Below are 56,413 nucleotides of genomic sequence, written 5' to 3' on the forward strand. Positions count from 1 at the left end.
CCACCCGGCTGCACCGCATCCTCGCCATCGAAGGCGGCATCGGCATCGAGTCGTTGCCGCGCGTGTGACCGCGGCGATTCTCATCGGACTGTGACGTCAAGGGCCCCCCGGGGGCCCGCCCGTTCGGGGATACTGGCGCCAGATCCAGTGCCCCGGCACCCGTTCCGTCCGGCCCGCGCGCGTACCCGCGGGGGAGGGGCCGCCACCGGTGGCGGCAGCGACGGACGCGGACCACGGGCGGGGTGCGGTACACAACGCTCTTGGGGGGCTTGAGAACCATGGACCCGATCGATCGGGAACCGGGGCCGCACGGCCAGGACGTCCGCGGAGGCCGGACGGCGCACGGCGGGGGAGCCGACCGCCGCGTTTCGGCCACATCCGCAGCGAGCGCCCACGGGTCCGTCGACCCGAAGGACGGTGCCGGGTCCGCCGTCCCCGGGGCGGGCGCGGCCCCGGGGTCCGGCAAGGCGCCCCGCGCCGCGGTCGGCAGCGCCTTCCTCCCCGTCGTCCGCGCCCGGGGCACCGTCGACATACCCGGGGCGGCCCGGACGCCCGAGCGCACCGCCCACCGCTCCCGGCCGCCCCGCGACCCGTTCGCCGCCGACCTCGGCACCCCGCACCCCGCCCGCCGCCCGGTGCGACTGGTCGCCGGCGACCTGCTGCTCACCGTCAACCCCGTCGACGGCAGCGAGATCGAGACCTGCCCGCCCACCGAACTCCCGGGCCCGCCCGCGCGCCACGCCCCCGAGGAGCGCCGGGAGGCCCGCCGGGCCGCCACCGCGCCGGTGCCCTCCGGCGTGGCCGTGGCCCGCCCCCCGCTGCTCGAACGCGACGAGGAACGCGAGCGTCTGGTCCGGCTGATCGCCCGGGGCGGTTCCGCCCGGGTCAGCGGCCCCGCCGGCTCCGGCCGGACCGCGCTGCTCGACGCCGTCGCCGAGGAGTGCGCCGACCTCGCCCCGGACGGCGTGGTCCGCCTCACCGGCTACCGCAAGACCGCCACCGACCTGCTGCACGACCTGTTCGCCGCCGTCTTCGACGGCACCGGATACCGGCCCGACCGCGAGGCGCTCCTCGACCACGTCCGGGGCATCGGCGCCGTCGTGGTCGTCGACGACCTCGCCTTCGGCGGCAGCCCCCTGGACGAACTCCTCGACGCCACCCCCGAGTGCGCCTTCCTGCTCGCGGCGGCCCCCGACACCCCCGCCCCGTCCGCCGACGCCCCGGTCGACGAGGTGGTGCTGAACGGCCTGAGCCGGGCGGCCAGCACCGAACTGCTGGAGCGCGCCGCCGGACGGGACCTCACCGAGTCCGAGACCAACTGGGCCGGTGACCTGTGGTTCGAGTCCGAGGGGCTGCCCCTGCGGTTCGTCCAGGCCGGCGCGTTGCTGCGGCAGCGCGACGCCCGCCTCCCCGACGCCGACCCCGAGGGGGCGGAGGAGTCCGCCGACGCCGGGGACGAGCGGCGCCCGCCGCTGCCCTCCCTGGCCGAAGGCGCGGCACCCGCCGCCCTGTTGGCCGCCGGGCTCAGCGAAGCGGCGCGCAGCACCCTGCGGTTCGCGGTGGTCCTCGACGGCGAGGTCCCGCACCAGGCGCACCTGCCCGCCCTGGTCGGCGACACCCATGCGGACGCCGCGCTCGCCGAACTCGTCGCCGTCGCACTGGTCACCCCGGTCGGCGCCCGCCACCGCCTCGCGGCCGGGGTCCGCACCCAGCTCCTCGCCGCCGGCTACCCCGACCGGGACGCCGCCGACCCCGACGCGGCTCCGGGGGCGCCCGCCCTGGTCGCCGCCCGGCACTACGCCTGGTGGACCGGCCACCCCTCGGTCGCCCCCCGGCGGGTCGCCGCCGAGGCGGACGCCGTGCTCGCCGCCCTGGCCGCGCTCGCCCCCGGCGGCGCGTTCGGCGGGGACGACAAGGAAACGATCCCGCTGGACCCGGCGGACGAGGGCGACGGCCCCAGCGTCCGGGTGGGACTGGCCCGTGCCGCCGCCCCCGTCCTCGCCGCGGGCGGCGACTGGAGCGCCTGGGAAGCCGTGCTGCGCCTGGGGGTCGAGGCCGCCCGGCACACCGGGGAGGTCGCCGACGAGGCGTACTTCCACCACGAGTTGGGCGTGCTCGCGCTGTGCGGGGCGCAGTACGGGCGGGCCCGCGCCGAGTTGGAGGCGTCGGTGGCGATGCGCGGTGCGGTCGCCGACCGCCGCGGGGCCGTCGCCGGACGTCGGGCGCTGGCCCTGCTGACCGACCGCTCCGGTGAACTGCCGCCCGTGCCGCTCGCCGTCGCCCCGCCGCCGGTGCCGCCGATCGCCGTGACCCGGGCGGTGCCGCTGGTTCCCGCCGCGGCCGGCACGCCCGGGGGCCCGGTGGGACGGCCGGTCCGGCTCCGTCCGGTCGGAGGGATGTCCGCGCGGGTGCGTCGGGTACGGCGCACGGTGCTGCACGGGACCCGCCGCAACCTGGCCGCCACGGGCGCCGGTGCGCTGCTCGCCGCGGTGCTCGGCACGGTGGTGACGCTCGGCATGATCTCCGGCGAGGGCACGCCCCCGGCCGAACGCGTGGGCCCCGGGCCCACGGTGAGCCGGGGGGCCGAGGACCGGAGCGCGACCGGCGACCCCAACGACACCAGCAGCACCGACCGCCCCGACGACACCCAGAAGGTGGCGGAGGTCGAGGAGCGCACCGGATCGCCCACCCGGCCGACCGCCGTCGGGACCCCGTCGCCCACGGCCACGCGGGCCCCCGGCGTGCCGACCGTCCCGCAACCGGGCACCAGCGCGCCGACCGGCCCCGCCGAACCGACCGGGTCCACCGGTCCGCAGCCCACCGACAGCCCGTCCGAGCCGGAGCCCACCGACTCGGCCCCGCCGAGCGAGTCGCCCGACCCGGAGCCCTCGACCAGCCAGCCGCCGCCCACCACGCCCACGGGCGGGCCGTCCTCGCCCCCGGAGCCCTCGACCGAGCCCACCGAGCCCGTCAACCCTTCGCCGCCCGCCTCGCAGGACCGGCCGGTGGTGCCGCCCGAGGACACGCCGTCCACCCCGGCGGCGGGCGGCTGACCCGCTGCGGACGGACGCCGAGGGCCCGACCGGTGCCACCGGTCGGGCCCTCGTGCGCGCGGGGGTCAGAACAGACGGAGCTTGTCGTCCTCGATGCCGCGCAGCGCGTCGTAGTCGAGGACCGTGCAGCCGATGCCGCGGTCCGTCGCCAGCACCCGGGCCTGCGGCTTGATCTCCTGCGCGGCGAACACCCCGCGCACCGGCGCGAGGTGCGGATCCCGGTTCAACAGGTCCAGGTAGCGGGTCAACTGCTCGACGCCGTCGATCTCGCCCCGGCGCTTGATCTCCACCGCGACCGTGCCGCCCTCGGCGTCCCGGCACAGGATGTCCACCGGGCCGATGGCCGTGGGGTACTCGCGGCGGATCAGCGTGTACCCCTCGCCCAGTGTCTCGATGCGGTCCGCGAGGAGCTCCTGGAGGTGCGCCTCCACCCCGTCCTTGATCAGCCCGGGGTCGACGCCGAGTTCGTGGGAGGAGTCGTGCAGGACCTCCTCCATCGTGATGATGAGCTTCTCGCCCCCCTTGTTGATGACGGTCCAGACCCCGCTGTCGTCCCTCGTGCCCTCCTTGAGGGTGCAGGGCGGTGACATCCAGTTGAGGGGCTTGTAGGCACGGTCGTCCGCATGGATGGAGACGCTGCCGTCCGCCTTGATCAGGATGAGGCGGGGGGCTGACGGAAGGTGGGCGGTGAGCCGGCCCGCGTAGTCCACGGAGCAGCGGGCGATGACGAGACGCATGGTCGGCAACGCTACTGGACGCCGGGCGGTCCACGCGATTCGCCCTGGAAGCACCCCGTACGAGAGATGGCCGGTTGTGGCCGCGCTCTTCTGGTGCCGTCCGGCCGCGGTGCTTACCGTGGACGCGGGAGGTCGCGGAGCGTGCACGCTGCGTAGGCGGACTCCCGCCCTGTCCGTGAACCCCCGCTACCGGGGGTGCGAGAGGAGAACCCATGTCGCTCGACGTCTCACCGGCCCTCCTGGAACAGGCCGAGCGAGGCGAGGTCGACGAAGCCGCCTTCGTCGACTGCGTCCGGACCTCCCTGCCCTTCGCCTGGGAGATGATCAGCTCCCTGGTGGCCCAGCTGAAGGTGGACGGCGGAGAGTTCGCCGACAACCAGACGCCGCCGCCCGACGAGCACGCGCGCGGCCAGCTGCTGCGCGCGCTCGCCAGCGATGCGATACGCGGCGCGCTTCAGCGGCACTTCGGGGTGCGACTGGCCTTCCAGAACTGCCACCGGGTGGCGGTCTTCCCGCTCGATCCGGCGGTGGACGACACGCTGGCCCGCTTCACCTCGATCCGCAACCAGCTCCTCAACCAGTCGCCGGAACTCCGGGACTGCTGACGGGCCGTGGGGCCCGCCGTTCCGGGCGGGGTTCCGTCCACCGCGACGGGGCCGGGACGGCGGGCCGGCAGGCGGTCACCGCAGTTGGGGCAGCACCTCCGCGCCCAGCCGACGGACGTTCTCCTCGGTGGACGCCAATTCGCCGGAGCCCTCGGTCAGCAGCGCGAACCGGGTGATGCCGGTCCGTTCGGCGGTGGCCGCGAGCACGTCGGCGCAGTGCTGCGGGGTGCCCACGGGGTGCAGTGAGCACAGCAGTTCGGTGTAGGCGAGGGGATCGCGCAGGGAGCGGGTGCGCCCGTCGACCGTGACGTGCGCGTCCAGGCCCTGGCGCAGCCAGCCCGGCATGGCCTTGCGCAGTGCCTCGGACGCCTGCGCACCGCGGTCGGCGATCTGCACGACGCCCGCCGAGACGTGCTCGGCGGCGAGCACCTCGGCCGCGCTCCGTCCGCTGGCCCGGGCGTGGGAGCGCCACAGGCTCAGCATCCCGGCCTTCTCCTCGTCGTCGGCGTGCATGCCGAGCAGCATCGGCAGCCCCCGCTCGGCGGCGAGCCGCACCGAGGCCGGGGAGGTGCACGCGACGACGACCTCCGGTCCGTCCCCGTCGCAGGACGCCTGCGACGGCTGCGGTACGACGTCCACCGGCCGGAAGCGGAAGCGGCCCGTCGAGGAGCCGACCCGGGGCTCGGTCAACCAGCGCAGCAGGAGGTCGAGGGAGTCCGCGAACCCCTCCTCGAACGCGGCCAGTCCGGTGCCGAAGACCTCCAGGTCGACCCAGGGCCCGCCCCGGCCGACGCCCAACGAGAAACGGCCCCCCGAGGCGTGGTGGAGCAGGGCGGCCTGTTCGCCGAGCGCCACCGGGTGGACCGTCGACAGCACGCTGACCGCCGTGCCCACCCGCAGCGCACGGGTGCGTCCCAGCAGCAGCGCGGCCAGCGTGACGGCCGAGGGGCACGTGCCGTAGGGCACGAAGTGGTGCTCGGCCAGCCACACCGCGTCCAGCCCGGACTCCTCGGCGACCTCCGCCGTGCGCACCGCCCGGTGCAGCGCCTCCCCCTGGCCCTGTCCGGGGAACTGGGCCGCCAGGACGAAACTTCCCACGCGCATCCGTTGCCTCCTCCGCACCGCCTTCGGTGCTCCCCCTGCGTTCCGTCACCCGGCAACAACGTCCGAACGGGGCCGAGGGCACGGGCGACCGGGAGATTGACGGATTGTCGGTGTATTGCGGGTGCATGGCGCGGTCGCCCGAGGTGTCCCGGGCGGCCGGCCGGCGCGTAGGCTTGATGCCCCCAAACGCCGTTCCCCGAGACCGTGAGGTGTGCCGTGTCCCCGCGTCGCAATCGTCCCAAGGGCGGAAAGGACTTCGCCGGAGCCGGGCCCGGCGGTGACCACGACCGGTACGGCGGCTTCGAGGCCGTCGAGTCGTGGCGCGGCGAGCAGTGGTCCGTACGTCACGTGGCGGGTGCCAGCACGGCCGGGAAGACGTACCGCTGCCCCGGGTGCGACCAGGTGATCGGCTCCGGGGTGCCCCATGTGGTGGCCTGGCCGCAGTACGCGGGCGTGGACGACCGGCGGCACTGGCACAAGGCGTGCTGGGCGGCCCGGGACCGCAGGGAGAGCCGGGTCGAGCGCGGCCGGGGGACTCCGCGGTACTGAGCCGGACGCGACCGTGCCCCGGTCCCTGCGGGGAGGGACCGGGGCACGGCGCCGGTACGGGGTCAGACGTCGCGGCGGTCCAGCAGCGCGAAGGCGCCGGCGACCGCGGCGGCGGTCAGCACGATCAGGAACACCAGCTGCGGGGTGCCGTCGCTGCTGGTGTTCAGCCCGAAGAGCATCGAGAGGGCGTTCGGCGCGGCGTAGTCCAGCATGACCTCCGCCATGGGCTCCAGGCTGGAGGAGGTCGCCATGAACGCGGGCAGGATCGAGGGGACGAGCACCAGCCCGAGCATGGTGGTGATCGCACCCGCCGAGTGCCGCATCATCGTGCCCACGGCGACCGAGAGCACCCCGGTCAGCGAGGAGTAGAGGGTGCCCTTGAAGAGGCTCCCGAGCCAGGGTTCGGCGCTGGCGCCCCGGTGCATCTCGGCGGTCACCAGGCCGACGAAGCCGATCGCCAGGAACGACACCGTGAACGCCACCGCGAAGAAGATGATCAGCTTCGCCGCGAGCACCCGCCACCGGGCCGGCGAGGCCGTCAGCGTGGTGCGGATCATGCCGGTGCCGTACTCGGAGGAGATCACCAGCACCCCCAGCGTGATCAGGCAGATCTGCCCCAGGAGCAGCCCGAAGAACGCGGGGACCGTGTAGGGCGTGTCGACGTAGTCGGTCCGGCCGGTCTGCTGGGCGACGAGCAGGCCGATCCCGACGACCAGCACGAGGAAGACGCCGAGCGTCCACATCGTGGAGCGCACCGACTTGATCTTGGTCCACTCGGAGGCCAGGGCGTGCCCGAGGTGGGTGCGGGTGATCGGGATGGGGGAGGTGTACACGCCGGGGGGCGGCTGCCAGGGGGCGGCCGGGGGCGCCGTCGCCGGTACCTGCTGGGGCGGCGTGGGAGCGGTGCTCATCAGGGGGCCTCAGGGGGTGTGGGTCGGGTCGGACGGGGCGGCGGCGCCCGGCGGCGGCGCCGGGGTCGCGTACGGGTTGGCGTGCGCGGGCGCACCGGGCTGGGGCGGCGGCGGGGCGTACCAGCCGGGCTGGCCCTGCCCGGCGACGGGGGTGTCGGGCAGCGGCGGGAGCGCACCGGGCGGCGGCTGCTGGTGGAGGCCGGCCTTCTGGTCGACGGTGGAGCGGTAGTCGACCACGCCCTGCGTCATCCGCATGTACGCCTCCTCCAGGGACGCCTGGTGCGGGGACAGCTCCCAGAGACGGACGTCGTGCCGGTGCGCGAGCTCGCTGATCGCCGGCAGCTTCAGCCCCGTCACCCGCAGCGCGCCGTCCGGCTCGGGCAGCACCCGGCCGCCCGCCTCGGTGAGCGCCGCCGTCAGCTTCTCGCGCTGCTCGGGCTCGTCGGAGGGGGTGCGGAGGCGGGCGAAGTCCGCGGAGTTGTGCGAGATGAAGTCCGAGACGCTCATGTCGGCGAGGAGCTGGCCGCGGCCGATGACGATGAGGTGGTCGGCGGTGAGCGCCATCTCGCTCATCAGGTGGGAGGAGACGAAGACGGTGCGGCCCTCCGCGGCCAGCGACTTCATCAGGTTCCGCACCCAGAGGATGCCCTCGGGGTCGAGGCCGTTGACCGGCTCGTCGAAGAGGAGGACCTGGGGGTCGCCGAGCAGGGCCGCGGCGATGCCGAGCCGCTGGCCCATGCCCAGCGAGAAGCCCTTGGAGCGCTTGCGGGCCACCTCCTGGAGGCCCACCACGCCGAGCACCTCGTCGACCCGGCGGGCCGGGATGCCGGAGAGCTGGGCCAGGCAGAGCAGGTGGTTGCGGGCGTGCCGGCCGCCGTGCACGGCCTTGGCGTCCAGCAGCGCCCCGACCTGACGGGGGGCGTTCGGGAGCTTGCGGTACGGGTAGCCGCCGATCGTCACCCGGCCCGAGGTCGGATTGTCCAGACCGAGGATCATGCGCATGGTCGTCGACTTGCCCGAGCCGTTCGGTCCGAGGAAGCCGGTCACCGCGCCGGGGCGCACCTGGAAGGAAAGGTCGTACACGGCCGTCTTGGCGCCGTAGCGCTTCGTCAGGCCGACTGCCTCGATCATGCTCCGCACCCATCCGCAGGCTCAGGACGTCGGGGCAGACGCCCCCGTAAGGAGTAGGAGGATATCCGGGCGCTGACGGTTCCGGCCAAAATGGACAGGTCGCGGGCGTTGGCCGGATTCCGCCCCCGGTGCGCCCGGGGCCGGGCGTCGCCTCCCGCTCAGGCGTCCCGGCGGCGCAGCAGCACGTACCCGCCGACCAGGGCGGCCACCACCCAGGCGACCATGATCATCAGGCCGCCCCAGGGGCCGTACGGGGTGTCGTCGTGCACCGGGGGGACCACCTCCATGATCTTGCCGCCGGCCTGGTCGGGGAGGAACTGCCCGACCTTCTTCGTCGCCGACACGTTGCCGAGCACCGCGGAGATCAGGAAGAAGAAGGGCATCAGGATGCCGAGCGACAGCATGGGGGAGCGCAGCATCGTCGCGACGCCCATGGAGAACACCGCGATCAGCGTCATGTACAGACCGCCGCCGATCACCGCACGCAGCACTCCGGGGGCGGAGAGCGAGGTGCTCAGGTCGCCCAGCGCCGCCTGCCCCAGGAAGAACGTGGTGAAGCTGGTGACCATCCCGACCACCAGGGCCAGTGCGGTGGCCACCGCCACCTTCCCGGCCAGGAACGCCCCCCGCTGCGGCACCGCGGCCAAGGAGGTGCGGATCATGCCGGTGCTGTACTCGTTCGACACCACCAGCACCCCGAACACGATCATCGCCAGTTGACCGAGACCGGTACCCGCGAAGCTGACCAGCGTCGGATCGAAGGCGAGCCGCTCCTCGATGCTCAGACGGTCGAACTCGTTCCGCGCGAGCACGCTGATCAGCACCCCCAGCGCCACCGTCACCACGAACGCCAGCGACAGCGTCCACACCGTGGAGGCCACCGACCTGATCTTGGTCCACTCGGAGCGGACCACCTGGGCCGACGCCATGTCACACCCCCTTCCCGCCCGGCCGCTGCCAGCCCTCGCCCCAGCCCGGCCGCGGCGGGGGTTGCGGGGGCGCACCCGCCGCCCCGGGATCATGCGCGTGGTACTCCACGGCACCGGCAGTGAGCTGCATGAACGCCTCCTCCAAGGACGCCTGCTGGGGACTCAGCTCGTGCAGCACCAGCCGGTGCTCGGCAGCCAGCTCCCCCAGTTCCTCCGCCCGGTGCCCGTCCACCTCCAGGGCGCCGTCCGCCGCCTCGACGGCGGCCAGCCCGCGCCGGTGCAGCACCTCGAGCAGCCGCTCCCGGTCCGGGGTGCGCAGCCGCACGTAGGAGCGCGAGTTCTCGGCGATGAAGTCGGCCATCGAGGTGTCCGCCAACAGCCGCCCCTGACCGATGACGACGAGGTGATCGGCGGTGAGCGCCATCTCGCTCATCAGGTGGGAGGAGACGAAGACCGTGCGCCCCTGTCCGGCCAGCGACTTCATCAGGTGCCGGATCCAGTGGATGCCCTCGGGGTCGAGGCCGTTGACCGGCTCGTCGAACATCAGCACCCGGGGGTCGCCGAGCAGCGCACCGGCGATGCCGAGGCGCTGGCCCATGCCCAGCGAGAAGCCCTTCGCCTTCTTCCGCGCCACCGCCGTCAACCCCACCACGTCCAACACCTCCGCCACCCGCGACCCCGGGATGCCGTTGGACTGCGCCAGCCACAACAGGTGGTGGTAGGCGCTGCGCCCGCCGTGCATCGCCTTGGCGTCCAGCAGCGCGCCGATCGCCGTGAGCGGGTCCGTCAACTCCTCGTAGCGGCGCCCGTCGATGCGCACCTCACCCGCGGTCGGATGGTCGAGACCCAGCATCATCCGCATCGTGGTCGACTTCCCGGCCCCGTTCGGCCCCAGGAAACCCGTGACGATCCCCGGCCGCACGGTGAACGTGAGCCCGTCGACGGCCAGCTTGTCGCCGAACCTCTTCGTCAGCCCCGCAAGCTCGATCATCCCCCCACGCTAAGCCGTGCGGATGGGCGCTGCCTGTTGTCGGCCGTCCGGCCCGACCCGTACGCACGACCGTGCCCGGCGCGGCCGTCGGGGCCGTGCCGGGCACGGGTTGCGCGGGTCCGCGTGAGGGAACGCGGGGAGCGACCGGTCGAAGGACGACTACCGGCTCTGCTGAGCCGGGACACCACGGGAGATCGACTCGTCCTCGGCCGGGGAGCCGGCCGCCGCGACCGCCGCGCCGGTGAGCGTGGCGAGCATCTCGCGGACGTTGGTGAGCTGCGCGTTGATCGAGTCGCGGCGGTTGGTCAGCGCCGCGAGCTCGCGCTCGGATTCGCTGCGGATGCGGTCCGCCTTGGCGTTGGCGTCGGCCACGATGTCCTCGGCCTGACGCTGTGCCGTCTCCACGGTCTGACGGGCCCGGCGCTCCGCGTCGGTGCGCAGCTTCTCGGCCTCCAGCCGCAGCTGCTCGGCGCGGTGCTCGATCTCGGCGAGGCGCTTCTCCGCCTTGGCCTGACGCGAGGCCAGGTCCCGCTCCGACTGCTCGCGGCGCTTGGCGAGGTTCGTCTCGAAGTCCGCCGCGGCCTGGGCGGCCTTGGCCCGGGTCTCCTCGAAGAGGGCGTCCGCCTCCTCGCGCTTGGACTGGGCGTCCTTCTGGGCCTCGGCACGCAGCGAGGACGCCTCGCCCTTGGCCTTCTCGACGATCCGCAGGCCCTCGTCCTCGGCCTTCGCCTTGCGGTCGGCGGCGAACGTCTCGGCGTCGTTGCGCACCTGCTGGGCCGCCGACTCGGCCAGCTCCCGGTGCTGCTCGGCGGCGCGCCGGGCCTCCTCGCGCAGGTCCTTCGCCTCCTCCTCGGCGAGCCGGAGGATCTTCTCGACGCGGGCACCGAGCCCGGCGTACGAGGGCTCCGCATCGGTGACCTGCGCCTGGGCGTTCTGCGTTTCGAGGTGGAGCTCCTCGATCCGCTTCTCCAGTGCGGTGATCCGGGTCAGGGCACTGTCGCGATCGGAGACGAGCTTGGAGATCCGTTCGTCCACCTGAGCGCGGTCGTACCCACGCCGCACAAGCTCGAAGCCGTAGGGGGAAGTGTCGCTCATGGGGTTCCTGTCGAATGAGACCGGTGAGGTGATAGGGGGAATCCTAGGGGGCGGAACGGCGTGTCATCGAGCGGATACAGTTTTGGTCCGGAGAATGGCACCCCTTTTGGGCGCCCCGACCCACGGGTGACGGGCCGAACCACCGTCAACACAGCAAACTAGCCCGGCGGTCACCCGGCAAGGGCCCCGACGTCACCGGACGGGAACCCGCGGGCCCCCGTGGTCCGCGGGGCCGCCCCGGGTGGCCGAGAACCCTCCCGTGCGGCCGTCCCCGCGGTGCCGTCAGCTCCCTGACGGCTTGCCACCCGATCGGGCGGAACCCGCCGTCGCACCGGCTTTGACCCCCGGGCCGCCCGTGGTCTTGGCCCCGCTCGGCGGCGCCTCGAACGACTCCAGCGCCTCCAACACGTCCTGCACCCGGGAGATCTCGGCGTTGATGTCCTGGCGACGGCGCACCAGCACGTCCAACTCCCGCTTGCCCTCGTCGACCACGTCCTTGGCCCGCTGCTCGGCCTCGGCCTTGATCTGCTCGCCCTGCCGGGTGAGTTCGGCCTTCTTGGCCTCGGCCTCCTTCAGCAGGCCCTCGGCCTTCTTGACCGCCGCGATCCGGACCCGGCCGGCCTCCGAGTCGGCGTCCGACTTCACCTGCTCGGCCTTGGCCCGCGCCTCGGCGAGCTGCTCCTCGGCGGCCTTCACCAGGGTGTCGCACCGCTCGCCCGCGGAACGCATGGCCTCCGCCGACTCCCGCCGGGCCCGTTCGTGCAGCTCCTCGATCTCGCCGGTGATCCGCTCCCGCAGCTCCTCGGCCCGCTCCCGGATCGCCGTCGCGTCCCGGCGCGCACCGACCAGCAGTTCGTCCGCGTCGGTACGGGCCCGCTCCACCAGGGAGTTGCCCTCCACGGTGGCCTCCGCCACGATCCGCTCCGCCTCGCCCCGGGCCGCGCCGACCATCGTGTCGGCCTGCCCCTCGGCGTCCGCGGTGGTCTGCTGCGCCTTCGCCTGGGCGTCGGTGCTCAGCTTGTCGGCCTCCGACACGGCCTCCGTGATCAGCGCGTCGACCTGCTCGGCCGCCTCCGAACGCCGTTTGTTGGCGTCCTTGCGGGCCTGGTCCATGGTCCGCTCCGCCGACTGACGGGCCTCGCCGAGCACCCGCTCGGCGTCGGTACGGGACTGGGTGCGCAACTGCTGGGACTCGTTGCGGATGCGCTCCGCGTGCTGGCGCGCCGAGCCGACCGTCTCCGCTGCCTGGGCGCGCAGCCGCTCCGCCTCCACGGTCGCCTCCGACACCAGCCGCTCCGCCTCGGCGACGGCCTCGGTCCGGGTCCGCTCGACCAGGGCCGCCGTCTCCGAGCGGAGCCGCTCCGCCTCCGTCGTCGCCTCGGTGACCAAGCGGTCGGCCTGGCCGGCCGCCTCGGAACGGATGCGGTTGGCGTCCTCCCGGGCCTCCGCCCGGGTCCGCGAGGCGTTCTGCTCGGCCGTGGCGATGGTGTTCGAGGCTTCGGTACGGGCCCGCTGGGCGTGCTCGGAGGCATCCGCGCGCACCCGCTCCGCCTCGGCGATCGCCTCGCCGACGGTGCGCTCCGCGAGCGCCTTCGCCGCCTCCGTCTCCTCCTGCGCCTCGCGCCGCACCCGGGTCGCGTCCTGGCCGGCGCGCTCCCGCTCCGCATAGGCGTCGGTGCGGACCCGGTCCGCCTCCTCCTGGGCCTCGGTCCGGACGCGTTCGGCCGCGTGCTCGGCGGCGCTGCGCAGTCCCGCGATCTCCTCCTGGGCCTGCTCCTGGAGCCCGGCCACCGCCTCCCGTACCGACTGCGCCTTCTGCTCGGCGCCGCCGACCAGCTCGGTGGCGCGGCGCCCGGCCTCCTCGACCAGCCGGGCCGCCTCGGCCTGGGCCTCCTCGACCCGGCTGCGCGCCGAGGCGAGGAGTTCCTCGCTGCGCTCGCGGGCGCGCTCGCGCTCCTGGCCGGCCTCGGCGCGGGCGGAACCGATCAGCTCCTCGGCCTCGCGTCGACGGCGGGCCGCCTCCTCCTGGGCCGCGGAGAGCGCTTCGGCCGCCTCCGCGGCGGTCCGCTCGGCCGCGGCGGCGGCCTCCGCACGCACCCGGTCGGCCTTCTCCCGGGTCTCGACCGTCAGCCGTTCCGCCTCCGCGGCGGCCTCCGACCGCAGTCGGACCGCGACGTTCTCGCCCTCCGCGCGGGACGCCGAGGCGTCCGCCGCGGCCTCGGTGCGCAGCCGCTCGGCCTCCGCCTCGGCCTGCGCCCGGACGGTACGGGCCCGCTCCGCGGCCTCGGTGCGCAGCCGCTCGCTCTCCTCGCCGGTCTCCCGGCGGACCCGCTCGGCCTCGGCCCGGGCCTCGGTGAGCGCCTGCTCGGCGGCGGTGCGGCGCTCCTCGACCTCGGCGCGCAGCCGGGTCAGCTCCGCGTCGACCTCCGTGCGCTGGGCGGCGACGGCCCGTTCGGCCTCCTCGCGCAGCTCACGCGCCGACGCCTGGGCGGCGGCGGTGGTCTCCTCGGCCTGCTCGGCGGCCTCGGTGCGCTTGCGCTCGGCCTCCTCGCGGGTGCGCTCCAGCGTCTCCTCGGCCTGCTTGCGCAGGGCGGTGGCCCGCTCGATCGCCTCGGTGCGCACCCGTTCCGCCTCGGTCTGCGCGGTGCTGCGCAGCTCGTCGGCGTCGGCCCGGGACTTCGCCAGGATCTCCTCGGCGGTCTTCGCCGCCTCCTCGATCTGCTGGACGGCCTCCCGCCGGGCCTCGCCGCGCAGCCGCTCGCCCTCCGCGACGGCGTCGGCGCGCAACTGCTCCGCCTCGCCGCGCAGCCGGCGGGCCTCCTCCTGGAGCTCGACCGTCTTGGCCCGGTACTCCTTGGTGTCGTCCTGGGCCGCGCCCTTGAGCTGCTCGGCGATGTCGTTGGCCTCGCCGCGCAGCCGCTCGGCCTCGGCCTCGGCCTCCTTGCGCAGCCGCTCGGCCTCCTCGGCGGCGGCCCTGGTGGTGGCCTTGGCGTCCTCGGCCGCCTTGGTCAGCACCTCCTCGGCGGTGCGGGCGGCCTTGCCGAGCTGGGAGGCGGTCTCCTCGGCGGTGGCCGTGCGGGCCTTCTCGGCGGCCTCCGCGACGATCTTCTCCGCCTCGGCGCGGGCGTCCTCGACCAGTTGCTGGGCCTCGGCCCTGGTGTCCTCGGCCTGCTTGGTGGCCTCGTCGACCAGCCGGGCCACCTGCTCCTTGGCGGTCCGGGTCCGCTGCTCGTTCGTGGACTCGGCGGTCGCCACCTGCTTCGCGGCGGCCTCCTTGGCCTGGGCGAGGACCTTCTCCGCCTCGGACCGGGCCCCGCGCAGCGCGCCGTCCGCCTCGGTCATCCGCTCCTCGGCGGCCCGGGCCAGCTCGGCGGCCTGGCGGCGGGCCCGCTCGGATTCGGCGGTGGTGGTGGTGCGCAGCTGCTCGGCGTGGTCGGTGGTCTCCTGGGCCTGCGCGGTGGCGGTGTTCAGCAGCCGTTCGGCGTCGGCGCGGGCCCTACGCAGGAGCGTCTCGGCCTCGGCGCGGGCGGACTCCGCCTCGGCGCCGACGCGCTGTCGGGTCTCCTCGGTGACGCGGCCGGCCTCGGCCCGGGCGGCGGCGAGCGACTGCTCGGCCTCGCCGCGGGACTCGTCGAGGAGCCGGCGGGCCTGCTGCTCGGTACGGGCGCGCAGTTGCTCGGCCCAGGCGACGTTCTCGTTGACGTGCGACTCGACGGTGGCCCGGCGCTCCGCCAGCTCCTGGTCGAGCTGTTGCCGCCGGGACACGGCCTCGGCGTGCAGCTCGGACTGGAGTCGGGCCTGCTGTTCGGCGTGTTCCTGACGGGTGCGCTGGATCTGGGCGCGCGCCTCCCGCAGTTCGCGTTCGGCGTCCGCGCGCAACTGCTCCACCTGGAGCTGGGCGTTGCGCAGCATCTGCTCGGCCTGGTAGCCGAGGTCCCCGCCGTCGTAGGCGGGGCGCGTGGCGAGGGTGCGCCGTGCCTCGTGCAGCTTCGCCCGCAGCACCTCGACCTGGTAGCCGCGGTCCTCGGCGTGCTGAACGGCCTTCTCCCGCTCGGTCTTCAGCCGTTCCATCTCGGCCTCGAACCGAGAGAGGTGGTCGACGTCAGCCCGCTCTCGCTCCTGGCGTTCGTAGCCCCGCACTGCGCGGTCCCATCCGTCCCCTGGTCGTAACCCTCTCCAACGAGCACCGTCCGTCCGCCCGGACGGGCCCCCGGGGAAATGGTGTCAGATCACCGGCGGACCCCGGGCTGCTGCCCCGACGCACGCCCCGACACCCGGACCCCGGCCATGGCCGCCCCAACGCGTGGCGGCCGTTGCCAACCCTACCGGCCCCCGTCTCCCTCGTGGCCTGGCCGACCACCTTTCCCGCCGGGACGGGGGTGCGACGACCGGGCGCGACACGGCGCCCGAGCCATGGCGGGAGGCGAAAAAGGGGCGGTCGGAGCGCCGGGGCAGCGTGCCGCGGACCGGGCGCGCCGTCACCACCCGCCCGGGCGCGCCCGGGCGGGGCGGTGACCGGCCGCCGGGTGCGGCGGGGTCAGTGCCCGGCGTCCTCCTCGGCGGCCGGGGCGGAGGTCACCAGCTCGGTGAGGACGCCGTGGCAGTCCTTGGGGTGCAGGAACGTGATCCGCGAGTCCATCGAACCGCGTCGGGGCTGCTCGTACAGCACCCGCACGCCCTTGTCGCGGATCGCCTCGGCGTCGCCGTCCACGTCGGCGGTGCCGAAGGCGACGTGGTGGACGCCCTCGCCGTTCTTGGCCAGCCACTTGCCGACCGCGGAGTCCTCGCGGATCGGTTCGAGCAGTTGGAGGTAGGTGGCGCCGCCGTCGTCGGTGCCGTTGATCCTGAGCATCGCCTCGCGCACCCCCTGCTCCTCGTTGACCTCGCAGTGGTGGACCTCGAAGCCGTAGGTGGCCCGGTAGAACTCGACCGTCGCGTCCAGGTCGAAACAGGCGATCCCGATGTGATCGATACGCGTCAGCATGGTTCCAGTGCACCGGGTGGCGGGCGGTCACGCAAGGTGCTCGCCGTCACACCGACCGGGCGGTGACCCCGCGAGGGCGCGCTCAGTACATTGGAAGTGAACCGCCGTTCACTAGGAACGTCGCACGCTGGAAGGGGATCGTCCGCCATGACGGGAACGTCCGATACCACCTCGGTGATCGTCGCGGGGGCGCGCACCCCCATGGGACGGCTGCTCGGCTCGCTGAAGTCCTTCTCCGGCGCCGACCTCGGCGGTTTCGCCATCAAAGCGGCGCTGGAGCGGGCCGGCATCGACGGCGAGCAGGTCCAGTACGTGATCATGGGGCAGGTGCTCCAGGCCGGCGCCGGCCAGATCCCGGCGCGGCAGGCCGCCGTGAAGGCGGGCATCCCCATGGACGTCCCCGCGCTCACCGTCAACAAGGTCTGCCTCTCCGGGCTCGACGCCATCGCCCTCGCCGACCAGCTGATCCGCGCCGGCGAGTTCGACGTGGTCGTCGCCGGTGGCCAGGAGTCCATGAGCAACGCCCCGCACCTGCTGCCGAAGTCCCGCGAGGGCTACAAGTACGGGGCGGTCGAGATGCTCGACGCCATGGCCCACGACGGGCTGACGGACCCCTTCGAGTCCATCGCCATGGGCGAGTCCACGGAGCGGCACAACACCCGCCTCGGCATCGGCCGCGAGGAGCAGGACGCGCTCGCCGCGCTCTCGCACCAGCGGGCCGCCGCGGCCCAGAAGAACGGCCTCTTCGACGCCGAGATCACCCCCGTCGCGGTGCCGCAGCGCCGTGGCGAGCCGGTGCTCTTCGACCAGGACGAGGGCATCCGGGCGGAGACCACCGCCGAATCGCTCGGCAGGTTGCGCCCCGCCTTCGCCGCGGACGGCACGATCACCGCCGGCTCGGCCTCCCAGATCTCCGACGGGGCCGCCGCGGTCGTGGTGATGAGCAAGGCCAGGGCGCAGGAGCTCGGCCTCGACTGGATCGCCGAGATCGGCGCCCACGGAAACGTCGCCGGCCCCGACAACTCCCTGCACTCCCAGCCCTCTCACGCCATCCGCCACGCCCTGGCGAAGGAGGGCCTGCGGGTCGACGACCTCGACCTCATCGAGATCAACGAGGCGTTCGCCGCGGTCGCCCACCAGTCCATGCGGGACCTCGGGGTGTCCGAGGAGAAGGTGAACGTCAACGGGGGCGCCATCGCGCTCGGCCACCCGATCGGCATGTCCGGCGCCCGGCTGGTCCTGCACCTGGCGCTGGAGCTGAAGCGGCGCGGCGGCGGCATCGGCGCGGCGGCGCTGTGCGGGGGCGGCGGCCAGGGCGACGCGCTGATCGTGCGGGTGCCCCGGGACTGACGACGGCCCGGCTCCAGAACGCAGCGACCGCGGGCGAGGACCCCGGTCCGACGAAGGGAACCGTGCGCGTGAACAGGGACGTCGCCTCGCTGGTGGAGCAGGCCCGCCAGGGACGGGCACGGGCCGTCGCCCGGCTGATCACCCTGGTGGAGGGGGCGGCGCCGCAGTTGCGCGAGGTGATGGCCGCCCTCGCGCCGCTCACCGGCAACGCCTACGTCATCGGACTCACCGGCGCGCCTGGCGTCGGCAAGTCCACCACCACGTCCGCCCTGGTCACCGCCTACCGGCGGCAGGGCAAGCGGGTCGCGGTGCTGGCCGTCGACCCGTCCTCCCCCTTCTCCGGGGGCGCGCTGCTCGGCGACCGGGTGCGGATGTCCGACCACGCGGGCGACCCCGGTGTCTACATCCGTTCCATGGCCACCCGCGGCCACCTCGGCGGGCTGGCCTGGGCCGCGCCGCAGGCCGTCCGGGTGCTGGACGCCGCCGGCTACGACGTGGTCCTGGTCGAGACGGTCGGGGTGGGCCAGTCGGAGGTGGAGGTCGCCGCGCAGGCCGACACCTGCGCGGTGCTGCTCGCCCCGGGGATGGGGGACGGCATCCAGGCCGCCAAGGCCGGCATCCTGGAGATCGGCGACCTGTACGTGGTCAACAAGGCCGACCGGGACGGGGCCGATGCCGCCGTCCGGGAGCTCAACCACATGCTGGGCCTGGGGGAGGCCCGGGCGCCGGGGGACTGGCGCCCGCCGATCGTGAAGACGGTCGCCGCCCGGGCGGAGGGGATCGACGAGGTGGTCCAGGCACTGGAAAAGCACCGCGCCTGGATGGAGGAGTGGGGGGTTCTCCTCCATCGCAGGCGGGTGCGTGCGGCCCGTGAGGTCGAGACGATCGCCGTGACCGCGTTGCGGGAGCGGCTGGCCGACCTGCACGGGGACCGTCGGCTCCGGGGACTCGCCGAGGACGTCGCGGCGGGGCGCACGGACCCCTACACGGCGGCCGACGTGCTGACCCGGGAGCTGACGGGCGACTGACGCCCGGGCGGGGGGTCCCCGGGCGTCAGCGGATCAGGGACCCGTGGCTCAGTCGTCGGAGTCGTCGTCCGTGTCGTCGGAGTCGTCGTCGCGGTTGTCGTCGCGGTTGTCGTCGTCACGGTCCGGGGTGACCTTGGCGGTGTCGAGCGACACGTTCCAGTCGCGCTCCTGGGCGCCGTTGACGGTCTCCACGTCCCAGGTGGCTCCGGAGCGGTCGGTGTCGAGGTCCAGCGAGGTCACGGCGCCCTTGGCGGCAGCGGCTTTGGCGGCCCCGACCGCGTCCACGGAGGCGCCCTTCGCCGCGGCGAGTTCGGCCTTCACGTCGTCGAAGTCGTCGTCGTCGTCCGCGTCGCGGTGGACGCCCAGCACCTTGCCGGTGCCCGGGTCCACGATCACGGTGTAGACGTCGCGCTTGCCGTCGATGACCTCGATGTCCCAGGCGACTTTGCCGTCCTCGTCGTCGAGGTCGGCGGAGACCGCCGTGCCGGAGCGCTCGGCCAGGGCCTTGGCGATTGCGTCGGCCGCGGAGACCTTCACGCCCGCCGGCAGCCGGTCGTCGTCCCGGTCGTCCCGGTCGTCGCGACCGCTGACGTCCCGGTCGTCCCGCTCGTTGCGGTCGTCGGCGTCGTCCCGGTCGTGGTGCGTCAGCTGGACGCTCGACTCCCGCACGATGCGGTCCTCGTCCTTGCCTCCGTCGCCACCTGCGACCGCCACGGCCGTGGCCGCGCCTCCGCCCACCATCAGCGTGCCGGTGATAACGGCGATCAGGGCCTTGCGCTTCATGGGAACCCTCCCGAGTTCTCAGTCGGTTTCCGGCGTCTGTTCTCGCCGTGGTCACCAATGTGCGGCAGGCATGCTGAAGCGACCCTGAAACCGCCTGAAGGGATCTTCAGGTTCCGTTTGAAAAACTGGGTGCATGCGCCTTTTGATCGTGGAGGACGAGAAGCGGCTCGCCCTGTCCCTCGCCCGGGGACTGACGGCCGAGGGATACGCGGTGGACGTGGTCCACGACGGGCTGGAAGGGCTCCACCGGGCCAGTGAGGGCGTCTACGACCTGGTCGTCCTCGACATCATGCTGCCCGGCATGAACGGCTACCGGGTCTGCGCCTCCCTGCGCGCGGCGGGTCAGGACATGCCGATCCTGATGCTCACCGCCAAGGACGGCGAGTACGACGAGGCCGAGGGGCTGGACACCGGCGCCGACGACTACCTCACCAAGCCGTTCTCGTACGTGGTGCTGGTCGCCCGGGTCAAGGCCCTGCTGCGGCGCCGCGGACGGGCCGGCGGGTCACCGGTGCACGTGCTCGGCGACCTCGTTGTCGACACCGCCGCCCACCAGGTGCGCCGTGGCGAGGAGGAGGTCCCGCTCACCGCGAAGGAGTTCGCGGTGCTGGAACAACTCGTGCTGCGCTGCGGCGAGGTGGTCTCCAAGAGCGAGATCCTGGAACACGTCTGGGACTTCGCCTACGAGGGCGATCCGAACATCGTCGAGGTCTACATCAGCGCACTGCGCCGCAAGTTGGGCGCCTCCCTCATCCGGACCGTCCGCGGGGCCGGCTACCGCTTGGAGACCGGACGGTGAGACGGTACTTCGGCTCGGTCCGCGCCCAGGCCACCCTGGGCGCCACGCTCGTGGTGGCGGTGGCCCTGATCGCCGCCGGCACCGGCGTGCTGATGGCACTGCGGATCAACCTCACCGACCAGGCGAGCAGCCAGGCGGAGACCACGGCCAGCCGGGTCATCTCGCAACTGGCCTCCGGCACCGCCTACGCGGACCTGGACCTCCCGGACGTCTTCGACGAGGGCAGGGTCGTCCAAGTGGTGGACGAGGCCGGTCGGGTGGTCGCCGCCAGCCAGGGCCTGGAGCGCATCAGCGGCACGGCCTCCCCGGAGGTGGGCCCGGGGCAGGGGCGGTCCGAGGCGCCCGGGAACGGCGGGACCCCCGGGAACACCCGGCCCCCGGACGAGGGCGAGAACGACGGGGACGACGACGGGGACGGGGACGGCGACGACGACGTCGAACACGAGCGGGATCCGGTGGAACTCTCCGACGAGCCCGCGTTCAGCGGCGGCTCGGCGACGGTGCACGGCGAGTCCGCCGAGTACCGGTTCGCGGAGCTGGCCGCGGAGTTGCCCCAGCGGGGCGAGGTGCGGGTGTTCGCCGGCGCCCCGCTGTCCGCCGAGCGCAGTGCCGTGGGGACGGTGACGACGGCGATGCTCATCGGCTTCCCGCTGCTGCTGGTGGTGGTGTCCGGGGTGACCTGGCTGGTGACCCGGCGGGCGCTGCGGCCGGTGGAGGACATCCGACAGGAGATGGAGGCGATCACCGCCTCCGAGGACCTGCGCCGACGCGTTCCGGTGCCCGGGACGCACGACGAGGTCGCCCGGTTGGCGCGCACCACCAACGCCACGCTGGCCGCGCTGGAGGAGTCGGTGGAGCGGCAGCGGCGGTTCGTCGCCGACGCCTCCCACGAACTGCGCAGTCCGATCGCCTCCTTGCGCACCCAGCTCGAAGTGGGCTCGGCGCACCCGGAGTTGTTGGACGTGGAAGGGGCCGTGGCGGACACCGTGCGGCTCCAACAGCTGGCCGCCGACCTGCTGTTGCTGGCCCGCTTGGATGCGGGGGAGCGGCCGGGGGGCACCCGGCTGGACCTCGCGGCGCTGGCCCGGGAGGAGTTGTCCCAGCGGGTGGGTGACCGGCATCCGGTCGCCGAGGACCTCGACCACGCCGAAGTCGTCGGTTCGCGGGGGCAGTTGGCCCGGGTGCTCGGCAATCTGGTGGACAATGCGCAGCGGCACGCGGCGGCCGGGGTGCGGGTGTCCGTGGGGGTGCGCGAGGGGAGGGCGGTGCTGGCCGTGGGGGACGACGGGGCTGGGGTGCCCGAGGAGGAACGGCAGCGGATCTTCGAGCGGTTCGTCCGCCTCGACGACGCCCGGGCCCGGGACGACGGCGGGGCGGGGTTGGGGCTCGCGATCGCCCGGGACGTGGCCGTGCGGCACGGCGGCACCCTGACGGTGCGGGAGTCCGCCGAGGGCGGCGCCCTGTTCGAGCTGGCGCTCCCCCTGGCGGCGGCCTCCTGACGGAGTGGTGCCCCCGGGCCGCGGGCCCGGGGGCGGGGATCGGGGGACCGGACCGCCGTGTCCGGTCGGCGGGTCAGATCCGGCCGCGCTGGACCCGGAGGTGTTCCGCGATCGGGGCGAGCGACTTGTGGAGGGTTTCCAGGTCCTCCGGCCCGATCAGGTCCATGAAGTGCCGCCGCACGGAGGCGACGTGGTGCGGTGCCACCTTGCGCATGGTCTTCAGGCCGTGCTCGGTGAGCACGGCGTACAACCCCCGGCGGTCGGACTCGCAGTGCTCGCGGCGCACCAGCTCCGCGTTCTCCATCCGAGTGATCTGGTGGGAGAGCCTGCTCTTGGACTGGAGCGTGGACGAGGCGAGGTCGCTCATGCGCATCCGGTGCTCGTCGGACTCCGAGAGGTTGACCAGGATCTCGTAGTCGTTGATCGTCAGGCCGAACGGCTGGAGGTCCTTCTCCAGCTGGTGCTGTAGCAGCCGGTTGACCTCCAGGTGGGTGCGCCAGGCGCTCTGCTCGGCGTCGGTCAGCCAGGGGGTAGCCGTCTCGGTCTCCATGAATCCTATTCTACCCTAAGAGGTTGAATTGTTAACGAAATGTGGGGGTGTGACGCTGCGCACGCGTTCGATGTCACACTCCGCAGACTACCGCTCACAGCCCGAAGCGACGTTGCAGGTCTCCCAGCTGTCCGGGAAGGCGCGGTACGCCCTGACCGCCTCCACCGTGACCCGCGGGCACCCCCGTCTGGTGCGGAACCGCCCCCGCGTTCTGCTCCGCCATCACCCGCTCGCTGGACTGCAACAGCACCGTGCCCGCCCCCACGAACTCGAACTGGTGCTCCTCGCCGGACGCCCCGCCCAGGCCCGTCAGTGCACGTAGACCGCCCATCACGCCGGTCAGGTACCCGTGGTCGTAGTGGTGGCAGGGCGACGGACAGTCCGCCCACCCCACCAACGCCTGCGGGTCCACCCGCAACGGCGGCTCCATGAACACCACCGGACCGTTGGAGGCGGCGACGAACTTCCCGGTGCCGATCAGGGTCAGGAAACCCGGAACGATCGATTGCTTCAACGCGAGACTTGGCTGAAAAGCGAGCAGGTTCCCGGAGCGGATCGTCAGGTTCCCGTCCTCCAGGTCGAAGGAGTTGACGTCGAACGCCCGGTCGGCCAGGAGGAACTTGCCCGATCCCGAGGCCACCACCCAGTCGCCCGCGTGCAGCGGCGAGTGGAAGGAGGTGCGCACCAGCCGGTCCAGACGTCCGTGTCCGATCCCCTCGAACTGCATCGCCCCGTAGTAGGCGATCATCTTGCCCTTCTGCAAGAACCACGGCTCGCCCGCGAGTTCCACGCAGAACGTGTAGCTGGTGACGTTGTCGTTCGACGGCAGCGTCGTCGGGTCGTGCGCGACCGGGCCGCCCGGCCGTCCGTACGCGTGCGGTGTGGTCACAGCTTCTCCTCCGATGCCTGCACGTACACCACGCCCCGGCCGCTCAGTTCGAGTTGGAACGCCTCGCCCGAACCCCGGCCCACCATGTCCCGCCAACCGAGCGCGGTCGACAGCCTGTTGCGCAGGTCCCCGCGGTGCGCCACGTACGCCTGCGGGTCGACGTGCACCGGGCGCTCCGGGCTCACCGGCAGCTCGATCACCCCGCCGTGCGCCATCACGGCGACCGCCCCGCGGCCCTGGAGCGAGGTGGTGAACAGCCCCTGGCCGGTCACCTGGCCGCGCACCAGCCCCATCACCCCGCCCTGTGCGCCCAGGAACACCGTGCCCTGGGTCAGCGTGCCGTCGAAGGCCAACAGCCGGTCCGCCTCCACGTACAGGGTGTCGCCGGTCAGGTCGACCAGGTGGACGTGGTGGCCGCCGTGCCCGAACATCACCGTGCCGTGGCCCTCCACGGTCATCAACGGCGTCGCCTCGCCCGCGACCCGGCGCCCGATCATCGAGGTGAGTCCACCCTGTCCGCCCTGGGCGTTGGGGGTGAACGACACCTCGCCCCGGTAGGCCAGCATCGCGCCGCGCTGGCTGAACAGCCGCTGCCCGGGCGCCACCGACGCCTCGACCACCTTCGCGTTGACCTCGCGGAACGGCATCAGAGGTCCCCTCCGACCGTGTTGCGCTCGCTGGGCTGCACGTACACCAAGCCGTCGCCCTCGAAGCGGATCTGGAACGCCTCCCCGCCGCCCTCCCCGATCAGGGTGCGGAAGGTCACCCCCGACTGGAAGGTCTGCCGCAGGTCCCCCTGGTGCGCCACGTACGCGCCCGGGTCCACCGAGAGCGGGTACCGGGGGGTCACCCGCAACAGCACCGCCGGCCCGTCCGAGGTGAGCGCCGCCTGGCCGGTGCCCTCCACCGTCGTGGTGAACAGCCCGCTGCCCTGGGTCGCGCCGCGCAGCCCGGTGAACGTCGTCCCGGTGCGCAGCCCGGCGTCGGTGGCCAGCAGGTTGCTCGCCTCCACGTACAACTTCTCGCCGTGCAGCCGCACCAGGTTGATCTCGCTCGCGCGGTCGGCGAACCAGCAGGTGCCCTGCCCCCGCGCCTCCATCACCGTGAGCTGCTCGCCGGTGAGGCGCCGGGCGACCATTGCGCGCAGTCCCTCGCCGCCGCCGCTCAGCTTCTTGAAGCTCATCTGGCCGTCGTAGGCGACCATCGAGCCGTTCTTCGCCCTGACCGAGTCGCCGGACATGTCGACGGCGAGCACTTTGCTCCCTTGGAGCCGGAACGTTGCCACCCGAGCGACGGTAGTCCCATCCGCCCGCTTCGCGACAGGGACCCCTGTCCCCCGGAACCCGCACCGTCCGGGAGCGGTGTGACGCGTCCCTCACCACCCCCGGTCGGGGCGGGAGGGCGCCCCGATGACACAATGGGACCGCTTGTGCATGCGTTCACAAAGCGTGCGCCGTCGATCCGCCCCGCCCATCAGCACGAAGGTGACCCCCCCCGTGGACATCAAGACCGCATCCGCACTCCGCCGTCTGCGCCTGGTCTCGGCGCCCGAGGCGATCTCGTACCTGTTGCTGCTCGTCTGCTCGGTGCTCAAGCGGACCACCGACTTCAACGCGGTGCCCGCGATGGGCGCGATCCACGGTGCGCTGTTCGTGCTCTACGTGATCTTCTGGCTGGACGCCTGGAACCGCACCAAGTGGCCGCTGGGCACCGCGGCCCTCTACTTCGTGCTCTCGGTGCTGCCGTTCGGCGGGATCGTGGCCGAGCGCCGCCTCAAGCGCGAGACCGAGGACCACGTCATCGCCGCCCGGGCCCGCCGCGAGGGGGTCGTCGAGGCGTGATCGTCGCCTTCTCCGTCACGCCGCTCGGCGTCGGCGAGGACGTGGGGGAGTACGTCGCCGACGCGGTGCGGGTCGTCCGCGAATCCGGACTCCCGAACCGCACGGACGCCATGTTCACCTCGATCGAGGGCGAGTGGGACGAGGTCATGGAGGTCGTCAAGCGCGCCGTCGCCGCGGTCGAGGCCCGCGCCCCCCGCGTCTCGCTGGTCCTCAAGGCGGACGTCCGCCCCGGGGTGACCGGCGGCCTGGACACCAAGGTCGCCACCGTGGAGCGCCACCTCGCCGGAGGCTGAGGCCGGATCCCCCGGGGCCTGTCCGACCCGCGTGGTACACCGGACGGAGACCACGACCACCCCAGGGGGCCCCATGAGCGGTACGCACCGTGCGCCGTTGCCGCGCGGCACCAGGATCCTGTCCATCGGCCTGCACCCGAGGACGCTCGACTACGGACGGATGCCCGAGGGCGTCGACGAAGCGGGGTCCACCACCCGGATCGAGGCGGTGAACACCGCGCTGCGCGCCTCCGGGTTCACGGTGGTGCCCTGTCTGGTCGACGCCTCGCCGGAGGCGGCGGAGCGGACCGTCCGGGCCCTGCTCGCTGCGGACGACTTCGGCCTCGCCATGATCGGCGGGGGCGTGCGGATGATGCCGGAACACACCGTGCTCTTCGAGCGGTTGGTCAACGTGCTGGTCGAGGCGGCGCCCGGGATCCGGTTCTGCTTCACCACCTCGCCGGAGAACACCGTCGAGGTGCTGGGGCGGTGGGTCCGGAGGTAGCCGGTCAGCTCCTCGGGGTCACCGCCCGGACGATGGCGGCCTTGACCAGGCGGCCCGGGGTGCCGGTCAGTACGAGGGGGCGCATGGAGTCGTCGGCGCGGACCAGTTGCAGCAGCCCGTCGCGGCGGCCGAGGCTCAGGCACTGGGCCGCGTACGAGAAGGCGAAGGGGCGGGGCGTGCGCCCCGCGAGGACGCGCCCCAGGTAGGTGCCCATGGGCAGCGCGGTGGCGCAGCCCATGCGCAGGGCGCCCCGGCCGGGCAGGGTCACCGCGGCGGCGTCGCCGACCGCGTACACCTCGGGGTGCGAGACCGAGCGGAGGTGCTCGTCGACCACCACCTGCCCGCCGGCGGTGACGTCGAGTCCGGCCTCGGCGGCCAACGGGTGCGGTTCCATCGAAGCGGCCCAGACGACGGCGTCGGCCGGAACGGGGCCCCGGTCGGTCTCCAGGCCCCCGGGGGTGACGGCGGTGACGGTGCGCCCGTCGTCGATCGTCACGCCCAGCCGGTGCAGGGCCCGCCGCACGTGCCGTTGCCCCCGTGCCGAGAGCCAACCCCCGGCCCGGCCGGCGGCGACCAGCCGCACCCGGTGCTCCGGGTGCGCCTCGGCGAGTTCGGCGGCCATCTCGATGCCCGTCGCGCCCCCGCCGACCACCGCCAGGGACGCGGGGCCGGGGGACGCGGCGAGCCGGCGGTGCAGTGCGGCGGCCCGTTCGGCGGGGTAGGAGTGCTCGGCGGCTCCGGGCACCCCGTGGAAGGCGGTGCGGCTGCCCAGGGCGTACACCAGCACGTCGTAGGGCACCGGTCCCGCGGTGTCGGTGTGCAGGGTCCGGGCGGCCAGGTCGATCGCGGTGACCTCGGCCGGCACCCGGGTCACCCGGCTCCCGCGGACCAGGTCGGCCAGCGCCGGGCGGTGCTCGGGGCGGCCGGCGGCGGTCTCGTGCTGTCGGACGCGGTGGAGGAACCGTTCCTCGGGTGCGATCAGGGTCACCTCCCGGTGCCGTCCGGCCCGGGTGGCCGTCGCCAGCCCCGCGTACCCCGCGCCGACCACCACGATGCGTTCGTCCGTCATCCGCTTCCTCCTCCTCGCGCGCTGCGCTTGCGGAAGGGGGACGACGGAGCCACGGGGATCGTGACGGTGATGCCGGTCACACCAGATGGGCGAGCTTCTCGGGATTCACCACCGCGTACGCCTCGTGGATCCGGCCGTCGACCACGGTGAAGGCGAGCACCCCCCGCACCTGCCCCCCGACCGACCAGGCCAGTCCGGGCTCGCCGTCCACCGACACCGTCGCCACGGCGACGTCCGGGGTGATGAACCGCTCGACCAGGCCCAGCACCAGTCGGGCCACCTTCTCGGCGCCGTACACCGGGCGCATGCTCGCGGAGACCACGCCCCCGCCGTCCGAGTGCCAGACGACCTGCGGGTCGAGGACGGCGAGCAGGGCGCCGAGGTCGCCGCCGGCCGCCGCCTCGGTGAAGGCGCGGACGGCCGCCCGGTGCTCGTTCGGTGCGATCCGGCCGCGGCGACCCTCGGCCCGCAGCCGGCGGCGGGCCCGGGAGGCGAGTTGGCGGACGGCGGCGGGGGAGCGGTCCAGCGCCCCGGCGATCTCCTCGAAGCCGACGGCGAACAGGTCGTGCAGGACGAAGGCGGTCCGCTCGGCCGGGGTCAGCCGTTCCATCAGCGCCAGCACGGCGAACGAGACCGACTGGCCGAACTCCGCGAGCCGTGCGGGCCGGTCCTCGTCGGTCAGCCGAGGTTCGGGCAGCCACTCGCCGACGTAGGACTCCCGACGGGCCCGCGCCGAGCCGAGGTGGTCGTAGCAGAGGCGGGTGACGACGGTGGTCAGGAACGCGCGCGGGTCCGCCACGGCGGAGCGGTCCGTGCCCCGCCAGCGCAACCAGGCGTCCTGGAGCACGTCCTCGGCGTCCGTGACGGTGCCGAGCAACCGGTAGGCGACGGCGCCCAGATAGCGCCGCTCGGCCTCGAAGGCGTCCGGGCCGGCCGACGGTTCCTCGTTCACCCGAGCACTCTAACCGGGACGGCACCGCGGTAGAATTTTGAGCAGTCGCTCAAAACTTCTCCGGGGGTGGGCCGTGGCCCCGTGCGGTGGTACGTCGATCGAGGCGGACGAGGACGTCGTGCGCCGATTCACCGAGGACCCGGTGCGCCGGGCGGCTTGGCACCTCGGGCCGGTGCCGGACCGGCTCGTCCTGCGCCACGTCCGCACCGCACGCGGGGTGCGGGTCACGGCGCGGTCGGGCGCCGCGAGGGGCGGCCCGCTGCTGCGCGGGCTCCGTTCCGCGGCGCTCGCCTGGTCGTTGGACCGGCTGCGGCTGTGGGTGGAGCGCGGCACCCGGCCCGGGTGGGCGGCCGCCCGTTGGGCGGGCGAGGTGGCGCTGCGGATCGCCGTGGCCGTCCTGTGGGTGCAGGGGGAACTCCTCCTCGCCCTCCTGGAGCCGCTCGCCCCGTACCTGGGGGGCACCCTGGTGTACGGCTACCTGGCGCTGGCCCCGGTGGTGGTGCTGCTGTGCCTGTTCGCGCCGATGCTGCCCGGCACGCCCTCGGCCCGCCGCGCCCCGCGCCACGACGGGACGCGGACCGCCGTCGTGCCCCGGCTGCGGTGAGCGCCGCCGCGGACGGCGGGCGTCCGCTCACCCCCAAGGCCCTGCGCACCCGCCACGAGCTGCTGGAGGCGACCCTGCGCACGCTGACCCGGCACGGGGTCATCGGGACCTCGGCGCGGACCGTCGCCGCCGAGGCGGGGGTCAACCAGGGGCTGGTCTTCTACCACTTCGGCTCGGTGGAGGACCTCCTCGCCGCGGCCTGCCGGCACGGGGCCGAGCAGCGGGTGGCGGCCTTCCGGGACCGGTTGGACACCGTCGGCACCCTCGGGGAACTGCTGTCCCTCGGCCGCGAGTTGCACCGCGACGAGCGCGGACGGGGCCGGGTCGCGGTCCTCGGGCAGTTCCTCGCCGGGGCCCAGGTCCAGCCCCGGTTGGCGGCGGCCGCCCGGGCCGGCCTCGACCTGTGGACCGCCGAGGTCGAGCGGGCGCTGACCCGGGTCCTCGCCGGCGGCCCGCTGGACGGGTGCGCCGATCCGCGCGGGCTGGCGCGTGCGGTGGCGGCCTCCTTCGTCGGCATCGAACTGTACGAGGGGGTGGACCCGGAGGGGGCCGGCGCCGCCCTGGGGGCGCTGGAGCAACTCGCCGCCCTGGCAGCCGTCCTGGACGGTCTGGGGCCGGTGGCCCGGCGCGCGGTGCGGCAGCGGGTGCGCCGTGCCGCCCGGTCCGCCGGGCCGGGGCGGAGCGGACCGAAGGATGAGACGCCGCTGACCGGGATATGACCGATCGGTAGGGTCTGACCGTGCCGAAACCCCTGAGTCTCGCCTTCGACCCCATCGCCCGCGCCGACGAACTCTGGAAGCAGCGGTGGGGCGGCGTGCCGTCGATGGCCGCGATCACCTCGATCATGCGCGCGCACCAGATCCTGCTCGGCGAAGTGGACGCGGTCGTCAAGCCGTACGGACTGACCTTCGCCCGGTACGAGGCGCTGGTGCTGCTCACCTTCTCCAAGGCGGGCGAGCTGCCGATGTCGAAGATCGGCGAGCGGCTGATGGTCCACCCGACCTCGGTGACCAACACCGTCGACCGGTTGGTGCGTTCCGGGCTGGTCGAGAAGCGCCCCAACCCCAACGACGGGCGCGGCACGCTGGCCTCCATCACCGAGCGCGGGCGCGAGGTGGTCGAGGCGGCCACCCGGGACCTGATGGCGATGGACTTCGGGCTGGGCGCGTACGACGGCGAGCAGTGCGCGGAGATCTTCGCGATGCTGCGCCCGCTGCGGTCGGCGGCCGGCGACTTCGAGGGGTGAGGGCCCCGGCACCGGGGCCGATCGGGGCCCGGCCGGGGGGTGCCCCGCCGGAAGATCGGCCCCTCGCGGTCGTTACGCTCGGGCCATGAAACAAACCGTGCTGACGCGCTACCGGGTGATGGCGTACATCACCGCCATCTGGCTGCTGGTGTTCACCGCGGCCATCATCCTGAAGTACGGCTTCCAGACCGGCGACACCATGGTGATCTCGCAGATCCACGGTGTGCTGTTCATCGTGTACGTGATCTTCGCCTTCGACCTCGGCACCAAGGCGAAGTGGCCGTTCGGCAAGCTGCTGTGGGTGCTGCTGGTGGGGTGCATCCCGGTGGCCTCGTTCTTCGTCGAGCCGAAGATCAGCCGTGAGGTGCGTCCGCTGGTCACCGACGGCGCACGGCAGCCCGCCAAGGCCTGAGCGCTGCCGACCGAGCCCGCCCGGGCCCCGGTGGCGGGGCTGCGGCGGGCTCAGCCGTCGACATTTACTAGGACGTCCTAGTAAATTGTCCGCATGGACGCTGACGCCATCGAAGCGGGTCGCCGACGCTGGCAGGCCCGGTACGACGCCGCCCACAAGCGCGACGCCGACTTCACCACGCTCTCCGGTGACCCCGTGGAGCCCGTCTACGGCCCTCGCCCCGGCGATGCCTACGAGGGGTTCGAGCGGATCGGCTGGCCCGGTGAGTACCCCTTCACCCGCGGGCTGCACCCGACTGGCTACCGGGGCCGCACCTGGACCATCCGCCAGTTCGCCGGCTTCGGCAACGCCGAGCAGACCAACGAGCGGTACAAGATGATCCTCGCGGCCGGCGGCGGCGGGCTCTCCGTCGCCTTCGACATGCCCACCCTGATGGGCCGCGACTCCGACGACCCCCGCTCGCTGGGCGAGGTGGGCCACTGCGGGGTCGCCGTCGACTCCGCCGCCGACATGGACGTCCTGTTCCGGGACATCCCGCTCGGCGACGTCACCACCTCCATGACCATCAGCGGGCCCGCCGTCCCCGCCTTCTGCATGTACCTGGTCGCCGCCGAGCGCCAGGGCGTCGACCCGGCCGCCCTCAACGGCACCCTCCAGACCGACATCTTCAAGGAGTACATCGCCCAGAAGGAGTGGCTCTTCCCGCCCGAGCCCCATCTGCGGCTGATCGGCGACCTGATGGAGCACTGCGCGCGGAAGATCCCCGCGTACAAGCCGCTCTCCGTCTCCGGCTACCACATCCGCGAGGCCGGTTCCACGGCCGCGCAGGAGCTGGCCTACACCCTGGCGGACGGCTTCGGATACGTGGAGCTGGGCCTCTCCCGGGGGCTGGACGTCGACGCCTTCGCCCCCGGGCTGTCCTTCTTCTTCGACGCGCACCTCGACTTCTTCGAGGAGATCGCCAAGTTCCGCGCCGCCCGCCGGATCTGGGCCCGCTGGATGCGCGACGTCTACGGGGCCCGCACCGCCAAGGCGCAGTGGCTGCGGTTCCACACCCAGACGGCCGGGGTGTCGCTCACCGCGCAGCAGCCGTACAACAACGTCGTCCGCACCGCGGTGGAGGCCCTGGCGGCGGTGCTCGGCGGCACCAACTCGCTGCACACCAACGCCCTCGACGAGACCCTGGCGCTCCCCTCCGCGCAGGCCGCCGAGATCGCCCTGCGCACCCAGCAGGTGCTCATGGAGGAGACCGGCGTCGCCAACGTGGCCGACCCGCTCGGCGGCTCCTGGTACGTCGAGCAGCTCACCGACCGGATCGAGGCGGACGCCGAGCGGATCTTCGAGCAGATCCGGGAACGCGGTCGGCGCGCCCACCCGGACGGGCGGCACCCCATCGGTCCGATCACCTCCGGCATCCTGCGCGGCATCGAGGACGGCTGGTTCACCGGGGAGATCGCCGAGTCGGCCTTCCGCTACCAGCAGGCGGTGGAGAAGCGCGACAAGCGGGTCGTCGGCGTCAACGTCCACCACGGTTCGGTCACCGGCGACCTGGAGATCCTCCGGGTCAGCCACGAGGTGGAGCGCGAGCAGGTGCGGGCGCTCGCCGGCCGCAGGGCCGGCCGGGACGGGTCACGGGTGAGCGCCGCGCTGGACGCCATGGTCGCCGCCGGGCGCCGCGGCGACAACATGATCGAACCCATGCTGGAGGCGGTGCGCGCCGAGGCGACGATGGGCGAGGTCTGCGACGTGCTGCGCGCCGAGTGGGGCGTCTACACCGAGCCGCCCGGGTTCTGAGGGCGCGGCCCCCCGGCCCGCGGCACCGCTTTTCGTGCAGCCGCGGGCAGGGGGGAGAATGTAGCCATGCAGCCACGGAACATGTCCATGAACGGGGTCGTCGACCTCGGCGCGGTGAAGGCCGCCCAAGAGGCCAAGGCGAAGGCGGAGCAGGCCCGGGCGGAAGCGGCCCGCACGGGGGGCGGCGGAGCCGTCGGCCCGTCCGCCCTCGTGATCGACGTCGACGAGGCCGGTTTCGAGAGCGAGGTGCTCCAGCGGTCCACCGAGGTGCCCGTCGTCATCGACTTCTGGGCCGAGTGGTGCGAGCCGTGCAAGCAGCTCGGCCCCCTGCTGGAGCGGCTGGCGGTCGAGTACAACGGGCGCTTCCTCCTCGCGAAGATCGACGTCGACGCCAACCAGATGCTGATGCAGCAGTTCGGGATCCAGGGCATCCCGGCGGTCTTCGCCGTGGTCGCCGGGCAGGCGCTGCCGCTGTTCCAGGGGGCGGCCCCGGAGGCGCAGATCCGTCAGACGCTCGACCAGCTCGTGCAGGTCGCCGAGCAGCGCTTCGGGCTGACCGGGTTGACCGTCGACCCGGACGCCGCGGCGGGCGGCGACGCCCCCGAGGCGGAGCCAGTGGGCCCCTACGACGCGACCCTGGAGGCCGCGGCGCGCGCCCTGGACGCGGGCGACCTCGACGGCGCGGTGCGGGCGTACCGCACCGTGCTCGCCGAGGACCCGGGGCACCCCGAGGCCGCGCTGGGGCTGGCCCAGGCGGAGTTGCTGGCGCGGGTGCAGGACCTGGACCCGCAGGCGGTACGGCGGGACGCGGCGGACCGTCCGGCCGATCCCGCGGCGCAGATCGCCGCCGCGGACCTGGACCTGGTCGGCGGTCATGTGGAGGACGCCTTCGGACGGTTGGTCGACACCGTGCGCCGCACCGCGGGCGAGGACCGCGAGGCGGTGCGGCGGCGACTGCTGGAGCTGTTCGAGGTCGTCGGCGCCGACGACCCCCGGGTGGCCGCCGCCCGCCGGGCCCTGGCCCGCGCCCTGTTCTGACGGCTCCTCCGGCGCACCCCGCCCCGTCCCCGCTTTCGGCGGGGGCGGGGCTTTTCGCACCCTTCTTTTCGAAAGAAGGTTCGCCTGCCGGGTGATCTTCACCGAATCTTGACAAGCGATTCGGCTCTCACTGCACGTGAGGGGCCCCCTCGTCATCCGTCCCGCTTCGCCCGTGATGGCGGGGTGAACGGCTTGTGGTGCGGCAACCCTGCGTTGCGGAACCGCTGCACCAGGTCGCGAATCGGCCGCGTTTGCATTACCGACGGGTAACGACGCTCTTGTGCAGACGGCTCCGATGGACGACGATCGGCGGCGCTCGGTCTTTTTCCCACCGCCCGGCAACCGGTCCGGAACCGGGGCGCAGGGGCGCCGGGCGACCGGCGCGCCCCCGAACGGCCAGGGGCCGGGGTCCGCGGTGCGCGCCCCGAGGACGGACGGCCCCCGAGGGGGCCGCGACGCGTTCTCCCTCCCGTCCGGTCGCTCCCGGAGCGCGGCCGGCCGATGCCGCAGACGAGTCGTGGCCCGAGAAGGCCGAGAAGGAGGAACACCCATGGAGTCGGTGACGCGTGGCGGTACCAGGTGGAGGCGGTTCGCCGTGGTCATGGTGCCCTGTGTCGCGGCGTCCGTCGCGATCGGCGTGGCCCTCTCCCAGGGGGCGTTGGCGGCGTCGTTCAGCGTCTCGGGCCAGCGGTTCACCCTGTCCGCGGCGGAGGTGGACGGCACCGGGTACGTCCAGTACGCCGCAGTCGACAGCAGCGGATCGGCGCAGCACCCGGTGGCCGTCATCGGCCTGGAGGACGCGCGCATCACCGATCTGTGCCAGTCCGTCGTCGTCCCGGTGGGGGTGTTCGGCGACCTCTCGGTGAAGCTCACCGCGGGCCGGCCCGGCACTCCGCAGGTGGTGGCCAACCGGCTCTACCTCGACGCCGAGGAGTTCCGGGCCGACGCCACCTTCCGCAAGGTGGACATCGGGGTCTCGGTCGACGGCACCACCAAGGGGCCCGGCCCGGCCCCCGGAGACCGCTACGAGCCCGGTTCCTTCGCCCAGCAGGCGGAGTCGGTGCTCTTCACCGACGTCAGGCAGCGGGCCCGGGCGGCCACCGCGGGCACCCTCAAGCTCTCGGGGATGGTCATGCGGGTGCAGCGGGGCGCGCACGAGTGCACCTGAGTTCCGGCCGGCCCGCTCGGGCCCCGCCCCCGCCCCGCCCCCGTTCCGTCCCCGAGGAGTCACCCGAGATGCGCGCCCACCCCTTCGCCGGCGCCGCCCACCGATTGCGCCGCTGGCGCCGGTCCTTCTGGCTCTGGCGGGGGCGACGCCCTTTCTGGGCGGGGGCGTTGACCCTGCTCGGCGGTCTGCCGATCATGTACTTCCCGTACGCCAACCCCTCGTTCGGCACGGTGACGATCACCCTGGCGACCACCGCGGGCGCCGGTTCGCTGATCATCGGCGGCCTGTTGATCGTGCTGGGCCTGACCATGTGGTTCCAACAGCACTCGCGGATCTTCGCGGGGGTCGCGGCCATCCTGTTGGCCCTGGTCTCGCTGGTGGTCTCCAACTTCGGGGGGATCCTCATGGGGTACGGACTCGCCCTGGTCGGCGGGGCGTTGGCGATCGCCTGGGTACCGGGCGGCCCCGTCGCCGCACCCGAAGCGGGGGCGGACGGGGCGCACCGTGCCGGGTGAGGTGCCCGTGGCGCGCGGCGGGCCCCGGCACGCGGCCCCGCGCCGGCCCCTGTTGGCCCGGTGGAACCTTCCGGCGGGCAAGGCGATCGCGGTGGCCGCGATGCCGACCGCGGTCCTGATGGGCCTGGGCCTGACCCCGACGCTCGCCCAGGCCCGCCCGGCGGTGCCGGGCGACCCCTTCCCGGACGGGTTCCCGCCCGAGCGGGCGGAGGACGCCACGACGGGGGAGGACGGGGAGGAGGAACGATTCGCCGAGCAGTCGTGGCAGTGGGAGGCCGCCTGGCTGCTGCTGCGGGGGCTCGCGTACCACGGCGTCGTCACCGTGACCACGCCGGACGGACGGGTCAAACGGGCGCTGAAGTTCACCGTGGACGGCGGCATGGAGATCGGTGACCTGCACCAGCGGGTGACCGGACCGGACGGCCGCACGCACCACCTGCGCGCGGCCCGCGGCTCCACCTCGACGCTGGGCGGGGGCCGGGTGACCCTGTACACCGAGCGCCTCGAAGGCCGGTTGCTCGGGGCGCTGCCGGTGGTCTTCGACCCGGACCGCCCGCCCCCGCCGGGCCTGACCCTGACCTACTTCACCCGGGTGCGGCTGGTCCAGGCGGGCCAGTTCGGCGGCGATCTGACGGTGCCCGGGCTGCACCAGTGGGTCGGTCCCGCCCGCGGCCCGGCCCCGTGAACGCCGTGGGGGCGCCCCGGAGTCGGGGCGCCCCCACGGGCGGGTGGGGCGGTGGCGTCAGTCGCGTTCGCCGTTGCCCAGGTGGTGCACGCGCACCATGTTGGTGGTGCCGGGGACCCCGGGGGGCGAACCGGCGGTGATGACGACGGTGTCGCCGTCCTGGAAGCGGCCGAGCTTGACGATCTCGGTGTCGACCAGGCCGACCATCTCGTCGGTGCTGTTCACGTGCGGCACGACGTAGGCGTCCACGCCCCAGCTCAGGGAGAGCTGGTTGCGGGTGCCCTCGTCGGTGGTGAAGGCCACGATCGGCTGGGCGGCCCGGTAGCGGGACAGCCGGCGGGCGGTGTCACCGGACTGGGTGAAGGCGATCAGGCCCTTGCCGCCGAGGAAGTCGGCGATCTCGCAGGCCGCCCGGGCCACCGAACCGCCCTGGGTGCGCGGCTTCTTGCCCGGCACCAGCGGCTGGAGGCCCTTGGAAAGCAGTTCGCCCTCGGCCGCGACGACGATCTTCGACATCGTCTTGACGGTCTCGATCGGATACGCGCCCACCGAGGACTCGGCGGACAGCATCACCGCGTCCGCGCCGTCCAGGATCGCGTTGGCGACGTCGGACGCCTCGGCGCGGGTGGGCCGCGAGTTGGTGATCATCGACTCCATCATCTGGGTCGCCACGACCACCGGTTTGGCGTTGCGGCGGCAGAGCTCGATCAGCCGCTTCTGCACCAGCGGGACCTTCTCCAGCGGGTACTCGACGGCCAGGTCGCCGCGGGCGACCATGACCCCGTCGAACGCCGCCACGACGTCCTCCATGTTCGCCACCGCCTGGGGCTTCTCCACCTTGGCGATGACGGGGACGCGGCGGCCCTCCTCGTCCATGACCTTGTGCACGTCGTTGACGTCGGAGGCGTCCCGCACGAAGGAGAGCGCGACCAGGTCGCAGCCCATCCGCAGGGCGAACCGCAGGTCCTCGATGTCCTTCTCGGAGAGCGCCGGGACGTTCACGGCCGCGCCGGGCAGGTTGATGCCCTTGTGGTCGGAGATGACGCCGCCCTCGACCACGATGGTGTGCACCTCGGGGCCCTCGACCCCGGTCACCCGCAGTTCGACGTTGCCGTCGTTGATCAGGATCGGGTCGCCGACGCTACAGTCCCCGGGCAGGCCCTTGTAGGTGGTGCCGCAGATGGTCTGGTCGCCGGGGACGTCCTCGGTGGTGATGGTGAACGCGTCGCCCCGCACCAGCTCGACCGGTCCCTCGGCGAAGGTCTCCAGCCGGATCTTCGGCCCCTGGAGGTCCGCGAGCACGCCGACGGCCCGCCCGGTCTCCCGGGCGGCCTCGCGCAGCCGCTCGTAGCGGCCCCGGTGCTCCTCGTGGGTGCCGTGGCTCATGTTGAAACGGGCCACGTTCATCCCGGCTTCGATGAGCGTCTTCAGTTGCTCGAACGAGTCGACGGCGGGGCCCAGGGTGCAGACGATCTTGGAACGGCGCATGAAGCTCATCCTATCGGTTTGTTTCAATGCGGAATTTTCCGCCTGGTGGAAGCTACAAATGGGCGGGGGTCTGCTCAGGCGTGTCTGCTGCGGCGCCCGGAGCCGGGGCGGCCCCGGGCGCCAGCGGGAGCGTACGGCCCCGCCGCCCGCTCAGCCCCGCACCAGCGCGTAGGTCTGCGTGGCGATCTCCAGTTCCTCGTCCGTCGGGACCACCGCGACCGCCACCCGCCCGTGCGCCGGCGAGATGAGCCGCGGCCCGCCGCCGCGCACCGCGTTCAACTCCTCGTCCACCACCAGCCCCAGCCCGGCCAGGCCGTCCAGCGCCGCGGCCCGCACCGGCGCCGCGTTCTCGCCCACCCCGGCCGTGAACGCCACCGCGTCCACCCGGCCCAGCACCGCGTAGTAGGCGCCGACGTACTTCTTCAGCCGGTGCACGTAGACGTCGAAGGCGAGCCGCGCCGCCGCGTCGCCCCCGTCGATCCGCCGCCGGATCTCCCGCATGTCGTTGTCGCCGCACAGGCCCACCAGCCCGCTGCGCTTGTTCAGCAGCGCGTCGACCTCGTCGGTGTCCAGGCCCGCGACCCGCTTCAGGTGGAAGACCACCGCCGGGTCGACGTCCCCCGAGCGGGTACCCATGACCAGGCCCTCCAACGGGGTCAGCCCCATCGAGGTCTCCACGCACACCCCGCCGCGCACCGCCGAGGCCGAGGCGCCGTTGCCCAGGTGCAGCACGATCACGTTGACCTCGGACGGGTCCTTGCCCAACAGCTCGGCCGTCCGCCGTGAGACGTAGGCGTGCGAGGTGCCGTGGAAGCCGTAGCGGCGGATGCGGTGCGCGTCGGCCATCGCCGCGTCGATCGCGTAGCGGGCCGCCGCCTCCGGCATGGTGGTGTGGAACGCGGTGTCGAAGACCGCCACCTGCGGCAGGTCCGGGCGCAGCTCCCGGGCGGTGCGGATGCCGGTGAGGTTCGCCGGGTTGTGCAGCGGGGCCAGCGGGATCAGCCGCTCGATCTCCGCGAGGACCGCCTCGTCGATCACCGTGGGCTCGGTGAAGTGCTGCCCGCCGTGCACCACCCGGTGCCCGATCGCGGCCAGCTCCGGCGAGTCCAGGCCCCATCCGTCGGCGGCCAGTTCCCCCGCCACCGCCGTGAGGGCGGCGGCGTGGTCGGCGATCGGCGCCACCCGCTCCCGGGCCGGCGCCCCCGTCGCGAGCGGGGTGTGCACCAGCCGGGAGGTGCGCTCGCCGATCCGCTCCACCAGCCCGGAGGCCAGCCGGGCGTCCCCGCGCATGTCGAGGAGCTGGTACTTCACCGACGAGGAGCCGGAGTTGAGGACGAGGACGTGGTGCGGGCCATCGGTGGCGGTCACGGATCGGGTGCCTTCTGCTGCGGGGACGGTCGGGTGCATGCGCGGGGGCCTCACTCGGCGACGGCGGCGACGGCGGCCGGCGCGGCGGCCTTCGGCAGTCGGGTGGCGCCGCCCTGGGCCTGGATGGCCGTGATGGCCACGGTGTTGACGATGTCCTGGACCAGCGCGCCGCGCGACAGGTCGTTCACCGGCTTGCGCAGCCCCTGGAGGACCGGGCCCACCGCGATGGCCCCGGCCGAGCGCTGCACGGCCTTGTAGGTGTTGTTGCCGGTGTTGAGGTCGGGGAAGACCAGCACGCTCGCCTGGCCCGCCACCGAGGAACCCGGCAGCTTGGTCGCCGCCACCGAGGGCTCGACGGCCGCGTCGTACTGGATCGGGCCCTCGATCCGCAGGTCGGGCCGGCGCTCGCGGACCAGTGCGGTCGCCTCGCGCACCTTGTCCACGTCGGCGCCCGAGCCGGAGGTGCCCGTCGAGTACGAGAGCATCGCGATCCGCGGGTCCACCCCGAACTGCCCGGCCGTCGCCGCCGACTGGATGGCGATGTCCGCCAGCTGTTCGGCGTCCGGGTCCGGGTTGACCGCGCAGTCCCCGTACACGAGGACCTCGTCGGCCAGGCACATGAAGAACACCGAGGACACGATCTTCGCGCCCGGACTGGTCTTGATGATCTCGAACGCGGGCCGGATGGTCGCCGCCGTCGAGTGCACCGAGCCGGACACCATCCCGTCGGCCAGCCCCTCCTGCACCATCAGGGTGCCGAAGTAGTTCACGTCGGCGACCACGTCGTAGGCCAACTCCACGCTCACCCCGCGGTGCGCCCGCAGCTCGGCGTAGCGGGCCGCGAACCGGTCCCGCAGTTCGGAGGTCTGCGGGTCGATCAGGTCGGCGTCGGCCAGGTCCACGCCCAGGTCGGCGGCCTTCTTGCGGATCGCCTCCACGTCGCCGAGCAACGTCAGGTCGCACACCCCGCGCCGCAGCAGCACGTCCGCCGCCCGCAGCACGCGCTCCTCCAGGCCCTCCGGCAGCACCACCCGGCGCCGGTCGGAGCGCGCCTGCTCCAGCAGCTTGTGCTCGAACATCATCGGCGTGACCCGGGTGCTGCTCGGCGCGGACACCCGGGTCATCAGCTCGGTGGTGTCCACGTACCGCTCGAACAGGCCGAGCGCGGTCTCCGCCTTGCGCGGGGTGACCGCGCTGAGCTTGCCCTCCAGGCCGAACAGTTCGGCCGCGGTGGGGAAGCTGGTGCCGGGGACGGAGATCACCGGGGTGCCCGGGGCGAGCCGGGAGGCCAGGGCGAGGACCTGCTCCGGAGGGTGTTCGCCGAGGGTCAGCAGCACGCCCGCGATCGGCGGGGCGCCGGAGCTGTGCGCGGCCAGCGAGCCGACCAGCAGGTCCGCGCGGTCCCCGGGGGTGACCACCAGGCACCCCGGGGTCAGGGCGGCCAGGAAGTTCGGCAGCATGGCCCCGCCGAAGACGAAGTCCAGGGCGTCCCGGGCCAGACCCGAGTCATCCCCCAGCAGAATCGTTCCTCCTAGGGCTGCGGTCACCTGGGCCACGGTCGGTGCCGACAGTGCGGGCTCGTCCGGCAGCACCCAGCAGGGCACCGACAACCGGGACTCCAGCCGCTCCTGGACCACGTCCCGGTCCTGGGGGTCGACCCGGTTCACCACCAGCGCCAACACGTCGCAGCCCAGCGCCTCGTAGGCCCGGTACGCATTGCGGGCCTCGGCGCGCACCGACTCGGCGCTCTGGCCCCGGCCGCCCACCACCGGTAGCACCGAGGCGCCGAACTCGTTGGCGAGCCGGGCGTTCAGCGCCAGCTCGTCGGGGAGTTGGGTGGCGGCGAAGTCGGTGCCGAGCACCAGCACGACCTCGTACTCCGCGGCCACCCGGCGAAACCGCGCCACCATCCGGGACACCAGCTCGTCGGTGCCCTGTTCGGCCTGGATCGTGGACGCCTCGTGGTAGTCCATCCCGTACGCGGTCGCCGGGTCCTGGGAGAGCCGGTAGCGGGCGCGCAACAGGTCGTAGAGGCGGTCCGGGCCGTCGTGGACGAGGGGACGGAAGACGCCCACCCGGTCGACCTGCCGGGTCAGGAGTTCCATCACTCCCAGTTCGACGACCTGCCGCCCGTCACCCCGGTCGATCCCGGTCACGTACACGCTGCGCGTCACGCGCGTCCTCCGTTTCCTCGCCGTGCCGGCTCTCGCATGCGGACGACTCGTGATCGTCCGGGCACGGTCGCAGATGGTGCAGATGGTTCACGTCCCCTCTTGACAATACCCGTGCGCGTCGTTTAAGTGCCCGCCGGATGTGCAGGCCCCGCGCCCCCTCGTCCGGCGGGGGCGCCAACCCGTCGACGTACGTGGGCGCGAGCTGACGGATGTGACCACAGTGGCCCCGGATGCTCCTGGTTGCGTCCCCGATATCACGGGCGTGGTCCGGACCAATGTGGTGGGAGTGGCCACGGGAGGGGTGCCCGGTGTGCCACCGTGGAACAATCAGGGCGGGCTCACACCGGACCAAGCAGCGAGCAGGAGACAGAGCACGATGCGCATCGGAGTACTCACGGCGGGCGGCGACTGCCCCGGTCTGAACGCGGTGATCCGTTCGGTCGTGCACCGGGCCGTCACCCACCACGGGGACGAGGTCATCGGTTTCGAGGACGGGTACGCCGGCCTCCTCGACGGGCGCTACCGCCCCCTCGACCTCAACGCCGTCAGCGGCATCCTGGCGCGCGGCGGCACCATCCTCGGCTCCTCCCGACTGGAGCGCGACCGCTTCCGTGCGGCCTGCGAGAACATCCGCGCCCTGGCCACCGAGATCGGCTTCGACGTCCTCATCCCCATCGGCGGCGAGGGCACCCTGACCGCCGCCCGGATGCTCGCCGACGCCGGCCTCCCGGTGGTCGGCGTGCCCAAGACGATCGACAACGACATCTCCTCCACCGACCGCACCTTCGGCTTCGACACCGCGGTCGGCGTCGCCACCGAGGCCATGGACCGCCTCAAGACCACCGCCGAGTCACACCAACGGGTGATGGTGGTGGAGGTCATGGGCCGGCACGCGGGCTGGATCGCCCTGGAGTCCGGCATGGCCGCCGGTGCCCACGGCATCTGCCTGCCGGAGCGCCCCTTCGACCCGGCCGACCTGGTCGCGATGGTCGAGGACCGGTTCGCCCGGGGCAAGAAGTTCGCCGTGGTCTGCGTGGCCGAGGGCGCCCACCCCGTCGAGGGCACCATGGACTACCAGAAGGGCGAGATCGACCAGTTCGGCCACGAGCGGTTCCAGGGCATCGGCACCGCCCTCGCCTACGAACTCCAGCAGCGCCTGGGCAAGGAGGCCAAGCCGGTCATCCTGGGCCACGTGCAGCGCGGCGGCACCCCCACCGCCTACGACCGGGTGTTGGCCACCCGGTTCGGCTGGCACGCGGTGGAGGCCGCCCACCGGGGCGAGTCCGGCAAGATGACCGCCCTGCGCGGCACGGACGTGGTGATGGTTCCCCTCGCCGACGCCGTCACCGAACTCAAGACGGTCCCCAAGGACCGCATCGACGAGGCCGAGTCCGTCTTCTGACCGGACCGCCACCCCGCACTCCCCGGCCCCGCCGCTCCGCACCACGGAGCGGCGGGCCCCGTCGTCGGCCGCCGGTGACGGCGGATGTCACATCCGCGGCCCCGCCGGTGTCTCCATGGCACAGCGCTCCACACACCGGAGGACACCATGGCACCACGCATCCCCCAGACCGAACTGACCGCGGAACTCACCGATGACCTGCTCGCCCGGTTCGGGGTGGTCCCCGAGCCCCTCGGGGTGCTGTTCCACAACCCCGAGGTCGCCCGGACCTCGCTGGCGATCGGCGAGGCGATCGGCGGGTGGGACACCGCGGACGAGAGCCTCAAGGCGTTCGCGCACCTGGCCGTCGCGGCCCACGTCGGCTGCGGCTTCTGCCTCGACCTCGGCTACTTCCAGGCGGTGCACAAGAACCTGGACCCCGCCAAGGCCAGCCAGGTGCCGCGGTGGCGGGAGGCCGAGGTCTTCACCCCGCTGGAACGGGACGTGATGGAGTACGCCGAGGCCGTCACCGACACCCCGCCGACCGTCACCGACGAGCTGGCCGGGGGGCTGCTCGACCGGATCGGCCCGGCCGCGATGGTCGAACTCACCGGATACATCGCGTTCGCCAACTTCGCCGCGCGGAGCAACCTCGCGCTCGGCATCGAGGCGCAGGGCTTCTCCGCATCCTGCGAGATCCCGCTGGCCGCGCGCCCCGACACCGCCGGGCGGTGACCGCGCCGTGACCGACGACCCGTTCGTCGTCCACCGCCGGCTGCTGTTCACGGTCGCCTACGAGATGCTCGGCTCGGCGGCCGATGCGGAGGACGTGCTCCAGGAGTCCTGGCTGCGCTGGGCCGACGTCGACCGGACGAAGGTGGCCGACCCGCGCGCGTACCTGGTGCGGACCGTGACCCGGCAGTCCCTCAACCGGCTGCGGACTCTGGCCCGCAGCCGTGAGGAGTACGTGGGCGAGTGGCTCCCCGAGCCTCTGTTGACCAGCCCGGACGTGGCCGAGGACGTGGAGCTCGCGGAGAGCGTCTCGATGGCGGTGCTGACCGTCCTGGAGACCCTCGGACCGACCGAACGGGCGGTGTTCGTGCTCCGCGAGGTCTTCGACCTGCCGTACGGGGAGATCGCCGAGGTGACCGGGAAGTCCCCGGCCGCGGTGCGGCAGATCGCCCACCGGGCCCGCTCCCACGTGGCGGCCCGCCGGCCCCGGGTCCCGGTGAGCGCGGCCGAGCAACGGGCCGTGGTGGAACGGTTCCTGACCGCCCTGCGCACCGGGCGGGTGCAGGAACTGATGGCGGTCATGGCGCCCGACGTGGTCCTGGTCGCCGACGGGGGCGGGGTGGTGCGCGCCGCCCGGGCCCCGCTGCACGGCGCCGACCCGGTGGCGAAGCTGCTGGCCCGTGCGCACCTGGCGGTCGCGGACCTGGTGACCAGGACGGTGTGGCTCAACGGCGCGCCGGCGGGCCTGGTCGAGGTCGACGGGGAGCCGACCGCGGTCAGCCTGGTGGTGGACGGCGGCCGGATCACCCGGATCTACGTGGTGCGCAATCCGGGGAAGCTGACCCGGCTGCACTCCCCGGTCGACCTCGCCCGGTAGGAACGGCCGGTGCGGCCCTTGGGACACCATCCGGTGTCCCAAGGGCCGCACGCGCTACCGGCGTCAGGCGTCCACGGTCGCCTTCCCGCCGCCGCGGGCCGAGGGCACCTCCGTGCCGTCCTCGCCGCCGTCGGCGCGGTCGGCGGGCGCCCCGTGACCGTCGTCCAGCAGCGTCCGCTCGTCGAACGGCAACTCCCCGGCGAGGACCCGGCCGACCCGCTCCCGGTCGACCTCCTTGGTCCACACGCCGATCAGCAGGGTGGCCACCGCATTCCCGGCGAAGTTGGTCAGCGCACGGGCCTCGCTCATGAACCGGTCGATGCCGATGATCAGGCCCACCCCGTCGACCAGCGCCGGCTTGTGCGACTGGAGGCCGCTGGCGAGCACCGCGATCCCGGAACCGGAGACGCCCGCCGCGCCCTTGGAGGCCACCATCATGAACAGCAGCAGCCCGATCTGCTGCCCGATGCCCATCGGCTCGCCCATCGCGTCGGCGATGAACAGCGAGGCCATCGTCAGGTAGATCATCGTGCCGTCGAGGTTGAACGAGTAACCGGTGGGCACCGTGATGCCCACGACGGGGCGGCTGACCCCCAGGTGCTCCATCTTGGCGATGAGCCGCGGCAGCGCCGACTCCGAGGAGGAGGTGGAGAGGATCAGCAGGAACTCGCGGCCCAGGTAGCGGAAGAGGTGGAAGACGTTGACCCCCGCGACCAGCCGGGTCAGCAGGCCCAGCACGATCGCCACGAAGAGCGCGCAGGTCACGTAGAAGCCGAGCATGATCGTGGCGAGTGCCTTCAGCGCGTCCACCCCGGTCTCGCCGATCACCGCGGCGATCGCGCCGAAGGCGCCCACCGGAGCCGCCCACATGATCATCGCGAGGACCCGGAACACCAGCCGCTGGATGTGCTCGATGCCGCGCAGCACCGGCTCGCCGGGGCGGCCCATGGCCTGGAGCGCGAAGCCCACCAGCAGGGCGACCAGCAGCGTCTGGAGGACCTCGCCCTCGGTGAACGCGGACACCATGGTCGCCGGGATGATGCCGAGCACGAAGTCCACCAGGCCGGTGCTGGCCTTCTCGGCGGCGGCGTGGCCGACCTCCTTGTCGGAGTCCGTGAGGTCCATGCCGGTGCCCGGGTCCAGCAGGTTGCCCACCAGCAGGCCGATCGCCAGGGCGGCGAACGACATCACCATGAAGTAGCCGAGGGCGAGGCCGCCGACCTTGCCGATCTTGGCGGCCTTGCGGACCGACCCCACGCCGAGCACGATCGTGCAGAAGATGATCGGCGAGATCATCATCTTGATCAGCGCGACGAACCCGGTGCCGAGCGGCTTCAGTTCCTTGGCCACGTCCGGGACGGCGAAGCCCACGGCGATGCCGAGGACCACGGCCGCGATCACGGCGATGTACAGGTAGTGGGTGCGGTCCCGTCTGACGGGCGGCGCGGTGGCAGGGGCGGCAGGGGTGCCGGGGGTGCCAGGAGTGGTGGTCACGGGATGCCTTCCTCGACAACAAACGGCTTCGTCGAACGGCCCGGGCCCTGCGGGAGGCCCGGCGCCGAGGGCCGCGAGGTACGTGGGGGACACCTCGCGGAGGGGACGCGCAGTGCGTGCGGCTCACGTTCTGGGCGGCGGAATCCCGGTGAATATCTCCCAGCATGTGAGGGGGGTCACGCTTGCGTTCATTGAGTTCACGCAGCCCGGACCCCCGGCGCCGAGGAGGCAGACTGGAGGGCATGCCCCTCGCCCGCACCGCACGCCCCCGCGTGCCCGCTGTCCGTCCGCCTCGGCTCTCCCGGGTGCCCCGCCCCCGCAGCCTGGCCGGCCAGCTGTTCGCGATGCAGGTGGTGCTGGTCGCGGCCGTCGTCGCGGGGTGCGCGCTGTTCACGTACGTCGGTGACGGACAGCAGGCCGAGGAGTCCGCCCGCCGGCAGGCGGAGGCGGCGGCGCGGGCGGTGGCCGCCTCGCCGTCCGTGCGGGAGGCGGTGCGGGCCGCCGATCCCAGCGGCACGCTCCAGCCCTACGCGGCGCGCGTGCAGCGGGACACCGGCGTCGACTTCGTGACCATCATGGATCCGGACGGCATCCGGTGGACCCACCCCGACGCCCGGCGCATCGGCGAACGCTTCCTCGGCCACACCGGCCCCGCCCTGCGCGGGGAGACCTTCGCCGAGACCTACACCGGCACCCTGGGCGCCTCCGTCCGGGTGGTCACCCCGGTCCGCGCCGGCCCCTCCGGCGGCCCGGTGGTCGCCCTGGTCAGTGCCGGCATCACGGTGGACCGGATCAGCGCCCGGGTCCGGGACCAGGTGGTGGTCCTCCTCGCGGTCGCGGCCGGCGCACTGGCCCTCGGCGGCCTGGGCACCCACGTCATCAACGCCCGGCTGCGCCGCAGCACGCACGGCATGAACGCCACCGAACTGAGCCGGATGCACGACTACCACCAGGCCGCCCTGCACGCGGTGCGCGAGGGACTGCTGATGCTGGACGGGCAGCGCAGGATCGCCCTGCTCAACGACGGCGCCCGCGCCCTGCTCGACATCGACGGGGACGCGGTCGGCCGCTCGGTCGCCGACCTGGGGCTGCCGCCCCCGCTGACCGGCGCCCTGCTGTCCGCCGAACCCCGGGTGGACGAGGTGCACCTCAGCGCCAGCCGGGTCCTGGTCGTCAACACCCAGCCGGTGTCCAGCGGGGAGCGCCGCGGCACCGTGGTGACCCTGCGCGACCACACCGAACTCCAGTCCCTGACCGGCGAACTCGACTCCGAGCGCGGCTTCACCCAGGCCCTGCGCGCCCAGGCCCACGAGGCGGCCAACCGGCTGCACACCGTCGTCTCGCTGATCGAACTCGGCCGGGTCGAGGACGCCGTCGCCTTCGCCACCGCCGAACTCGAACTCGCCCAGGCGCTGACCGACCGGATCGTCGCGGCGGTCGGCGAGCCCGTCCTCGCGGCGCTGCTGCTGGGCAAGGCCGCGCAGGCCAACGAGCGCGGCATCGAGTTGGAGGTGTCCGAGGAGAGCAGCCTCGACGACGGGGTGTTGCCGCGCTGGTTGCCCTCCCGGGACCTGGTCACCGTGCTCGGCAACCTCATCGACAACGCGATGGACGCCGCCCAGCTCGCCGCCGGAGCCGCCCGGGTCACCGTCACCGCCCGGGCCGATCGGGGCCGGCTGCTGCTGAGGGTCTCCGACACCGGCACCGGCGTGGACCCGGCGCACGGCGAGGCGATCTTCGACCGGGGCTGGACCACCAAGTCCGCCTCCGGCCGGGGGATCGGCCTGGCCCTGGTCCGGCAGACCGTGCAGCGCTACGGCGGCACCCTCACGGTGGGCCGGTCCCCCTCGGGCGGGGCCGAGTTCACCGTGGCCCTGCCGCTCGGCCCCCGTGGCACCGCCCCCGCCGCGGGGAGAACGGAGACGGTCCGGTGACCGACATCAGGGTCCTCGTGGTGGAGGACGACCCGGTCGCCGCCGACGCCCACCTCATGTACGTGCGCCGGGTGCCCGGCTTCACCGCGGTCGGGGCGGTGCACACCGCGGCGGACGCCCGCCGGGCACTGGAACGGCACCCGGTCGACCTGCTGCTGCTCGACCTGTACCTGCCGGACGGGCACGGCCTCGCGCTGGCCCGCTCGCTACGGGCGGCCGGGCAGCAGACGGACGTCATCGCGGTGACCTCGGCCCGCGACCTGGCCGTGGTCCGCGAGGGCGTCTCGCTCGGGGTGGTGCAGTACGTGCTGAAGCCCTTCACCTTCGCCACCCTGCGGGACCGGCTGGTCCGGTACGCGCAGTTCCGCACCGCGGCCGGCGAGGCCAGCGGGCAGGAGGAGGTGGACCGGGCGCTGGCCGCACTGCGGGCGCCCGCGCCCGCGGAACTGCCCAAGGGCCTGAGCGCACCCACCCTGGAGCGGGTGGTGCGCTGTCTGAGGTCGGCACCGGACGGGGTGACCGCCGCGAGCGCCGCCGAAGCGGTCGGCATCTCCCGGATCACCGCACGCCGCTACCTGGAGCACCTGGCCGTCACCGGCCTGGCCGCCCGCAGTCCGCTGTACGGGCAGGTGGGCCGTCCGGAGCTGAACTACCGCTGGGCCGGCGGCGGGTGAACCCTTCCGGTCTTGCGGACCGTTCGGCGGCTTGTCCTGACGCCGGCGTCAAGGGCTAGCGTCGGGACATGCGCATCGGCGAACTCGCGGCCCGGGCCGGTACCACCCCCCGGGCCCTGCGGTACTACGAGAGCCGCGGACTGCTGTCCGCGCGGCGCGGGGAGAACGGCCACCGCGTCTACGACGAGGACGACCTGCGGCTGCTGCGGCAGATCCGCACGCTCCAGGACTCGGGCTTCGACCTGGAGGAGACCCGTCCGTTCGTGGAGTGCCTGCGGGCCGGCCACCCCGAGGGCGACACCTGCCCGGACTCGTTGGCCGGGTACCGCCGCAAGCTCACCGAGATCGACGCCCTGGTGGCCGAGTTGACGGTGGTCAGGGCACGGCTGGGCGAGCAACTCGCGCGGGCCGAACGGGCCCGCGACGCCTTGGCAGCCGCCGCGCTGGTTCCGGGTGGGCCGGAACCCCTGTGCGCCGTGTTCCCCGCCCCCGGGGCGGGCACGGACCGGACGGAGGAGGAACCGCAGTGATCAGGACCGAAGGGCTGACCGAGGTCACGGACGCCGACTTCGCGGAGGTGGTGCTGGGCGCCGACCGTCCGGTGCTGGTGGAGTTCACCGCCGACTGGTGCCCCCCGTGCCGTCAGATCGCCCCGGTGCTCGCCGCGATCGCCGCCGAGGAGGCGGACCGGCTGGGCGTCGTCCAACTCGACGTGGACGCCAACCCGCTGACCACCGCCCGGTACGGGGTGCTGTCGATGCCGACGCTGACCGTGTTCCGCGCCGGCGAGCCGGTGTGGTCGGTGGTGGGCGCCCGCTCCAAGCGACGGCTGCTGGAGGAACTGGCCGAGGCGCTCTGAGCGAGGGCCGCGCGCACGGCGCGGGCCATCGGTCCGGAGGCGATGCCGGCCCCGGCGTGCTCGACGCGTCCCGAGCACGCGCGATCACACCGGGGCCGTCCTCGGTGCGGTACCGGGGTACGCGGGGCCGGGCGGCCCTCACCGTACGGCCGGGGTCGTCATCCCCGCCGGGTCCAGGCGTCGGTCGGCCCGTGCAGCCCCTGCGGGTGGCAGACCTGGGTCGAGGTCTGGCCGCTGACGCGCCACGGGCCCGTGACGGTGAAGACGCTGCCGCTGTTCGTACGGCATTCCACGACGACGCGGTGCCGCTGGCCGCTGGGCAGGCCCGTGCACTTGGACGATCCGCCGTAGCCGTGCACCCAGGCCCGACAGTCGACGGCGGCGGTGCCGTAGCCGCCGCTCGGCGCGGCGGGAGCGGCGGTCGCGGGGGCGGCGGAGACGAGGGCGCCGAGGCCGATCAGGGCGGTGGTGACGACGGAGGCGCTCTTGAGTGCGGGCATGACTCTCCTTCAGTAGGCGTGGTGCCGGCTGGTACGGAGGCCGGGGCGACGAGCGGAGCGGGCGGTGCACCTGCGGTGCGCGGCCGTCCGGTGGCCGTCCCGACGCCACGGACCGGATTCTGCACCGGCCGCACGCACGCTGTCCCGCCCCCGGGTGGTGATCAAGCCGCCCCTGAGGTCCCGGCATCCGCCGGCACACCCGGATGTCGAAGGTCCGGATCCGCTTGATGTGGAAGGAATGCCGTGCTCCACCGGTCCGTGGTGGAGTTCCTCCGTCCCCGCCGGCGGAATGCGGACGTTCTTGCGGTGGAGGGGCGGAGTTCCGTGGGGACGCCGGAGGGACATCCCCTTCGCCATGTTCGACCCGAAACGACTCCCCGGCCCCTCGGGCACCACCGGCCCCTGACGATCCGGCAGCCCCCGTCCCCGACCGGCAGGACGCCACCCGTTCCGCGAGGCCCGTTGCCAGCGGCCCCCGGCCGGGGGCACGACGACCGTGCAGGACCGCCCCCGGTGGCGTTCCTCCCTCCTCGGAAGGACAAGCACCCGGGACCGTGCCAGAGTGAGGAACGGGGGCTGACCGCGGCACGGACCGTGCCGCGCACTTCCGTGTTCTGGAGGCCCCGCACCATGCCCGAGATCAACGAACCGTACGCCCCCGGCACCCCGTGCTGGGTCGACCTGATGGCGCAGGACCAGGCCGCCGCGATGGAGTTCTACGGTCGCCTCTTCGGCTGGGGCGGCGAGGTGGGCCCGCCGGAGTTCGGCGGCTACGCGATGATGGAGAAGAACGGCCTGCCGGTCGCCGGGATCGGTGCGGCCATGGCTCCCGAGGGCCAGCCCGAACCCCCGCACGCCTGGACGACGTACCTGTCGAGCGACGACGCCGACGAGACCGCCGCCCGGATCACCGGAGCGGGGGGCGCACTGCTGCTCGGACCGGACGGCGTGGGCACCCTGGGACGGATGCTGCTGGCCTCCGACTCGACGGGCGCCGTGTTCGGGGTCTGGGGCCACAAGGACTTCTTCGGCGCGCGTCTGGTCAACGAGCCGGGCTCGGTGATCTGGTGCGACTGCAACACCCGTGACCTCCCGGCCGCCGCCGCCTTCTACCGGGCCGCACTGGGCCTGGAGAGCCGGCAGGTCGAGGAGGCGCCGGGCCCCTACCTGGGGCTGTACACGGCGGCCGACCCGAACCGTCCGGTGGGCGGTGTGGGCGACATGTCCGAGCGGTTCCCGCCGGAGGTGCCCGCGCACTGGATGACGACGTTCGCGGTGGCCGACATCGCTGCGACGGTGGCTACCCACACCGCCGGCGGCGGCACGGTCGTCCAGGAGCCGGTGGACACCCCCTGGGGCGAGTCGGCCGGGCTGGTCGACCCCTGGGGCGCCCACTTCGGGGTGATGCAGCCCGCCGGCTGACCCCGCCCGGCCGCTCGGGCCGGAGTCGGCCGGAAAGCGCTCAACCCCCGAGCACCGTTCAACCTCCGTCCGTCCACGGGGCGTCACTCCCTGCGCAAACGAGGAACCCCATGGACGGAGCGGACACAGTGCAGACACGACGACGGACGCGGAGGACCCTGGTCGCCCTCGGGTTGGTGACCGCGACCCTGGCCGGGACCGCGGGGGCCGCCCAGGCCGGCCCCGCGGACCCCGGGACCGAGCGGCGGCAGGGCGGGCACGCGGTGACCCAGCGGGCGATGGACTCGCTGGTCGCAGGCGGCGTGCCCGGCATCACCGGACAGGCACGGGACGAGCGGGGCGCCTGGGCGGGCACCTCGGGCATCGGGAACCTGAAGACCGGAGCCCCGCGGGGCGCCGAGGACCGGTTCCGGATCGCCAGCGTCACCAAGACCTTCGTCGCCACCGTGCTGCTCCAGATGGAGTCCGAGGGGCGGCTCGACCTGGACGACACCGTGGACCGGCACCTGCCGGGGCTGGTGCGGGGCAACGGCCACGACGGCCGGCTGATGACGGTGCGGCAGCTGCTCAACCACACCAGCGGGGTCTTCAACTACGACGAGGACCCCGCGTACGCGGAGAAGTACCACTTCGTCCCCGGCTTCCTCAAGCACCGGTACGACACCCGGACGCCCGAGGAGGCGGTGCGGGTGGCCCTGCGACACGCCCCCCACCACCAGCCCGGACAGGGGTGGCACTACTCCAACACCAACTACGTCCTCGCCGGACTGATCATCGAGAAGGTCGGCGGGCGCACCTACGAGCGCGAGGTGCGCGACCGGATCGTCAAGCCGCTGGGGTTGAAGGAGACCACCCTCCCCGGCAACAGCAGCCGCATGCCGCAGCCGAGCAGCCGGGCGTACTCGAAGATGTCCCCGGACCCGGCGGCGACCCGGATCTACGACGTGACCCTGAACAACGCCTCCCAGTCGTGGGCGGACGGCGACATCATCTCCACGGCCGCCGACCTGAACCGGTTCTTCGGCGCCCTGCTGGGCGGGAAGCTCCTCGCCCCGGCGCAACTCGCGGCCATGAAGACCACCGTCCCGGTGGAGGGGTCCTTCCCGGGAACGGGTTACGGACTGGGTCTCATCCGCTCGACGACGAGCTGCGGCACGAAGCTGTGGGGACACGGCGGCGGCTGGTACGGCTCCCTCACCGGCGTGTACAGCACGGAGGACGGCCGGCACGGCCTCGCCTACAACCTGAACGGGGACTGGTACCGGGGCCAGGCGAACGCGATCTCCGAGGCCGAGTTCTGCGGGGTCGAACCGACCCGGGCCGCGGGCGGGGCGAGCGCCTCGGAGGATGCGCCCAGGACGCCGGGGAACCGCTGACGGCAGTGCCCCCGCCCGCGGCGGCGGGGGCACCTGTCCGACCGGCCGCGCGCATTCCACGCACGAGAAAACCCCCCGCGGAATTGACCTACGGGGGGTTTCCTGACGTATATTCGATGGTTCGCGACTTCAGGGAAAAGGGGTCGCGAATAGATCCACTAGTGGAAGCTTATACGGGTGGGAGTGGCATTGTCAAGCAACGGAATTCCGGACGGGGCACGTCCAACGGAATCGGGCGAAAGGAAACACGGAACGGATAACGCGCCCATGGATCGGGAACTGCGGGCGGAACAGCAATTCGTCGACGGGCTGCACGCCCGGGTCGACGCGTTGCGCGGTCGGGCCGCCGACTCCGTCGAGGGGGCCCTCGCACCGGTGGGCAACGGCTACCAGGCACGGCTGGAACGGGACGTCCTCGTCCGGGAGCGCGGCAGCCAACTGGCCGCGCTGGAAGCCGTCGAGGGCTCCCTCTGCTTCGGCCGCATCGACCTCGCCTCCGGCGCCGGTCACCACATCGGCCGCATCGGCATCCGCGACGAGGACCCCGAGACCGGCGAGCTCGTCCCCGTCCTCGTCGACTGGCGGGCCCCGGTCGCCCGGCCGTTCTACCTCGCCACCGGCCACACCCCGCTCGGCCTGCGCCGACGCCGCCACCTCAGCTGCGAGGGGCGCACCGTCACCGCCCTGCACGACGAGGTCCTCGACCTCGACGACACCGTCCGCACCGGCCACGAGGACCCCAGCGGGGACGCCGTGCTGCTGGCCGCCCTGAACACCGCCCGCACCGGGCGCATGGGCGACATCGTCCGCACCATCCAGGCCGCACAGGACCGGGTGATCCGGGCCCCGCACCGCGGGGTCCTGGTCATCGAGGGCGGCCCCGGCACCGGGAAGACCGCCGTCGCCCTGCACCGCGCCGCCTACCTGCTGTACGAGTACCGCGAACTCCTCGCCCGGCGGGCGGTGCTGATCGTCGGCCCCAACCCGGCGTTCCTCCGTTACATCGGCGAGGTACTGCCCTCCCTCGGGGAGACCGGCGTCCTCCTCGCCACCCTCGGCGAGCTCTACCCCGGCGTCCACGCCACCGGCACCGACGCCCCGCGCGCGGCCGAGGTCAAGGGCCGGGCCGGGATGGCGGACGTGCTGGCCGCGGTGGTCGCCGACCGGCAGGCGCTGCCCGACCCGGTCCGCCCCGTCGAACACGACCGGGAGGTGCTCCCGCTCGACGCCGACCTGGTCCGGGTCGCCCGCGATCGCACCCGCGCCCTGGGCCTGCCGCACAACGTGGCGCGCGAACACTTCGCCGGCCACGTCGTCAACACCCTGACCGACATGGTCGCCGAACGCATCGGCACCGACCCCTACGACGGCACCAACCTGCTCGACCCCTCCGACCTGACCCAGATCCGCGACGAGGTCGGCGCCAACCCCGAGGTGCACGCCGCGATCGAGGAACTGTGGCCGCTGCTCACCCCCGAGCACGTGCTCACCGACTTCCTGGCCGACCCCACCCACCTCGCCCCCGAGGACGCCGCCGCCGTCCGCCGTGCTCCCGGCGCCGCCTGGACGCCCGCCGACGTGCCGCTGCTGGACGAGGTCGCCGAACTCCTCGGCGAGGACGACCGGGCGGCCCGCGCCGCCGCCGAGCGCGAACGCCGCGAACGCGTCGCCTTCGCCCAGGGCGTCCTGGACGTGGCCTACGCCTCCCGCACCTACGAGTTCGAGGACGTCGACGACGAGGACTCCGAGGTGCTCGGCGCCCAGGACATCATCGACGCGGAACGGATGGCCGAACGCCACGAGGAGACGGACCACCGCAGCGCCGCCGAACGCGCCGCGGCCGACCGCACCTGGGCCTTCGGGCACATCATCGTCGACGAGGCACAGGAGCTCTCGGCCATGGCCTGGCGCCTGCTGATGCGCCGCTCGCCCACCCGCTCCATGACCCTGGTCGGCGACCCGGCACAGACCGCCGAGGAGGGCGGCGTGGGCTCCTGGGAACGGGCCCTCGCCCCGTACGTCCAGGACCGCTGGGAGCACACCGTCCTCGGTGTCAACTACCGCACCCCCGCCGAGATCATGGACGTGGCGGCGGAGGTCCTGCGCGCCGAACGCCCCGGCTTCGAGCCCCCGAAGTCGATCCGCTCCACCGGCACCCGGCCCCGGGTGCACCGGACCACCCCGGCCGGGCTGCCGGCCGCGGTGGGCGCCGCCGTGCGCGAGTCCCTGCCCGCCGAGGGCCGCCTCGCGGTCATCGCCCCCCGCGCCCTCCACCACGCACTGGCCCCGGAACTCCCCGGGGTCACCGCCGGCGCCGAACCCGACCTGACCCGCCGGGTCGTCCTGCTGGACCCCCGCCAGTCCAAGGGCCTGGAGTTCGACACGGTGCTGGTGGTCGAACCCGGCACGTACCGCACCAGCGACCTGTACGTGGCCATGACCCGCGCGACCCAGGCCCTGGCCCTCGTCCACACCGGCGGGCACGCACTGCCGTGGTTGGTGGACGACCCGGAGGAGGGTGCCGCGGTGAGATGACCCGGGGAGGACCACCGGTGTGGGGCGGCCGGGCACCCGGCCGCCCCACCGGGTCCCTCACCCCTCCTTCCGCCTCTCCAAGACCTACGGGAAACGTCCCGTCCTCGACGACCGGAAACGCCAGATCGCCTCCATCTTCATCTGGAGCCGTGTCACCGCCGGGGAACACCGCTTCGCACCCTGGCCCCTCGAACAAGCCCAGCCCGAGCCGATCCGCCGAGCATGGGCAGCGCGGCGTCCGACCACCTGGCACCAGCTCGTCGGACAGCCGAATCCCGGACCTCACTACACCGCCCTGCGACGGCCCCTCACCGAGTTCGCAGACAAGATGGCCCCGGAGATCGACGACGGAGATCCGCTCGTGAACTGATCTGAGCCCGGACACGCTGGTTGGAACCAGTGCGGCTCGGCGAGCTGGTGGCTTCTGGGCGGTGGGACTGGCTTGTTGGCACCTAGTGGTCACGCTTCTTGCAACCGACCGCGAGTTGTCAGTCTTCTTGGCACGCCCCCAAGGGGTCGGCTCAGTGCTGCGCGGGGTGGAACAGGGTGTCGTCGTAGTCCGGGAAGACGGTCGGCATGACGCGACGGAACGCGGTGACCTCCGTACTGTCCTCCAGGCCCCGGCAGAGGGTCTGCGGCCAGTACCAGAAGCCACGGGAGGCGATCAGCCGTTCCAGGTAGGCGTCGAAGGAGTACCCGGTGTCGTACAGCTCCTCGCCGAGGTAGTGGTAGTGGACGGAATCGCTCGGCGGGACGAGTGCCGCGCAGGCCTCGGGGACGAACCGGTCGAGGGGCCGGACGGCGCGGAACTCCTGGTCCTGCGCCGAGTGCCAGACGATGCCCTCCCAGTCGCCGAGGACCTGACGCAACGGCAGCAGGTTGATCAGGCCCTGGTCAGAGAGGTTGTGGTTGAGGAGCTCGGGAACAGTGTGCCGCCAGGTCAGGCGGACCGCGCCGACCTCGCGGTAGAAGGCCTCGACGCCCGCCGGGAGACGGCCGTCGGCCAGGCGGAGGGTGAGCTCCAGGTCGGCGGGCGGGGTCGGTGGCGCGACGGTGGCCTCCAGGAGCTCCACGCGGGGGTTGCGCTCCAGGTCGCTGATCATCGCGGACAGCCGGGCACGGAGGTCGATCACGGAGGTACGACTCCTTCGGCGCCTCCGGCGGCGCCAGCGGGTGCGGTCAGTTCTTCAGTCGGTTGTTCTCGACCTGCCAGGCGTCGCCGCCCAGTTCATTGCCCTGGGTGTCGTAGAGGGTGTACTCGGCGTGGATCTTGCCGGCAAGCTTGGCGGCGTAGTTGGCGTCGATGTCGGCGTCCACGTTGGCGTCGTTGGTCTTGAAGTCCTTCGCGGCGGGGTGGGTGCTGTAGTCGGCCTCCACGTAGTACTCGGCCACGTGGCCCTTGTTCAGCACCTCGTCCTTGAGCCTCTTCTCGACCTTGGAGTGGTGCTCCGAGTTCGCGGACGCGGTGATCGGCGTCATGTTCTTCATGACGCCGGGGCCGCCGACGTTGTGGTTGAGCAGGTGTCCCTGCACCATGAAGTTCTGGAACCAGGTGCCGGTCGGTCCGCCCTTGGGCCACCAGGACGGCTGCTCCTGGGGGACCGAGCCCGTCCCGAGCTGCCCCGGCCAGAGTTCGGCGTGCATGGTGGTACCGACGCCGTCGCCGTTCACCCCGCCGTAGTTGATGTATGGAGCGCCCTTGAACGCCCGCTGCACCGGCAGCTCCGGCGCTGCGGCCGGGGAGTGGGCAGCAGGCCGTTGGACGGCGGCTTCGGGCACGGGCCCGCTCAGCGCCCGGACGGCGTTCGCCTCGGCGGCGCGCTCGAACCGGTCGCCGGGGTCGCTGACCGACAGTCCGTCCCCGTGGTCGGTGCCGGACACCGGGCCCGACCGCTGCTGGATGACATGGGTTAACTCGTGTGCCAGGGTGTGCTTGTCGCCGCCGTCGTGGCCGATCACGACGTGCTCGCCGGAGGTGTAGGCGCGGGCGCTCATCTCGGCCGCCGAGCGGGCCGCGGCGGGGCCGTCGTGGAGCCGCACGCTGCTGAAGTCGGCGCCCAGGCGGGCCTCCATCTCCGTCCGCACGTCATCGGCCAGCGGACGGCCCGGCGACCTCAGCACCTGGTGGGCCGTCGAGCGCTGGACCGGTGCCTCCTCCGGCTCCTGCTGTCGCCCGAGCAGTCGGGCGACGGCCGCGTTGCCGATGCTGCGCTGCAGCGCGGCGAGCGAGCGGGGGTCCGGCGGCGCGGACTGCCGCTGTGCGGTCGATCGGCCGCGGTCGCGGCGCTCGGACTCGCTCCGCGGTTTCGGGTCATGCGCGTGCACAACCACCTCCTGGACAGGCGGTTCGCACCGCGGTCGCTGTGTGTCCATGCCGGTCTACGGCGGATGCCGTGGGCCACGCAAGGACCACGGGGGCAGTGTCGGGGGCAAACTCCGGGGGACCCGCCGGTGTCACACCGGCCGACCGGCCCCGGATCGGCACCACCGTCGCTCAGGCCCTGTCCGGCA

54 protein-coding genes (1 of these 54 only partly in view) are annotated in these 56,413 nt (G+C 73.4%); 31 read left to right on the forward strand and 23 right to left on the reverse strand.

From position 1 onward, the window contains the following. Together ABT092_RS08385 and ABT092_RS08390 are read left to right on the forward strand one after the other, a co-directional pair. Positions 1-68, forward strand: the final stretch of a protein-coding gene (locus ABT092_RS08385) for an STAS domain-containing protein (RefSeq protein WP_351241171.1). Its footprint begins 256 nt before the window's first position; only the last 68 of its 324 coding nucleotides appear in the window; its start codon lies beyond the left edge, outside the window; its stop codon occupies positions 66-68. 210 nt (positions 69-278) lie between these two features. Then, entirely contained in the window at positions 279-3,053 is a 2,775-nt protein-coding gene (locus tag ABT092_RS08390; RefSeq protein WP_351241173.1) for an ATP-binding protein, read from the forward strand. A gap of 65 nt (positions 3,054-3,118) precedes the next feature. On the opposite strand, the gene nucS is transcribed toward ABT092_RS08390, so the two are convergent. Then, complete coding sequence (nucS, locus tag ABT092_RS08395) at positions 3,119-3,790, reverse strand: endonuclease NucS (RefSeq protein ID WP_351241175.1); 672 nt, start codon at positions 3,788-3,790, stop codon at positions 3,119-3,121. A gap of 212 nt (positions 3,791-4,002) precedes the next feature. Between nucS and ABT092_RS08400 the strand changes: the two genes are divergently transcribed. Then, positions 4,003-4,395 carry an SCO5389 family protein gene (locus ABT092_RS08400; protein WP_351241177.1) on the forward strand — a complete coding sequence of 131 codons (393 nt, stop codon included), beginning with the start codon at positions 4,003-4,005 and terminating at the stop codon, positions 4,393-4,395. A 75-nt stretch (positions 4,396-4,470) separates the two neighbouring features. Here the strand turns inward: ABT092_RS08400 and ABT092_RS08405 are convergent, their stop codons facing one another. Further along, positions 4,471-5,499 (reverse strand): LLM class flavin-dependent oxidoreductase, encoded by a 1,029-nt coding sequence (locus tag ABT092_RS08405; protein WP_351241179.1) that lies wholly within the window; start codon positions 5,497-5,499, stop codon positions 4,471-4,473. Between the two features lie 216 nt (positions 5,500-5,715). Between ABT092_RS08405 and ABT092_RS08410 the strand changes: the two genes are divergently transcribed. Beyond that, positions 5,716-6,048, forward strand: coding sequence for an Rv1322 family protein (locus tag ABT092_RS08410; RefSeq protein ID WP_351241181.1), 333 nt, complete (start codon positions 5,716-5,718; stop codon positions 6,046-6,048). Between the two features lie 62 nt (positions 6,049-6,110). Here the strand turns inward: ABT092_RS08410 and ABT092_RS08415 are convergent, their stop codons facing one another. The 7 genes from ABT092_RS08415 to mce all read right to left on the reverse strand — a co-directional run bounded on the left by ABT092_RS08415 (position 6,111) and on the right by mce (position 16,089). After that, positions 6,111-6,959 (reverse strand): ABC transporter permease, encoded by an 849-nt coding sequence (locus ABT092_RS08415; RefSeq protein WP_351241183.1) that lies wholly within the window; start codon positions 6,957-6,959, stop codon positions 6,111-6,113. A gap of 9 nt (positions 6,960-6,968) precedes the next feature. Further along, complete coding sequence (locus ABT092_RS08420) at positions 6,969-8,090, reverse strand: ABC transporter ATP-binding protein (protein WP_351241185.1); 1,122 nt, start codon at positions 8,088-8,090, stop codon at positions 6,969-6,971. A 158-nt stretch (positions 8,091-8,248) separates the two neighbouring features. Further along, a complete protein-coding gene (locus ABT092_RS08425; RefSeq protein ID WP_351241186.1) occupies positions 8,249-9,019 on the reverse strand; it encodes an ABC-2 transporter permease family protein in 771 nt (256 codons plus the stop codon). Position 9,020: 1 nt separating this feature from the next. Further along, on the reverse strand, positions 9,021-10,010 hold the full coding sequence (locus ABT092_RS08430) for an ATP-binding cassette domain-containing protein (protein ID WP_351241188.1): 990 nt from the start codon (positions 10,008-10,010) through the stop codon (positions 9,021-9,023). Between the two features lie 159 nt (positions 10,011-10,169). Further along, entirely contained in the window at positions 10,170-11,105 is a 936-nt protein-coding gene (locus tag ABT092_RS08435; protein WP_351241190.1) for a coiled-coil domain-containing protein, read from the reverse strand. A gap of 282 nt (positions 11,106-11,387) precedes the next feature. Next, entirely contained in the window at positions 11,388-15,245 is a 3,858-nt protein-coding gene (scy, locus tag ABT092_RS08440; RefSeq protein ID WP_351241192.1) for a polarized growth protein Scy, read from the reverse strand. Positions 15,246-15,642: 397 nt separating this feature from the next. Next, the gene (mce, locus tag ABT092_RS08445) at positions 15,643-16,089 is read right to left on the reverse strand and encodes a methylmalonyl-CoA epimerase (protein WP_351241194.1); all 447 of its coding nucleotides are present in this window, start codon (positions 16,087-16,089) and stop codon (positions 15,643-15,645) included. Between the two features lie 147 nt (positions 16,090-16,236). On the opposite strand from mce, the gene ABT092_RS08450 reads away from it, so the two are divergent. After that, on the forward strand, positions 16,237-17,439 hold the full coding sequence (locus ABT092_RS08450; protein WP_351241196.1) for an acetyl-CoA C-acetyltransferase: 1,203 nt from the start codon (positions 16,237-16,239) through the stop codon (positions 17,437-17,439). 68 nt (positions 17,440-17,507) lie between these two features. Next, on the forward strand, positions 17,508-18,467 hold the full coding sequence (gene meaB, locus ABT092_RS08455) for a methylmalonyl Co-A mutase-associated GTPase MeaB (protein ID WP_351241198.1): 960 nt from the start codon (positions 17,508-17,510) through the stop codon (positions 18,465-18,467). A 48-nt stretch (positions 18,468-18,515) separates the two neighbouring features. On the opposite strand, the gene ABT092_RS08460 is transcribed toward meaB, so the two are convergent. Then, positions 18,516-19,250: a PepSY domain-containing protein gene (locus ABT092_RS08460; protein WP_351241200.1), complete on the reverse strand. Its 735-nt coding sequence runs from the start codon at positions 19,248-19,250 to the stop codon at positions 18,516-18,518. 133 nt (positions 19,251-19,383) lie between these two features. Here ABT092_RS08460 and ABT092_RS08465 point away from each other — a divergent pair, with 133 nt between their 5' ends. Beyond that, positions 19,384-20,049, forward strand: a complete 666-nt coding sequence (locus ABT092_RS08465) for a response regulator transcription factor (protein ID WP_351241202.1) — start codon at positions 19,384-19,386, stop codon at positions 20,047-20,049. Continuing rightward, positions 20,046-21,548, forward strand: a complete 1,503-nt coding sequence (locus ABT092_RS08470) for a sensor histidine kinase (RefSeq protein WP_351241204.1) — start codon at positions 20,046-20,048, stop codon at positions 21,546-21,548. Before ABT092_RS08465 ends, ABT092_RS08470 begins: the two co-directional genes overlap by 4 nt. A gap of 73 nt (positions 21,549-21,621) precedes the next feature. On the opposite strand, the gene ABT092_RS08475 is transcribed toward ABT092_RS08470, so the two are convergent. The 4 genes from ABT092_RS08475 to ABT092_RS08490 form a co-directional block, all read right to left on the reverse strand. Further along, on the reverse strand, positions 21,622-22,098 hold the full coding sequence (locus tag ABT092_RS08475; protein WP_351241206.1) for a MarR family winged helix-turn-helix transcriptional regulator: 477 nt from the start codon (positions 22,096-22,098) through the stop codon (positions 21,622-21,624). 94 nt (positions 22,099-22,192) lie between these two features. After that, entirely contained in the window at positions 22,193-22,987 is a 795-nt protein-coding gene (locus tag ABT092_RS08480) for an AIM24 family protein (RefSeq protein WP_351241208.1), read from the reverse strand. Then, positions 22,984-23,634, reverse strand: coding sequence for an AIM24 family protein (locus tag ABT092_RS08485; protein ID WP_351241210.1), 651 nt, complete (start codon positions 23,632-23,634; stop codon positions 22,984-22,986). Before ABT092_RS08485 ends, ABT092_RS08480 begins: the two co-directional genes overlap by 4 nt. Further along, positions 23,634-24,272, reverse strand: a complete 639-nt coding sequence (locus ABT092_RS08490; RefSeq protein ID WP_351241212.1) for an AIM24 family protein — start codon at positions 24,270-24,272, stop codon at positions 23,634-23,636. Before ABT092_RS08490 ends, ABT092_RS08485 begins: the two co-directional genes overlap by 1 nt. 211 nt (positions 24,273-24,483) lie before the next feature. Between ABT092_RS08490 and ABT092_RS08495 the strand changes: the two genes are divergently transcribed. From ABT092_RS08495 to ABT092_RS08505, 3 genes are all read left to right on the forward strand, one after another. Continuing rightward, positions 24,484-24,828, forward strand: a complete 345-nt coding sequence (locus ABT092_RS08495) for a DUF3817 domain-containing protein (protein WP_351241214.1) — start codon at positions 24,484-24,486, stop codon at positions 24,826-24,828. Beyond that, entirely contained in the window at positions 24,825-25,121 is a 297-nt protein-coding gene (locus tag ABT092_RS08500; RefSeq protein WP_351241216.1) for an MTH1187 family thiamine-binding protein, read from the forward strand. Before ABT092_RS08495 ends, ABT092_RS08500 begins: the two co-directional genes overlap by 4 nt. 73 nt (positions 25,122-25,194) lie before the next feature. Then, the gene (locus ABT092_RS08505) at positions 25,195-25,605 is read left to right on the forward strand and encodes a hypothetical protein (RefSeq protein WP_351241218.1); all 411 of its coding nucleotides are present in this window, start codon (positions 25,195-25,197) and stop codon (positions 25,603-25,605) included. A 4-nt stretch (positions 25,606-25,609) separates the two neighbouring features. Here ABT092_RS08505 and ABT092_RS08510 read toward each other — a convergent pair whose 3' ends face one another. Further along, positions 25,610-26,674 carry an NAD(P)/FAD-dependent oxidoreductase gene (locus tag ABT092_RS08510; protein WP_351241220.1) on the reverse strand — a complete coding sequence of 355 codons (1,065 nt, stop codon included), beginning with the start codon at positions 26,672-26,674 and terminating at the stop codon, positions 25,610-25,612. Positions 26,675-26,750: 76 nt separating this feature from the next. Next, a complete protein-coding gene (sigJ, locus tag ABT092_RS08515) occupies positions 26,751-27,626 on the reverse strand; it encodes an RNA polymerase sigma factor SigJ (RefSeq protein WP_351241222.1) in 876 nt (291 codons plus the stop codon). 118 nt (positions 27,627-27,744) lie between these two features. Between sigJ and ABT092_RS08520 the strand changes: the two genes are divergently transcribed. The 9 genes from ABT092_RS08520 (at position 27,745) to ABT092_RS08560 (ending at position 35,088) form a co-directional block, all read left to right on the forward strand. After that, positions 27,745-28,230: a hypothetical protein gene (locus tag ABT092_RS08520; RefSeq protein WP_351241224.1), complete on the forward strand. Its 486-nt coding sequence runs from the start codon at positions 27,745-27,747 to the stop codon at positions 28,228-28,230. Further along, the gene (locus ABT092_RS08525) at positions 28,227-28,949 is read left to right on the forward strand and encodes a TetR/AcrR family transcriptional regulator (RefSeq protein ID WP_351241226.1); all 723 of its coding nucleotides are present in this window, start codon (positions 28,227-28,229) and stop codon (positions 28,947-28,949) included. The genes ABT092_RS08520 and ABT092_RS08525 overlap by 4 nt, the downstream gene beginning before the upstream one ends. 20 nt (positions 28,950-28,969) lie before the next feature. Beyond that, positions 28,970-29,476, forward strand: a complete 507-nt coding sequence (locus ABT092_RS08530; protein ID WP_351241228.1) for a MarR family winged helix-turn-helix transcriptional regulator — start codon at positions 28,970-28,972, stop codon at positions 29,474-29,476. Between the two features lie 85 nt (positions 29,477-29,561). Next, positions 29,562-29,888 carry a DUF3817 domain-containing protein gene (locus ABT092_RS08535; protein WP_351241230.1) on the forward strand — a complete coding sequence of 109 codons (327 nt, stop codon included), beginning with the start codon at positions 29,562-29,564 and terminating at the stop codon, positions 29,886-29,888. Between the two features lie 93 nt (positions 29,889-29,981). Then, positions 29,982-31,682, forward strand: a complete 1,701-nt coding sequence (icmA, locus tag ABT092_RS08540) for a coenzyme B12-dependent isobutyryl-CoA mutase large subunit (RefSeq protein ID WP_351241232.1) — start codon at positions 29,982-29,984, stop codon at positions 31,680-31,682. A 66-nt stretch (positions 31,683-31,748) separates the two neighbouring features. Beyond that, complete coding sequence (locus ABT092_RS08545; protein ID WP_351241234.1) at positions 31,749-32,720, forward strand: tetratricopeptide repeat protein; 972 nt, start codon at positions 31,749-31,751, stop codon at positions 32,718-32,720. Positions 32,721-33,270: 550 nt separating this feature from the next. Next, the gene (locus tag ABT092_RS08550) at positions 33,271-33,888 is read left to right on the forward strand and encodes a DUF6230 family protein (RefSeq protein WP_351241236.1); all 618 of its coding nucleotides are present in this window, start codon (positions 33,271-33,273) and stop codon (positions 33,886-33,888) included. Positions 33,889-33,956: 68 nt separating this feature from the next. After that, positions 33,957-34,403, forward strand: coding sequence for a DUF6114 domain-containing protein (locus ABT092_RS08555; RefSeq protein WP_351241238.1), 447 nt, complete (start codon positions 33,957-33,959; stop codon positions 34,401-34,403). A 1-nt stretch (position 34,404) separates the two neighbouring features. Next, the gene (locus tag ABT092_RS08560; protein ID WP_351241240.1) at positions 34,405-35,088 is read left to right on the forward strand and encodes a hypothetical protein; all 684 of its coding nucleotides are present in this window, start codon (positions 34,405-34,407) and stop codon (positions 35,086-35,088) included. A 57-nt stretch (positions 35,089-35,145) separates the two neighbouring features. Here ABT092_RS08560 and pyk read toward each other — a convergent pair whose 3' ends face one another. From pyk to pta, 3 genes are all read right to left on the reverse strand, one after another. After that, positions 35,146-36,576, reverse strand: a complete 1,431-nt coding sequence (pyk, locus tag ABT092_RS08565) for a pyruvate kinase (RefSeq protein WP_351241242.1) — start codon at positions 36,574-36,576, stop codon at positions 35,146-35,148. A gap of 150 nt (positions 36,577-36,726) precedes the next feature. Continuing rightward, positions 36,727-37,983 carry an acetate kinase gene (locus ABT092_RS08570; RefSeq protein WP_351241244.1) on the reverse strand — a complete coding sequence of 419 codons (1,257 nt, stop codon included), beginning with the start codon at positions 37,981-37,983 and terminating at the stop codon, positions 36,727-36,729. A gap of 11 nt (positions 37,984-37,994) precedes the next feature. Beyond that, complete coding sequence (gene pta, locus ABT092_RS08575) at positions 37,995-40,118, reverse strand: phosphate acetyltransferase (RefSeq protein WP_351241246.1); 2,124 nt, start codon at positions 40,116-40,118, stop codon at positions 37,995-37,997. A gap of 376 nt (positions 40,119-40,494) precedes the next feature. Here pta and ABT092_RS08580 point away from each other — a divergent pair, with 376 nt between their 5' ends. The 3 genes from ABT092_RS08580 to ABT092_RS08590 all read left to right on the forward strand — a co-directional run bounded on the left by ABT092_RS08580 (position 40,495) and on the right by ABT092_RS08590 (position 43,108). Further along, on the forward strand, positions 40,495-41,520 hold the full coding sequence (locus ABT092_RS08580; RefSeq protein WP_351241248.1) for a 6-phosphofructokinase: 1,026 nt from the start codon (positions 40,495-40,497) through the stop codon (positions 41,518-41,520). 147 nt (positions 41,521-41,667) lie between these two features. Next, positions 41,668-42,234, forward strand: a complete 567-nt coding sequence (locus ABT092_RS08585; protein WP_351241250.1) for a carboxymuconolactone decarboxylase family protein — start codon at positions 41,668-41,670, stop codon at positions 42,232-42,234. Positions 42,235-42,241: 7 nt separating this feature from the next. Then, entirely contained in the window at positions 42,242-43,108 is an 867-nt protein-coding gene (locus tag ABT092_RS08590) for an RNA polymerase sigma-70 factor (protein ID WP_351241252.1), read from the forward strand. Between the two features lie 63 nt (positions 43,109-43,171). Here the strand turns inward: ABT092_RS08590 and ABT092_RS08595 are convergent, their stop codons facing one another. After that, the gene (locus ABT092_RS08595; RefSeq protein WP_351241254.1) at positions 43,172-44,602 is read right to left on the reverse strand and encodes a cation:dicarboxylate symporter family transporter; all 1,431 of its coding nucleotides are present in this window, start codon (positions 44,600-44,602) and stop codon (positions 43,172-43,174) included. Between the two features lie 242 nt (positions 44,603-44,844). On the opposite strand from ABT092_RS08595, the gene ABT092_RS08600 reads away from it, so the two are divergent. From ABT092_RS08600 to ABT092_RS08615, 4 genes are all read left to right on the forward strand, one after another. After that, a complete protein-coding gene (locus tag ABT092_RS08600; protein WP_351241256.1) occupies positions 44,845-46,536 on the forward strand; it encodes a sensor histidine kinase in 1,692 nt (563 codons plus the stop codon). A 56-nt stretch (positions 46,537-46,592) separates the two neighbouring features. Then, on the forward strand, positions 46,593-47,210 hold the full coding sequence (locus ABT092_RS08605; RefSeq protein WP_502968405.1) for a response regulator: 618 nt from the start codon (positions 46,593-46,595) through the stop codon (positions 47,208-47,210). A gap of 68 nt (positions 47,211-47,278) precedes the next feature. Then, positions 47,279-47,740, forward strand: a complete 462-nt coding sequence (locus tag ABT092_RS08610) for a MerR family transcriptional regulator (protein WP_351241260.1) — start codon at positions 47,279-47,281, stop codon at positions 47,738-47,740. Next, on the forward strand, positions 47,737-48,069 hold the full coding sequence (locus ABT092_RS08615) for a thioredoxin family protein (RefSeq protein WP_351241262.1): 333 nt from the start codon (positions 47,737-47,739) through the stop codon (positions 48,067-48,069). Before ABT092_RS08610 ends, ABT092_RS08615 begins: the two co-directional genes overlap by 4 nt. Before the next feature lie 158 nt (positions 48,070-48,227). Here the strand turns inward: ABT092_RS08615 and ABT092_RS08620 are convergent, their stop codons facing one another. After that, positions 48,228-48,569 carry a hypothetical protein gene (locus ABT092_RS08620; RefSeq protein ID WP_351241264.1) on the reverse strand — a complete coding sequence of 114 codons (342 nt, stop codon included), beginning with the start codon at positions 48,567-48,569 and terminating at the stop codon, positions 48,228-48,230. A 630-nt stretch (positions 48,570-49,199) separates the two neighbouring features. On the opposite strand from ABT092_RS08620, the gene ABT092_RS08625 reads away from it, so the two are divergent. The 4 genes from ABT092_RS08625 (at position 49,200) to ABT092_RS08640 (ending at position 54,272) form a co-directional block, all read left to right on the forward strand. Beyond that, positions 49,200-49,991, forward strand: coding sequence for a VOC family protein (locus ABT092_RS08625; RefSeq protein ID WP_351241266.1), 792 nt, complete (start codon positions 49,200-49,202; stop codon positions 49,989-49,991). A gap of 128 nt (positions 49,992-50,119) precedes the next feature. Beyond that, positions 50,120-51,367: a serine hydrolase domain-containing protein gene (locus ABT092_RS08630; RefSeq protein WP_351241268.1), complete on the forward strand. Its 1,248-nt coding sequence runs from the start codon at positions 50,120-50,122 to the stop codon at positions 51,365-51,367. 267 nt (positions 51,368-51,634) lie between these two features. Next, positions 51,635-53,902: a HelD family protein gene (locus ABT092_RS08635; protein ID WP_351241270.1), complete on the forward strand. Its 2,268-nt coding sequence runs from the start codon at positions 51,635-51,637 to the stop codon at positions 53,900-53,902. A 19-nt stretch (positions 53,903-53,921) separates the two neighbouring features. Then, positions 53,922-54,272 carry a hypothetical protein gene (locus ABT092_RS08640; protein ID WP_351241272.1) on the forward strand — a complete coding sequence of 117 codons (351 nt, stop codon included), beginning with the start codon at positions 53,922-53,924 and terminating at the stop codon, positions 54,270-54,272. Between the two features lie 151 nt (positions 54,273-54,423). On the opposite strand, the gene ABT092_RS08645 is transcribed toward ABT092_RS08640, so the two are convergent. Both ABT092_RS08645 and ABT092_RS08650 read right to left on the reverse strand, forming a co-directional pair. Then, on the reverse strand, positions 54,424-55,035 hold the full coding sequence (locus ABT092_RS08645; RefSeq protein WP_351241274.1) for a hypothetical protein: 612 nt from the start codon (positions 55,033-55,035) through the stop codon (positions 54,424-54,426). Between the two features lie 46 nt (positions 55,036-55,081). Continuing rightward, entirely contained in the window at positions 55,082-56,227 is a 1,146-nt protein-coding gene (locus ABT092_RS08650) for an eCIS core domain-containing protein (protein ID WP_351241276.1), read from the reverse strand. Positions 56,228-56,413 lie beyond the last annotated feature (186 nt).

The sequence above is a fragment of the Streptomyces sp. NPDC002490 genome (assembly GCF_040296045.1).
Taxonomy (GTDB): domain Bacteria; phylum Actinomycetota; class Actinomycetes; order Streptomycetales; family Streptomycetaceae; genus Streptomyces.

Excerpts from the sequence above, each read along its gene's own strand:
- ABT092_RS08580 (WP_351241248.1), top strand. The coding sequence starts at position 40,495 with ATGCGCATCGGAGTACTCACGGCGGGCGGCGACTGCCCCGGTCTGAAC.
- ABT092_RS08435 (WP_351241190.1), bottom strand. The coding sequence starts at position 11,105 with ATGAGCGACACTTCCCCCTACGGCTTCGAGCTTGTGCGGCGTGGGTAC.
- ABT092_RS08400 (WP_351241177.1), top strand. The coding sequence starts at position 4,003 with ATGTCGCTCGACGTCTCACCGGCCCTCCTGGAACAGGCCGAGCGAGGC.
- ABT092_RS08415 (WP_351241183.1), bottom strand. The coding sequence starts at position 6,959 with ATGAGCACCGCTCCCACGCCGCCCCAGCAGGTACCGGCGACGGCGCCC.
- ABT092_RS08430 (WP_351241188.1), bottom strand. The coding sequence starts at position 10,010 with ATGATCGAGCTTGCGGGGCTGACGAAGAGGTTCGGCGACAAGCTGGCC.
- ABT092_RS08635 (WP_351241270.1), top strand. The coding sequence starts at position 51,635 with ATGGATCGGGAACTGCGGGCGGAACAGCAATTCGTCGACGGGCTGCAC.
- ABT092_RS08620 (WP_351241264.1), bottom strand. The coding sequence starts at position 48,569 with ATGCCCGCACTCAAGAGCGCCTCCGTCGTCACCACCGCCCTGATCGGC.
- ABT092_RS08585 (WP_351241250.1), top strand. The coding sequence starts at position 41,668 with ATGGCACCACGCATCCCCCAGACCGAACTGACCGCGGAACTCACCGAT.
- icmA (WP_351241232.1), top strand. The coding sequence starts at position 29,982 with ATGGACGCTGACGCCATCGAAGCGGGTCGCCGACGCTGGCAGGCCCGG.
- ABT092_RS08510 (WP_351241220.1), bottom strand. The coding sequence starts at position 26,674 with ATGACGGACGAACGCATCGTGGTGGTCGGCGCGGGGTACGCGGGGCTG.
- ABT092_RS08405 (WP_351241179.1), bottom strand. The coding sequence starts at position 5,499 with ATGCGCGTGGGAAGTTTCGTCCTGGCGGCCCAGTTCCCCGGACAGGGC.
- ABT092_RS08600 (WP_351241256.1), top strand. The coding sequence starts at position 44,845 with ATGCCCCTCGCCCGCACCGCACGCCCCCGCGTGCCCGCTGTCCGTCCG.
- mce (WP_351241194.1), bottom strand. The coding sequence starts at position 16,089 with ATGCTGACGCGTATCGATCACATCGGGATCGCCTGTTTCGACCTGGAC.
- nucS (WP_351241175.1), bottom strand. The coding sequence starts at position 3,790 with ATGCGTCTCGTCATCGCCCGCTGCTCCGTGGACTACGCGGGCCGGCTC.
- ABT092_RS08390 (WP_351241173.1), top strand. The coding sequence starts at position 279 with ATGGACCCGATCGATCGGGAACCGGGGCCGCACGGCCAGGACGTCCGC.
- ABT092_RS08420 (WP_351241185.1), bottom strand. The coding sequence starts at position 8,090 with ATGATCGAGGCAGTCGGCCTGACGAAGCGCTACGGCGCCAAGACGGCC.
- ABT092_RS08545 (WP_351241234.1), top strand. The coding sequence starts at position 31,749 with ATGCAGCCACGGAACATGTCCATGAACGGGGTCGTCGACCTCGGCGCG.
- ABT092_RS08625 (WP_351241266.1), top strand. The coding sequence starts at position 49,200 with ATGCCCGAGATCAACGAACCGTACGCCCCCGGCACCCCGTGCTGGGTC.
- ABT092_RS08465 (WP_351241202.1), top strand. The coding sequence starts at position 19,384 with ATGCGCCTTTTGATCGTGGAGGACGAGAAGCGGCTCGCCCTGTCCCTC.
- ABT092_RS08555 (WP_351241238.1), top strand. The coding sequence starts at position 33,957 with ATGCGCGCCCACCCCTTCGCCGGCGCCGCCCACCGATTGCGCCGCTGG.
- ABT092_RS08605 (WP_502968405.1), top strand. The coding sequence starts at position 46,593 with ATGTACGTGCGCCGGGTGCCCGGCTTCACCGCGGTCGGGGCGGTGCAC.
- ABT092_RS08450 (WP_351241196.1), top strand. The coding sequence starts at position 16,237 with ATGACGGGAACGTCCGATACCACCTCGGTGATCGTCGCGGGGGCGCGC.
- ABT092_RS08535 (WP_351241230.1), top strand. The coding sequence starts at position 29,562 with ATGAAACAAACCGTGCTGACGCGCTACCGGGTGATGGCGTACATCACC.
- ABT092_RS08505 (WP_351241218.1), top strand. The coding sequence starts at position 25,195 with ATGAGCGGTACGCACCGTGCGCCGTTGCCGCGCGGCACCAGGATCCTG.
- ABT092_RS08425 (WP_351241186.1), bottom strand. The coding sequence starts at position 9,019 with ATGGCGTCGGCCCAGGTGGTCCGCTCCGAGTGGACCAAGATCAGGTCG.
- ABT092_RS08475 (WP_351241206.1), bottom strand. The coding sequence starts at position 22,098 with ATGGAGACCGAGACGGCTACCCCCTGGCTGACCGACGCCGAGCAGAGC.
- ABT092_RS08485 (WP_351241210.1), bottom strand. The coding sequence starts at position 23,634 with ATGCCGTTCCGCGAGGTCAACGCGAAGGTGGTCGAGGCGTCGGTGGCG.
- ABT092_RS08460 (WP_351241200.1), bottom strand. The coding sequence starts at position 19,250 with ATGAAGCGCAAGGCCCTGATCGCCGTTATCACCGGCACGCTGATGGTG.
- pyk (WP_351241242.1), bottom strand. The coding sequence starts at position 36,576 with ATGCGCCGTTCCAAGATCGTCTGCACCCTGGGCCCCGCCGTCGACTCG.
- ABT092_RS08570 (WP_351241244.1), bottom strand. The coding sequence starts at position 37,983 with ATGCACCCGACCGTCCCCGCAGCAGAAGGCACCCGATCCGTGACCGCC.
- ABT092_RS08610 (WP_351241260.1), top strand. The coding sequence starts at position 47,279 with ATGCGCATCGGCGAACTCGCGGCCCGGGCCGGTACCACCCCCCGGGCC.
- ABT092_RS08550 (WP_351241236.1), top strand. The coding sequence starts at position 33,271 with ATGGAGTCGGTGACGCGTGGCGGTACCAGGTGGAGGCGGTTCGCCGTG.